Annotated in this window: 62 protein-coding genes and 3 tRNA genes (1 of these 65 running past the window's edge); 53 read left to right on the top strand and 12 right to left on the bottom strand. The window is 61.0% G+C overall.

The features are described 5' to 3' along the window. From K359_RS57560 to K359_RS53835, 51 genes are all read left to right on the top strand, one after another. Nucleotides 1-488, top strand: partial view of a hypothetical protein gene (locus K359_RS57560; protein WP_051346582.1) — the 3' portion only. 85 nt of this gene lie to the left of the window's left edge; only the last 488 of its 573 coding nucleotides appear in the window; its start codon lies off the left edge, out of view; it ends in the stop codon at nt 486-488. Between the two features lie 261 nt (nt 489-749). Continuing rightward, entirely contained in the window at nt 750-1,013 is a 264-nt protein-coding gene (locus tag K359_RS63535) for a hypothetical protein (protein WP_029083422.1), read from the top strand. A gap of 50 nt (nt 1,014-1,063) precedes the next feature. After that, a complete protein-coding gene (locus tag K359_RS57555) occupies nt 1,064-3,373 on the top strand; it encodes a BNR-4 repeat-containing protein (RefSeq protein WP_051346581.1) in 2,310 nt (769 codons plus the stop codon). A gap of 655 nt (nt 3,374-4,028) precedes the next feature. Then, nucleotides 4,029-4,098, top strand: a tRNA-OTHER gene (locus tag K359_RS61835). A gap of 13 nt (nt 4,099-4,111) precedes the next feature. After that, nucleotides 4,112-4,184, top strand: a tRNA-Trp gene (locus tag K359_RS0134785). Between the two features lie 15 nt (nt 4,185-4,199). After that, the gene (locus K359_RS58365) at nt 4,200-6,242 is read left to right on the top strand and encodes a collagen-like protein (protein ID WP_063618975.1); all 2,043 of its coding nucleotides are present in this window, start codon (nt 4,200-4,202) and stop codon (nt 6,240-6,242) included. Nucleotides 6,243-6,321: 79 nt separating this feature from the next. Next, nucleotides 6,322-6,615: a hypothetical protein gene (locus tag K359_RS61830; protein WP_156928811.1), complete on the top strand. Its 294-nt coding sequence runs from the start codon at nt 6,322-6,324 to the stop codon at nt 6,613-6,615. 64 nt (nt 6,616-6,679) lie between these two features. Next, a complete protein-coding gene (locus K359_RS0134770; protein ID WP_029083420.1) occupies nt 6,680-7,096 on the top strand; it encodes a hypothetical protein in 417 nt (138 codons plus the stop codon). After that, nucleotides 7,093-7,428 (top strand): co-chaperone YbbN, encoded by a 336-nt coding sequence (locus K359_RS53905; RefSeq protein WP_051346580.1) that lies wholly within the window; start codon nt 7,093-7,095, stop codon nt 7,426-7,428. The genes K359_RS0134770 and K359_RS53905 overlap by 4 nt, the downstream gene beginning before the upstream one ends. Then, nucleotides 7,418-7,645, top strand: coding sequence for a hypothetical protein (locus K359_RS0134760; protein ID WP_029083419.1), 228 nt, complete (start codon nt 7,418-7,420; stop codon nt 7,643-7,645). The genes K359_RS53905 and K359_RS0134760 overlap by 11 nt, the downstream gene beginning before the upstream one ends. Nucleotides 7,646-7,661: 16 nt before the next feature. Then, nucleotides 7,662-8,216 (top strand): hypothetical protein, encoded by a 555-nt coding sequence (locus K359_RS57550; protein ID WP_051346579.1) that lies wholly within the window; start codon nt 7,662-7,664, stop codon nt 8,214-8,216. 23 nt (nt 8,217-8,239) lie between these two features. Continuing rightward, nucleotides 8,240-9,127, top strand: a complete 888-nt coding sequence (locus K359_RS53895) for a hypothetical protein (protein WP_084518606.1) — start codon at nt 8,240-8,242, stop codon at nt 9,125-9,127. Next, entirely contained in the window at nt 9,127-9,654 is a 528-nt protein-coding gene (locus K359_RS53890) for an AAA family ATPase (protein ID WP_051346578.1), read from the top strand. Before K359_RS53895 ends, K359_RS53890 begins: the two co-directional genes overlap by 1 nt. A 24-nt stretch (nt 9,655-9,678) precedes the next feature. Continuing rightward, nucleotides 9,679-9,900: a hypothetical protein gene (locus K359_RS0134740; protein WP_029083418.1), complete on the top strand. Its 222-nt coding sequence runs from the start codon at nt 9,679-9,681 to the stop codon at nt 9,898-9,900. 189 nt (nt 9,901-10,089) lie between these two features. After that, nucleotides 10,090-11,553 (top strand): phage terminase large subunit, encoded by a 1,464-nt coding sequence (terL, locus tag K359_RS53885; protein WP_051346577.1) that lies wholly within the window; start codon nt 10,090-10,092, stop codon nt 11,551-11,553. A gap of 20 nt (nt 11,554-11,573) precedes the next feature. Next, nucleotides 11,574-13,187 carry a DUF4055 domain-containing protein gene (locus K359_RS0134730; protein ID WP_084518604.1) on the top strand — a complete coding sequence of 538 codons (1,614 nt, stop codon included), beginning with the start codon at nt 11,574-11,576 and terminating at the stop codon, nt 13,185-13,187. 54 nt (nt 13,188-13,241) lie between these two features. After that, on the top strand, nt 13,242-13,487 hold the full coding sequence (locus K359_RS53880) for a hypothetical protein (RefSeq protein ID WP_156928810.1): 246 nt from the start codon (nt 13,242-13,244) through the stop codon (nt 13,485-13,487). Nucleotides 13,488-13,705: 218 nt separating this feature from the next. Then, nucleotides 13,706-13,993 (top strand): hypothetical protein, encoded by a 288-nt coding sequence (locus K359_RS0134715; RefSeq protein WP_156928809.1) that lies wholly within the window; start codon nt 13,706-13,708, stop codon nt 13,991-13,993. A 272-nt stretch (nt 13,994-14,265) separates the two neighbouring features. Further along, nucleotides 14,266-14,342 (top strand) — tRNA-Asn (locus tag K359_RS0134710). A gap of 146 nt (nt 14,343-14,488) precedes the next feature. Further along, entirely contained in the window at nt 14,489-15,400 is a 912-nt protein-coding gene (locus K359_RS57545; protein WP_156928808.1) for a hypothetical protein, read from the top strand. A gap of 98 nt (nt 15,401-15,498) precedes the next feature. After that, on the top strand, nt 15,499-16,479 hold the full coding sequence (locus K359_RS0134700; protein WP_029083414.1) for a major capsid protein: 981 nt from the start codon (nt 15,499-15,501) through the stop codon (nt 16,477-16,479). A gap of 75 nt (nt 16,480-16,554) precedes the next feature. Beyond that, nucleotides 16,555-16,932: a hypothetical protein gene (locus tag K359_RS0134695; RefSeq protein WP_029083413.1), complete on the top strand. Its 378-nt coding sequence runs from the start codon at nt 16,555-16,557 to the stop codon at nt 16,930-16,932. Nucleotides 16,933-16,979: 47 nt separating this feature from the next. Further along, nucleotides 16,980-17,408 carry a gp436 family protein gene (locus K359_RS53870; protein ID WP_051346576.1) on the top strand — a complete coding sequence of 143 codons (429 nt, stop codon included), beginning with the start codon at nt 16,980-16,982 and terminating at the stop codon, nt 17,406-17,408. Continuing rightward, the gene (locus K359_RS0134685) at nt 17,408-17,896 is read left to right on the top strand and encodes a phage virion morphogenesis protein (protein ID WP_029083412.1); all 489 of its coding nucleotides are present in this window, start codon (nt 17,408-17,410) and stop codon (nt 17,894-17,896) included. Before K359_RS53870 ends, K359_RS0134685 begins: the two co-directional genes overlap by 1 nt. Next, complete coding sequence (locus tag K359_RS0134680; protein ID WP_029083411.1) at nt 17,896-18,480, top strand: hypothetical protein; 585 nt, start codon at nt 17,896-17,898, stop codon at nt 18,478-18,480. The genes K359_RS0134685 and K359_RS0134680 overlap by 1 nt, the downstream gene beginning before the upstream one ends. A gap of 109 nt (nt 18,481-18,589) precedes the next feature. Next, complete coding sequence (locus K359_RS0134670) at nt 18,590-19,963, top strand: hypothetical protein (protein WP_029083410.1); 1,374 nt, start codon at nt 18,590-18,592, stop codon at nt 19,961-19,963. 12 nt (nt 19,964-19,975) lie between these two features. Then, nucleotides 19,976-20,212, top strand: coding sequence for a hypothetical protein (locus tag K359_RS0134665; RefSeq protein WP_029083409.1), 237 nt, complete (start codon nt 19,976-19,978; stop codon nt 20,210-20,212). Beyond that, nucleotides 20,193-20,552, top strand: coding sequence for a GPW/gp25 family protein (locus tag K359_RS0134660; protein WP_029083408.1), 360 nt, complete (start codon nt 20,193-20,195; stop codon nt 20,550-20,552). Before K359_RS0134665 ends, K359_RS0134660 begins: the two co-directional genes overlap by 20 nt. A 9-nt stretch (nt 20,553-20,561) precedes the next feature. Then, entirely contained in the window at nt 20,562-21,440 is an 879-nt protein-coding gene (locus K359_RS0134655) for a baseplate J/gp47 family protein (RefSeq protein WP_029083407.1), read from the top strand. 3 nt (nt 21,441-21,443) lie between these two features. Then, nucleotides 21,444-22,652: a phage tail protein I gene (locus K359_RS57540; RefSeq protein ID WP_051346575.1), complete on the top strand. Its 1,209-nt coding sequence runs from the start codon at nt 21,444-21,446 to the stop codon at nt 22,650-22,652. A 74-nt stretch (nt 22,653-22,726) separates the two neighbouring features. After that, the gene (locus K359_RS0134645) at nt 22,727-24,997 is read left to right on the top strand and encodes a hypothetical protein (protein ID WP_029083406.1); all 2,271 of its coding nucleotides are present in this window, start codon (nt 22,727-22,729) and stop codon (nt 24,995-24,997) included. 9 nt (nt 24,998-25,006) lie between these two features. Then, the gene (locus K359_RS0134640; RefSeq protein ID WP_029083405.1) at nt 25,007-25,189 is read left to right on the top strand and encodes a hypothetical protein; all 183 of its coding nucleotides are present in this window, start codon (nt 25,007-25,009) and stop codon (nt 25,187-25,189) included. A gap of 3 nt (nt 25,190-25,192) precedes the next feature. Then, complete coding sequence (locus K359_RS0134635) at nt 25,193-26,659, top strand: pyocin knob domain-containing protein (RefSeq protein WP_029083404.1); 1,467 nt, start codon at nt 25,193-25,195, stop codon at nt 26,657-26,659. Between the two features lie 57 nt (nt 26,660-26,716). Continuing rightward, nucleotides 26,717-27,427, top strand: coding sequence for a hypothetical protein (locus tag K359_RS0134630; protein ID WP_029083403.1), 711 nt, complete (start codon nt 26,717-26,719; stop codon nt 27,425-27,427). Nucleotides 27,428-27,429: 2 nt separating this feature from the next. Next, nucleotides 27,430-28,032: a hypothetical protein gene (locus tag K359_RS57535; RefSeq protein ID WP_051346574.1), complete on the top strand. Its 603-nt coding sequence runs from the start codon at nt 27,430-27,432 to the stop codon at nt 28,030-28,032. A gap of 72 nt (nt 28,033-28,104) precedes the next feature. After that, nucleotides 28,105-29,544 (top strand): phage tail sheath subtilisin-like domain-containing protein, encoded by a 1,440-nt coding sequence (locus K359_RS0134620; RefSeq protein WP_029083402.1) that lies wholly within the window; start codon nt 28,105-28,107, stop codon nt 29,542-29,544. Nucleotides 29,545-29,640: 96 nt separating this feature from the next. Further along, on the top strand, nt 29,641-30,165 hold the full coding sequence (locus K359_RS0134615; protein WP_029083401.1) for a phage major tail tube protein: 525 nt from the start codon (nt 29,641-29,643) through the stop codon (nt 30,163-30,165). 89 nt (nt 30,166-30,254) lie between these two features. Continuing rightward, nucleotides 30,255-30,536, top strand: coding sequence for a phage tail assembly protein (locus tag K359_RS0134610; RefSeq protein WP_029083400.1), 282 nt, complete (start codon nt 30,255-30,257; stop codon nt 30,534-30,536). 202 nt (nt 30,537-30,738) lie between these two features. Continuing rightward, complete coding sequence (locus tag K359_RS57530; RefSeq protein ID WP_029083399.1) at nt 30,739-34,329, top strand: phage tail tape measure protein; 3,591 nt, start codon at nt 30,739-30,741, stop codon at nt 34,327-34,329. Nucleotides 34,330-34,387: 58 nt separating this feature from the next. After that, a complete protein-coding gene (locus K359_RS53850) occupies nt 34,388-34,894 on the top strand; it encodes a phage tail protein (RefSeq protein WP_035977644.1) in 507 nt (168 codons plus the stop codon). Then, the gene (locus K359_RS0134590) at nt 34,894-35,115 is read left to right on the top strand and encodes a tail protein X (RefSeq protein WP_029083398.1); all 222 of its coding nucleotides are present in this window, start codon (nt 34,894-34,896) and stop codon (nt 35,113-35,115) included. Before K359_RS53850 ends, K359_RS0134590 begins: the two co-directional genes overlap by 1 nt. An 89-nt stretch (nt 35,116-35,204) precedes the next feature. Next, complete coding sequence (locus K359_RS0134585; protein ID WP_029083397.1) at nt 35,205-36,386, top strand: phage late control D family protein; 1,182 nt, start codon at nt 35,205-35,207, stop codon at nt 36,384-36,386. Nucleotides 36,387-36,399: 13 nt separating this feature from the next. Beyond that, entirely contained in the window at nt 36,400-37,572 is a 1,173-nt protein-coding gene (locus K359_RS57525) for an N-acetylmuramidase domain-containing protein (RefSeq protein ID WP_051346573.1), read from the top strand. A gap of 4 nt (nt 37,573-37,576) precedes the next feature. Then, entirely contained in the window at nt 37,577-38,056 is a 480-nt protein-coding gene (locus tag K359_RS0134575) for a hypothetical protein (protein ID WP_029083396.1), read from the top strand. Nucleotides 38,057-38,096: 40 nt separating this feature from the next. Further along, the gene (locus K359_RS0134570) at nt 38,097-38,264 is read left to right on the top strand and encodes a hypothetical protein (protein WP_156928807.1); all 168 of its coding nucleotides are present in this window, start codon (nt 38,097-38,099) and stop codon (nt 38,262-38,264) included. Continuing rightward, nucleotides 38,264-38,605, top strand: a complete 342-nt coding sequence (locus tag K359_RS0134565) for a hypothetical protein (RefSeq protein WP_029083394.1) — start codon at nt 38,264-38,266, stop codon at nt 38,603-38,605. The genes K359_RS0134570 and K359_RS0134565 overlap by 1 nt, the downstream gene beginning before the upstream one ends. A gap of 126 nt (nt 38,606-38,731) precedes the next feature. Next, nucleotides 38,732-40,696 (top strand): hypothetical protein, encoded by a 1,965-nt coding sequence (locus K359_RS0134560; protein ID WP_029083393.1) that lies wholly within the window; start codon nt 38,732-38,734, stop codon nt 40,694-40,696. Between the two features lie 32 nt (nt 40,697-40,728). Then, nucleotides 40,729-41,688, top strand: a complete 960-nt coding sequence (locus K359_RS0134555; RefSeq protein ID WP_029083392.1) for a nucleoside 2-deoxyribosyltransferase — start codon at nt 40,729-40,731, stop codon at nt 41,686-41,688. 34 nt (nt 41,689-41,722) lie between these two features. Then, on the top strand, nt 41,723-42,697 hold the full coding sequence (locus K359_RS57520) for a hypothetical protein (protein ID WP_051346572.1): 975 nt from the start codon (nt 41,723-41,725) through the stop codon (nt 42,695-42,697). Between the two features lie 1,010 nt (nt 42,698-43,707). Further along, entirely contained in the window at nt 43,708-44,565 is an 858-nt protein-coding gene (locus tag K359_RS59320; protein WP_084518602.1) for a Dam family site-specific DNA-(adenine-N6)-methyltransferase, read from the top strand. Then, nucleotides 44,559-46,883 carry a DGQHR domain-containing protein gene (locus tag K359_RS53835; protein WP_051346571.1) on the top strand — a complete coding sequence of 775 codons (2,325 nt, stop codon included), beginning with the start codon at nt 44,559-44,561 and terminating at the stop codon, nt 46,881-46,883. Before K359_RS59320 ends, K359_RS53835 begins: the two co-directional genes overlap by 7 nt. 522 nt (nt 46,884-47,405) lie before the next feature. Here the strand turns inward: K359_RS53835 and K359_RS61825 are convergent. From K359_RS61825 to K359_RS53825, 11 genes are all read right to left on the bottom strand, one after another. After that, nucleotides 47,406-47,576, bottom strand: coding sequence for a hypothetical protein (locus K359_RS61825; protein ID WP_156928805.1), 171 nt, complete (start codon nt 47,574-47,576; stop codon nt 47,406-47,408). A gap of 181 nt (nt 47,577-47,757) precedes the next feature. Further along, on the bottom strand, nt 47,758-48,888 hold the full coding sequence (locus K359_RS0134515) for a DGQHR domain-containing protein (RefSeq protein WP_198031223.1): 1,131 nt from the start codon (nt 48,886-48,888) through the stop codon (nt 47,758-47,760). A gap of 295 nt (nt 48,889-49,183) precedes the next feature. After that, nucleotides 49,184-49,420, bottom strand: coding sequence for a CHAP domain-containing protein (locus tag K359_RS66320; protein ID WP_371261219.1), 237 nt, complete (start codon nt 49,418-49,420; stop codon nt 49,184-49,186). A 309-nt stretch (nt 49,421-49,729) separates the two neighbouring features. Then, the gene (locus K359_RS0134505) at nt 49,730-50,014 is read right to left on the bottom strand and encodes a hypothetical protein (RefSeq protein WP_029083386.1); all 285 of its coding nucleotides are present in this window, start codon (nt 50,012-50,014) and stop codon (nt 49,730-49,732) included. Continuing rightward, on the bottom strand, nt 50,011-50,640 hold the full coding sequence (locus tag K359_RS53830) for an MT-A70 family methyltransferase (protein WP_051346570.1): 630 nt from the start codon (nt 50,638-50,640) through the stop codon (nt 50,011-50,013). Before K359_RS53830 ends, K359_RS0134505 begins: the two co-directional genes overlap by 4 nt. Before the next feature lie 60 nt (nt 50,641-50,700). After that, on the bottom strand, nt 50,701-50,883 hold the full coding sequence (locus K359_RS0134495) for a hypothetical protein (RefSeq protein WP_029083385.1): 183 nt from the start codon (nt 50,881-50,883) through the stop codon (nt 50,701-50,703). Continuing rightward, nucleotides 50,883-51,077, bottom strand: coding sequence for a hypothetical protein (locus K359_RS0134490; protein ID WP_029083384.1), 195 nt, complete (start codon nt 51,075-51,077; stop codon nt 50,883-50,885). Before K359_RS0134490 ends, K359_RS0134495 begins: the two co-directional genes overlap by 1 nt. Before the next feature lie 7 nt (nt 51,078-51,084). After that, on the bottom strand, nt 51,085-51,279 hold the full coding sequence (locus K359_RS61815; protein WP_156928803.1) for a hypothetical protein: 195 nt from the start codon (nt 51,277-51,279) through the stop codon (nt 51,085-51,087). A gap of 14 nt (nt 51,280-51,293) precedes the next feature. Further along, nucleotides 51,294-51,572, bottom strand: coding sequence for a hypothetical protein (locus K359_RS0134480; protein ID WP_156928802.1), 279 nt, complete (start codon nt 51,570-51,572; stop codon nt 51,294-51,296). Then, nucleotides 51,562-51,963 carry an LAGLIDADG family homing endonuclease gene (locus K359_RS0134475; protein ID WP_029083382.1) on the bottom strand — a complete coding sequence of 134 codons (402 nt, stop codon included), beginning with the start codon at nt 51,961-51,963 and terminating at the stop codon, nt 51,562-51,564. The genes K359_RS0134480 and K359_RS0134475 overlap by 11 nt, the downstream gene beginning before the upstream one ends. Continuing rightward, nucleotides 51,960-52,520, bottom strand: coding sequence for a deaminase (locus K359_RS53825; protein ID WP_051346569.1), 561 nt, complete (start codon nt 52,518-52,520; stop codon nt 51,960-51,962). The genes K359_RS0134475 and K359_RS53825 overlap by 4 nt, the downstream gene beginning before the upstream one ends. Before the next feature lie 336 nt (nt 52,521-52,856). Between K359_RS53825 and K359_RS63530 the strand changes: the two genes are divergently transcribed. Together K359_RS63530 and K359_RS0134460 are read left to right on the top strand one after the other, a co-directional pair. Beyond that, entirely contained in the window at nt 52,857-53,168 is a 312-nt protein-coding gene (locus K359_RS63530) for a hypothetical protein (protein ID WP_029083381.1), read from the top strand. Nucleotides 53,169-53,176: 8 nt separating this feature from the next. Next, complete coding sequence (locus tag K359_RS0134460; protein ID WP_029083380.1) at nt 53,177-53,779, top strand: DUF4118 domain-containing protein; 603 nt, start codon at nt 53,177-53,179, stop codon at nt 53,777-53,779. Between the two features lie 620 nt (nt 53,780-54,399). On the opposite strand, the gene K359_RS0134450 is transcribed toward K359_RS0134460, so the two are convergent. Beyond that, nucleotides 54,400-54,819, bottom strand: a complete 420-nt coding sequence (locus K359_RS0134450; protein ID WP_029083378.1) for a hypothetical protein — start codon at nt 54,817-54,819, stop codon at nt 54,400-54,402. Nucleotides 54,820-54,992 lie beyond the last annotated feature (173 nt).

Here is a 54,992-nt window from a genome sequence, read left to right as displayed (position 1 = left end):
ACCCCGGCGGGATCATCGTAGACTTCATCAAGAAGTACTCCGACATCCGTGACAGCGGCGAGCGCATCGTTGTCGACGGGGAGTGTGTCTCCTCCTGCACGATCTTCCTCGGCCTCGTGCCGAAGCAGAACTACTGCATCACGCCGAATGCAAGTCTCGGCTTTCACACGGCATCCCTGCGCGAGACGGAGCCTGACGGCACCGTCAAGTACACCCACGCTGAAGAGTTCTCAGCGATGATGTGGAACCTCTACCCGGGGAAGGTTCGGTCGCTTCTGAAGCGCATCGGCTGGAACGGGGACAATGCCGAAATCGCTCATCCGCAGATCGTTTACTCGGGCCGCGCCAGCTGCACAAGCTGGGCATCCGATACTGCGGGCCGGGAGACCTTTCGTGACCCGAAGGAGACTCCCGGATCGGCGGCAACTTCCGGCGATCATCAAGGTCGGCATCTACGAATATCAGCTCGTCCACTGGGATCCAGCTGAGGCCGACGAAAAGGACTGCCTCGGTCTCTGCGACCGTTTCAACTTCATCATCTACGTGCGCAACGACCTGCCTGACAGCGGGTTCGCAGAGACTCTTGAGCACGAGATCAACCACGCCTGTTGGCACGCCGCTGCGCTCAAGTCACGAGCCGCTGAAGAGACGGTCGTGAACCGACTGACGCCCGTCATGATCATGGCTCGCCGGGACAACCCGGAGATCTACGCATGGATTGATCGGGCTATCGCGCAGAAAGCCTGACCATGCTGAACGCAATGGTAGCCGCCACCAAGCGGCAAGCCGAGGCGATGATCGCCTGGCTGAAACTGAACCCGCATGAATGGGAGCCCGTCATTTACGGGCAACCAATCAAGAAGCTCTTCGGACACGCCAAGCTCGTCCGCCCCAGCGAGGGCGTGGAGCGGTCGCACTGCGACTGGGTGCTGGAGACGCTTGTCCCCAACCTCTGCCTGACGGTGACGACCGTTCCAGCGAACTGGCGGCTCCCGCAAGAGCACGTCTCCTGACGCTCGTCTCTGATCGGCCCAGCAAGAACCAAAAAAAACAGATGGACCGAATGAGTAGAATCAAAATCGCGAAGTCGCCGCGCCGCCCTGGCGGGGGACGCTCGATCTCGCGCGCCACTCTGGCCGCAATTCGGCTGCACGAGCACAATCAAGAGCGACGTGCCGACCGCAACGCGATCGCCGCGCCGCCGCTCATGGCTCCGCTCTCGCTCTCAAAGCTGGCGGCGGGCGCCGCGGACGCCTGGTGCTGGTTTCACGAACCCCGCGCTCTGGCCGTTGGCGGCAAGACGTTCTTCGGAACGACCGGCTCGGACGGCAACTCCGTGAGCACCGGACGCACCACGCTGTACGAGATCGACGAAGCGACCGGCGTGATCACGAGCAAGGTCATGCAGTCCAGCACGATCGCTGCCTGGTGGGCCGACGACCATGACTATCCAACGATCGTGGTGCGTCCCGATGGACGACTGATCGCCTTCTACGCGCCGCATCGCGTTGCCGCTCCGATTTATTTCCGCATCTCGGTCGGCGTCGGCACGATGGCGCAGGGCTGGTCGCAGGAATACAACCTCGGCAACACCGCGGCCCAGCCGACGTATCCGTCGCCGGTCATCCTGTCCGGCGAAGGCAACAAGCTCTACCTGTTCTACCGCAATGGCACGAGTTCCGGTCCGTTGTCGTATGTGACCTCGGCCGATATCGCGACCGTGGCGCCGCCGACTGTGGATGGCGGGACGATCGGCGCAACGCCGACCTGGACCGCTGAGAAGCGCCTGGCACAGAGCACGGGCACGCAGGGCATCTACCACAAGGTCACCTCGAACAACGTCGACCGCATCGACATCCTCTGCACGGACGCAGTCGGCGCGCAGGCGGGGGCAAAGACCGACGTCCGCCACGTGTACTGGCAGAACGGCCAGTGGCGCGGATCGAACGGCACGGCGCTGGGTGACGGCTCGACCATGATCGGGTTCACCGGGTTCACGCCCGTGGCAACCAGCGGCGCTCCGGACAATCTCGGCGACATGTGGGTTTCTCACGTCCAGCGTCGAGCGTCAGGCGTGGTCGAGGGCGTGTTCTGGCGTTTTGTCAGCACCCAGGATCATCGCTGCTATTACGCACGTTGGGACGGCGTGAGCTGGACCAAGCGCGAGGTCGACGCCGGCTTCGGTATGGGGCTGCCCGACACTCGCTCGACGCAGATCACGGACGGGCAGGGCGCGGCCGAGGGCTACTACAGCCCCGGCGCTTTCTTCGATACGACCGAAGAGGGGGTCCTCTACATCTCGGTCGGCACCGCGAGCTATTCGCAGCTCTACCGCTACCAGACCAAGGACAAGGGTCTGAGCTGGACCCGGGCGCGTGTCAGCGACCTGGCCGGCGAGAACGTCCGACCGGTCGTTCCGGTCAACAGGTCGGCCAAGTATTCGGTCCTGTGGCTGAGCGGCGCCTACCACTATTACGACTTCAGCACGAACCCGGCCGCCTCAGACATCGGCTACACCACCAAGATCCAGGGCGCATCGCGATCCTATGTGGCGCCAGGCGCGCTGCCGACAGTCGTCTCGCAGCCTGTAATCGCCGGCTCCTCGGTTGCTGCAGGCAACGTCCTGACGGCGTCTGTTGGATCGTGGACTGGCGATACGCCGATGAAATTCGCCTATCAGTGGGCGAAGAACGGCGTGGATATCGCTGGGGCGACCTCGTCGACATATACCGTTTTGGCTGGTGACGTTGGCGCCGACATCACCGTCCGCGTCACGACGACCAACTATCTCGGACCGGTCTCCGCCATCTCGGCGGTAGCGGCAAAGGTTGCGACCAACCTCGTCACCAAGTCGAACTCGTTCGATCAGTGGGCGGGCGCCTCGGCAACCGTGAGCGCGAACGTCGCGGCCGAGCCTGCAACTGGCACAGTCACTGCGGATCGGATGTTGGAGCAGGCGCAGACTCTGGCGCACAGCCTGACGTCAGCGAACATCGCGTTCGTCGCCGGCACCGCCTATACGTTCGCCATCTCCGCCAGGTTCGAGAGCGCTCAGTTCATCCAGTTGCTGTTTGGCGGCGCCGCATTTGGCTCGTTGGCCTATGCGAACTTCGACATCCAGAACGGCGTCAAGGCGACGGTGGGCTCGGCTGCAACGGCGAATATCGTGTCTCTCGGCAACGGCTGGTACCGCATCAGCGTGACCGCAACCGCGACCGGATCGACGTCAACGCCTGTCGCGATCTTCGGCGCCAACTCTGGCACCATGACGCGGGCGGCAAGCTACGCCGGATTGGTATCGAACACGCGCCTCCTGGCGAATGCTCAGGTCGAAACCGGAACGGGCGCTAACCCCTACAACCCGAACCCGTAATCCCGGAGCGCAGAACAGGGAGCGGCGAGCAAATCGTCGACTGCTGCTAAGCCCCGGATGCCGGCGGAGAGTTTTCCTCCTTTCCTCTCCGCCGGCCCCTCCAACAGGAAATCCACAATGGACAAAGTCAAAGCTGTCTACGGCTATGCCGTCGACTGGGTCGCTGCCCATCCGGCCGCGACGGTGAACGCCATCCTCGCGGTGGTCGTTCTCAAGGCAGTGCTCTCGATCATTTGACCATGGGCCGCCGGGCGCGAGGGCGCTATCGGTGCAAGTGCAGCTACTGCCTTGGCATCGATCGCCAGAAGCTCATCAGGCGCTTCGAAGCCAAGATGGTCAGCGAGGCGCTCATCCCGGACGAGGATGTCATCTACGCAAACCCCGCGAGGGGAGGTGGCCCGAAGTGCGGGTCGAACAAAGCCAGAGCTATTCGTGCCCGTAATTCCGCAAAGCGGCCTCTGAGGAGGATCGACGGTTTCGTCGAAACGCGATGCGGTTGGTGCGCCTATCTCGGTCCAGCCGAACGTCACCTAATGACATAGGGGTGGCTGGTAATTGGAGCCATGCGTCCAGCCGAGCGCTCGCGTGAAGCGAGAGAGGCGCAGGAAATCTCCCGAGCGTTGGGCCTGCGCCCCGGTAACGCTCGGCCTAATTCGCTGCCATCGTTTAGAGGACAAGGACGGCGCCGCAAGGCGCAGGCGGGGGTTCGAAGCCTCCTGGCAGCCACCTCAATCATGCATCGGTGAGCCAGTGGTGGTGGCACGGTCTCCAAAACCGAAGTCCGCTGGTTCGACTCCAGCCACCGGTGCCAAACAAAAAGAAGAACATGAGCACGCAGCGATATCGGGTCATCGTCCCGAGTGGAATCCATATCGGGGAAGACTTCTACGCACTGAACACGATCCTGTCGCTCACGGACGTCGGTGCGAAGTACCTCTTGATGAGCAAGCAGATCGCACTGGCCTCGACGCAGGCGCCGGTCGGTGAAGATCCGGGTAGTCCCAATGAGGACGACGTCACGATCGACATCACGGTCGGCACGCGGACGATCCCTGTGTCTCTGACCAAGTTTCTGTCCCTGTTTCCGAGCATCAAGGGCGCCAAGGGTGATGCCGGCAGCCAGGGTGCCACCGGATCTTGCGGCCTGAAGGGTGACCAGGGTGACAAGGGCGACCAGGGGCGCGGTATCGCGCTGAACGGCGTGGTCGCGACGTTCGATGACCTTCCGCTGTCATCCGACGACGGAGACCTTTTCGTCACTCTGGACACTGGCCACGGCTGGGGGTTCATCGACGGTACTTGGCACGACCTGGGACAGTTCAAGGGCGACAAGGGCGATCAAGGCGTGCAGGGGCCTCAGGGCATCCGCGGCCAGGTCGGCGAGAAAGGCGACAAGGGCGACAAGGGAGACCAGGGCGACTCAGGGAGTCCGACCTATGCAGACCGCGCTGAGTTGGGCGCGACCAACGCCGCAGCGTCTGAGACCGCAGCCGCAGGATATGCGACCGACGCATCTGCGAGCGCATCTGACGCACGATCATATCGTGACAGCGCGCAGACCCACGAGTCCAACGCTGCGACCAGCGCGACAAGCGCTGCGGTGAGCGCTGGAGCTGCAGCAACGTCGTCAACAAATGCGGCAGCCTCCAAGACTGCGGCCGATACCTCGGCAGCGAATGCTCACACGAGCGAGGTCAATGCTGCTGCCAGCGCAACCAGCGCCAGCACCAGCTCGTCCGCTGCGTCGACTTCTGCAACCAACGCGGCCGGCAGCGCCTCCGCTGCGCTGACGTCCAAAAACAACGCAGCAACGAGCGAGACCAACGCGGCTGCCTCGGCCACAGCTGCGGCGACGTCCCGAACCAATGCCGGAACGAGCGAGACCAACGCAGCCACTTCGGCCACCAATGCGTCGAACAGTGCATCGGCTGCTGCGACAAGCGCAACGAACGCGCAAACTGCGTACAACAACCTGCGCGGCCTCTACTACGGTGGCCTGACGAGCGATCCGGCGTTGGATCCGACCGGCGCCGCCCCAACCGCTGGCGACTTCTACTTCAATACCGCCAGCAAGAAGACGCGAGTCTTCAACGGGGTCGGTTGGGCCGACATGGTGGTCGGAGGAGCTGCTGGTCAGTGCAAGCTGATCATGGTCGATGCGAATACGCTCAAGCTGATCCCGTTCAATGGCAACTTGATCAAAATTGCAGGACAGTATTACGAGATCCCGGCCGCTGGCGTCACGCTCAGCAGCTTTGGCTTCTCGTTCGGCACGAAATACTACATCTACGCGACCATCTCTGGCGGCAACCTCATCCTGGACAAGGCCGGGACCGGCCACGTCACGAGCACGACCGCCGGCAACGTGGGCGTGGAAGTGATGTCGGGAGCAGGTGACGCCTACTCCCTCGTCGGCATGGTGCAGACGGGTGGTGCCGCCTACTTCTGGGATCAGCCGGACACCCGCCAGGTCAGGTCGTGGTTCAACGACACTGGTGTCACTCTGTCCAAGTCTTCAAGTGCAACCGTCTCCACAACGTCAGGGACGATTGTCGAGATTGAGACCGCAATCCGTTGCTTTGCATTGCTCTGGGCGAACGAGACTTGGTATCACTCTGTCGCCAGCACCATCCAGAACAGTGCCGCCGCGTCTATCACCTACCTTATGGCCGGCACGACCGCGGCCAATTATGGCATCCAGGCGTACGGTCATTCTGACACCATAAACTACGCGAAGCCGGCAAGTACGGCCTGGACGAGCGCAACAGCGACTGACCAGCTGATCGCCTTCACGCTTTGGGGGCAGGTCTCGGGTGGCACCGGGACATATGCTTACAAGTCACAATCCATCATGTCGGTGCGTCGATGACCCCTCTCGCAGAAGTTCTGACTATCCTTCGTCCAGGAGCGCAATGGGTGCTTCGTGGCGAAACTCTTGAAGATCTCGAATGGATCGACACCGAGCAAATCGCGCCGACGCAGGCAGAGGTGGATGCGCAGATGGCGAAGCCGGTTGTTCCGCAATCGGTGACGCCTCGACAGTCAGGCTGGCGCTCTACCAGATTGAATTGCGCCAGCAGGTCGAGGATTACGTCAACAGCCAGGACATCACGGTCCAGGACAGCTGGAACTACACGACTGCGTTCGATCGAAATCATCCGTTGATCCTGGCCTGCAAGCAGGCACTCGGCAAAACGGACGCGGATCTCGATGCGCTGTTCGTTCTGGCGGCGACGTTCTGAGCCATACCGAAGTCACATCACAAGGCCGTCCTTCGGGGCGGCCTTTTTGCTTTTAAGGACCGCCATGCTGTTCTCAATTATCATGGGCCTTCTGCCCAAGTTTGGGACCTCGTTCCTGGACTGGCTGAACAAGAAGACCGACGCCGATCTCGAGAAATTCAAGACGGCGGTCGGCGGCGACATCCAGCTGAACGCGGCCGAGCTGCGCTACAAGGTCGAGGTCGCCCGCATGGCGGCCGACATGCGCAAGGACGACCGCGAGCACTGGTTCACCGCCTGGATGGTGCCGGTCGCGTTCGCGGTCCTGTTCTTCCACGTCGCGGCAGTCGTCTTCGACTCCATCCCGCTGTTCGGCCATGAGGTCGGCACCTGGAAGGTCGCCGCGCTTCCCGCGCCCTACGACACCATGCAGGTGCAGATCGTTCTGACCATCTGCGGGGTGGCTGGGCTCTCCTCACTCAAGAAAATCTTCTCCCGATGAAAGCCATCACCGACGCCACGTTGGTCGCCGAATTCTCGGCGGCCAAACTGCCCGTCATCATCAAGTTCGAAGCAAAGTGGTGCCAGCCATGCAAGGCGATGACCCCAACTCTGAACGCCATCGAGCAAGAATACGGCCAGCGCGTTCAATTCTTCACCGCCAACGTCGAGCACTGCGACCTGATGGCCCAGCGCTTCCAGGTCTCGCAAATCCCGGCGCTCGTGGCGATGGAAAACGGGGTGGTCCTGGCCAAGCGCGTCGGCTCCGGTTCCAAGCAGGAAATCGCCCAGTGGATGCGCCAGTCGATCCCGGGCGCAAGAGATGAGCGCTGACCGAGAGAGGTTTGTTGTCGACTTCCTGTCGATGTCGGTCGTCTACGAGGGCGGCTTCTCAGTCCCCATCGTTGGGATGATCGATCGGTTCGACGAAGAGACGGACGATCCGGACGAGGCTGAAGAGCTGCTCATCCTGATGCCGCCTGACGGTATCGTGGTCGTCATGGATATGGCTGACCTCGACCGCGCGATCGAGGCGACCGGCACCGCATAACACAAGAAGAAGAAAAATGACCGATTTACCGCCGCGTCGCCGGGGACGGCCGACGAAGGAGGCGGCTGCCGCCTACGCCGCTGCCGCCCAGGAAAAGCAGAAGAAGGACAACAAGGAGAACGAGTACCTCGATGAGGTTCTCGCTCAACCGATCAAGCGCCGCGCCGCCCAGGCGAAGCTCCAGCCGGACGAAGAGACGCTCCGGACGATCGGCGAGCTGGGCAAGCTGTTCTGTACCCAGGAGGAGGTGGCTGCCGTGCTCGGTGTGGCCCGCCAGACCTTCGTCAAGTTCCTGTCCGATTGCCCCGAGGCCCGCAACGTCTGGGACGACGGCCTGATGCACGCCAAGGTCTCGCTGCGCCGCAAGCAGCTGACGCTCGCCGACAAGAATGCGCCGGCCGCGATCTTCCTCGGCAAGAACTACCTCGGCCAGAAGGACGAGAGCACCACCAACGTCAATCACAGCACTCCTGTGGCTGAAATGACCGAGGCGCAGCTCATGGAGATTGCCATGCGCCGCACAGCTCCGCCGGCCGAGAAGCCGGAGGCAAAAAAGGACATCGTTCACTGACATCGTAATCGCGAGGGCGAGCAATGATCAAAGACCAGAAGCGAACCCGCGCGATCACCGAGGACATTCGTCAGCAGCGCCGCCAGGCCATCGAGCAGAGACTCTGGCAGTCCAAGAACTTCTCCGAAGTGAAGCGTGAGGCGCCGGCTGAGCCGGTCGCCTCGCGCGATCCGGAGCCTGCTCAACACCACCCCGACCGTGAGGTCGTTCTACCGAAAAGAGAGGAACTGATCATGGGGCTCCCCCATCTCGTAATCGTCGGCGCCGACAAGGGCGGCGTTGGCAAGACCGTCGTGGCGCGCACCGTGCTCGACTACTTCAAAAGCGTGGGCGTGGATGCCCGGGCGATCGACACCCAGATGCCGTCCGGCAACCTGATCCGATTCCACAAGGACGTCACCGAGGTGATCGACCTGTCCAGCTCGGACGGCCAGATCAAGGTGTTCGACTCCCTGCCGAAGCATGCGGTCACCGTGATCGACATCCAGGCGGGGCTGCTCTCGCCGACGCTGACCCTGCTCAGTGAGATCGGCCTGCTGTCCATGGTCCAGGACGGCAAGATGAACGTGACGACCATGCAGGTCATCGGCAGCACCGTACAGTCGCTCAGCGAGATCGAGGGCGCCGCCAAGATCCTGACCGGCTCGCGCCACTTCATCGTCAAGAACCACACGAACGATGCCGCGTTCTTCGCTGGCCTCAACGTGTCGACCGACGCCCTCAAGGCCGGTACCGCGCTTATCGACATCGCCAAGCTCGACGAGCGTGCCACCGAGTATGTCGAGGCCGCGGCCACCTCGTTCGCCGACTACGCAAAGAACGGCGACTCCTTCGTGATGAAGGGCAAGGTGGGCCATTGGCTCAAGGGCGTCTTCGCCCAGTACGACACGGCCAAGCTGCACATCGCCTAATGACGAAGGTCATCAACCTGATCGGCGGCCCGGGATGCGGGAAGTCGACCACGGCGGCCGGTTTGTTCTTCGCGATGAAGTGCGCCGGCCACCGATGCGAGCTTGTGACAGAGTTCGCCAAGGAGCTGACCTACGACAAGAACTGGATCGACCTGAAGCGTCAGCTCTACGTTCTGGCAGAGCAGGAGAGGCGGCAGCGCCGCCTGCTCGGCGAGGTCGACTTCATCATCACCGACTGCCCGTTGCTTCTGTCGATCGCCTACATCAGCGATCCGATGGACCACCGCGCTGTCGACGAGTCGGCCCGTAATCTCTGGGCCCATTACGACAACATCAACTTCGGCCTCATCAGGACGAAGCCGTACCGCAATTATGGCCGCAGCCAGTCAGAGTCAGAGGCGAGGGCTATCGATCACAAGCTGGTCGATGAGGTCTTCAAGGACGAGGTGATCGAGGCATTCGTGCCCGGCGATCACAGTGCTCCGAGGGAGATCTACGAGGTCCTGTGCTCGAACCATCTGGCCTGATCGTCATCGAAAGAAAACGCACACATGTCCACCATCTCCATCATCCACCAGAAGTTCCAGGTGGAAGATGCGCGCCTCATCACCGTGTCCGATCTCGTTCAGGACACGGACGGGAAGTGGCTCCGCATCGTCAAGTTCAATGGCGACCCCGTCGTGAACGGCGCGCCCACCGCATTCACTGAGATCGCGGTCCGATCCGGCACCAAGACCGATCTGGAAATCCAGGCGCCGGGCTTCAAGTTCTAAGCCACATCTGACTGCTCGCGCCGAAACTGGTCTCGGTCAGGGGTATCCGCCAACGAACCTTCCATGAGGGCGCGGACTAAGTCGCACGTAGCAGCCTGCGCGGGCAGTCTTCAATCACTCTGGTCGAGTTGCCGCTTCGGGGGCATCAGCGCACAGCGCCTCGACCGGAGTCTAAACTCCGGAAACATCGTGAACAACCTTATCGACGTCTCCCCCGAGGAGGCGGCGGCCGAAATCCTGCGCCGCAGGAGGGGCCGCGAGCGCCTGATCGGCTTCACCGAGTACACGCTCCCCAAATACAACGCTGACCCGTTCCATCATCTGGTCGCCGAGAAGCTGGAAGCGGTCGAGCGCGGCGAGATCAAGCGCCTGATGCTGTTCGCGCCCCCGCGGCACGGCAAGAGTGAGCTGTCGACGCGCCGGTTTCCCGCCTACTTCATGGCGCGAAATCCGGACAAGAACGTCATCTCGGCGTCCTACAACGCCGACTTCGCCACGTCCTTCGGGCGTAACGTCCGCGACATCATCAAGGGCAACGAGTTCAAGACTCTCTTCCCGAATGTCGGAATCCGTACCGACCAGCGCGCCGCTGACGACTGGCAGCTGGAGCAGGGCGGTCAGTATTACGCGGTCGGCGTGGGCTCCGGCACCACAGGTAAGGGCTCCCATCTCTTCCTGATCGACGACCCGATCAAAGACCGCAAGGAAGTCAGCTCCGCCAATTTCCGCGAAGACCAATGGAACTGGTATCGCGACGTCGTTTACACCCGTCTCGAAGAAGACGCGGCAATCGTGCTCACGCTGACGCGATGGCACTACGACGACATCGCAGGCCGCCTCATCGAGCTGATGAACGACGGCAAGGGTTTGCCCTGGGAGATCCTGTATCTGCCGGCGCTGCCCTACACCAAGTCGATCCAGCGCGAGGATGGCACCAAGGAGCTGATCCTCAATGATGACGGCACCGTGCCGGGCGACCCGCTCCGCCGCAAGCCCAACGAGCCGCTGGCTCCTCGGCGCTTCTCCTACGCCGCTCTCCAGGATCGTCAGGACGTTCTAGGCGAGCGCTCGTTTGCAGCGCTCTACCAGCAGCAGCCGATGGCTGACGATGGCGGCATGTTCAATGCCTCCTGGTTCGAGACAGCCACCGAGCTGCCGGCCAAGCGCGTCCGCGTGCGGGCCTGGGACTTGGCTGCGTCCAAAGACGGCGACTACACCGTCGGCGTTCTGATGTCCCGGGACGCCAACGGCATCTTCTACATCGAGAACGTGATCCGATTCCGCGACACGCCGCTCGTCGTCGAGAAGAAGATCTTCGAGACCGCCAGGAACGACGGCAAGTCCGTCCAGATCTTCCTCCCGCAGGATCCGGGCCAGGCAGGCAAGAGCCAGGCCCAAAACTTTATCCGCCGGCTCGCCGGCTACATCGTCAAGGCTGTTCGCCCAACAGGACCGAAAGAGACCCGCGCCGCAGCGTTCGCTGCGCAGTGCGAGGCGAAGAATGTGAAATTGGTGAAAGGACACTGGAATGATGTCTTCACCGACGAGTTGGAAATGTTCCCTCTTGGCGTCAACGACGACCAGGTGGACGCCGCTTCCGACGCTTTCAACGCGCTACTCGGTCCCCGCAAGGCCGCAGTCCTTGACTGGTAACGTCAGGACTTCCCCGCCAAATGGCTGATACCCAGATCAAGTACACGCCTTCCCCGAAGGAAGGTAACCCCGGCCAATTGTCTTCGGCTGCCACCACGATGCAGCAGCGCACGTCGATGCTGCGCGCTGTCTACGGCGGCACCGAGACGATGCGCGCCAAGGATCAAACCTTCCTTCCGCAATACGAGAAGGAGTCGGATACCCGCTACCAATCGCGTCTGCAGTCCACCTTCGCGCTCAACAAGTTGCGTGAGGCTGTCGATGCTGCGTCGGCGAAGCCGTTCCGCACGCTGCTGAAGCTCGTCAACAACAAGGACCAGAACCTCGACGCTTGGGTCCAGGACGTCGATCTGCAGGGCAATCACCTGCACGTCTTCGCCCACCAATTCTTCAACAACGCGCTGCTCGACGGCATGTGCCACATCCTGGTGGACCATCCCGACACCTACAACATGAAGAGCCTTGCCGCTCAGAAGGCGTCCGGCGCCCGGCCGTTCATGAAGATGTTCAAGGTCGACGATGTTGCCGCGGCCTACGACATGTACGTCGGCGGTGACACCAAGACCGTCCACGTCCGCATCCGCAGCCAGCGCGCTGACCGCGACGGCTTCAAGGAGGTCCTCTTCAACCAGATCCGCGTCATCGAAATCGACCCCACCAAGACGTCTGGCATCGTCCAGCTCTGGGAGCAGGCGGCGACATCGGGCGGCTCGAACTGGACGTTCGTCGAAGAGACCCCGCTGAAGAACATGCCGGAGGTCCCGTTCGTCACCATGTATGCCGGCGAAAAGGAAGCCGACTACCAGGTGCGGCCGGTCTTCATCGATCTGGCCTACAAGCAGATCGAGCACTGGATCTCCAGCTCGGATCAGCGCTCGATCCTGTCGGCGGCACGCTTCCCGATGCTGGCGTGCTCTGGCGTCCAGATCGACCCGGAGGACGAGGCCCAGTTCGCCATCGGTCCCTACAAGGTGCTCTATTCGCCGGACGCCAATGGCCGTTGGTACTTCGTGGAGCCCAAGGGCACCGCGATCGAGTCCGGCATGAAGGACATTGAGAAGCTCGAAATGCAGATGGACATGATGGCGCTCAACCCGGTCACGGGCACGCACCGTCAGTACGTTCCGCAGAACGAGCGTGACATCCAGGAGACCCGGGTCCACTCGGTCGTCCACGACTTGGCGATCGGCTGCCAGGACTCGCTGGAGAAGGCCATCCTGTTCATGGGGCAGTGGACCGGCGCCGACTACAGCCAAGTCAAGGCCATCCTCAACACCGAGTTCTCGAATACGAAGGACCGCCTGCTTGAGGTCGCCCAGCTCGTGAAGATGTGGGAAGAGCGCGGCCTGTCGCGCCAGACCCTGTTGACCGAGGTACGCAACCGCAACCTGCTTGGTGACGACTTCAATCTGGATGACGAGCTGGCCTTCTGGGCTCAGGTCGACCAGATCAACATGCAGGCCGCCGATGGCATGCTGCCGGGCCGCTGGACGCAAGCCGATCCCGCCAAGGACCCGGCCGGCGGCGGCGCTGGATCTGCGAACCCCGATCCGAACGCGGCTCCCGGAACTGCAAAGCCTGCAAAGACGTTTGATTTTCCGAACGGTCAGACCCGCCCCACAAAGCAAATCTGATTGACTCGGTGCAAACGAAAATGCTATCGACGCCGCCCCATGACTGACTTGACCATGAAGTTCGAAGCAACCGAATACCGGTGCGAGCCCTGCACATTGCGGCAGGGCACGCCGGTACGGGAACTCGTTCGGATGATCCCCAAGTCGGTCGTGGTGTTCGGCAAGCTGGTGGGTAACGAGTATTTCTGCTGCCCGATTTGCTTCGAGCCGAAGTTCGATGCAAAGACCAGGAAGCCTGTAAAACATGCCCAGCCAGCAGCAGCCGAGCCGAAGCAGCGTCTCGCCGTCGTCAAATCCTAAGCACGATCCGCTCCAGCAGCAGATGGCCGACGACCTCCGGGAGATCCGGCGCAAGCAGTCGCTCGACGTCTACGCTCCCGGTATCGGAGTATTGATTTTGATCGGTTTGGCCTGGTGGTTCCTCCACCAGTAGGGCATTTGCATTCTCATGGGGCGAGGGGTTGACAGAACCCCGGACCCCGTGCTAGAAGATTTGCTTGAATGCAAATGGAGTGACCGTGAAGCTTTTCACCCGCCGATCTCTCGCCGAAGCGTTCCATTTGCCGCTTTGGGGGCAGGTCGCAACCGAGCTGCCGCCTCACTGGCTGGTCTCGCGGTTGCAAACGGGCGAGCTGGAGATCAATCGGCTCGGTGGCCTCACGATGCAAACGCCCTTCGGCGTGATGCAGTGCGCCGCGGGCGACATCGTCCTCCTGTTCGCCGACAATTCGATCGGGTTCGAGAAGCCCGACACATTCGAGAAGAACTTCGAACCCGTCACGCCCGAGCTGCTTCGCGCCGCGTGACCATCAAACTGCGCGTCTTGCCCCGCATATGTCTGCCTGCACGGCGGGCCGGTTAGGTAAGGCGCGCAACACCCTTCAGAGCCCGCTCAGGACCGTCCTGGGCGGGTTTTTCTTTGGGCCTGCGCCTTTGTGGCTGCGGCCGAGAACCCTTCCAGATCGCGCTCCCCTTCGGGTTGAGCGCGGTTTCAGCGGTCTCAGTTCGCATCCCGCACAAGACGAGCAGAGATACCGAAGAGCGCGCCGCACGCCCGCGCCGCCGCTGAACAGTTTCTTGGCAAGTAGCTCAGATCGGTAGAGCGCCTCGCTGTTAACGAGGATGTCGCAGGTTCGAGTCCTGCCCTGCCAGCCACCACCAATTCGCCAGCAATGACCAATCGAGCGCCGGGACGGCCTCGGAACGATCGCTGCTGGCTCCTCTGATTCCCCGACTCCTCGGGGATATCACCGGCCCTTCGAGCGGGACGCTTGACTGGGCCTTTTATCACGAGGGGCGGGATGCCCCGCATTTCCGGGATGGATATGCTCAAAGCAGTCGTTAAAGATCTCAATGAACTCGATGAGGGCCTCCGAGGCTACTACGTCGCGAAGGACGGGAAGTTCTTCCTGAACGTGACCGCCAGCGAAGGCTTCGAACTCGACAACGTCCAGGGCCTGAAGACGGCGCTCGGCGCGGAACGCAACAACGTTTTCGTTCTGAAGGCGCAGTTGCAGCCCTACGAAGGCCTCGATGTGGCCGCGGCTAAGACCGCGATCGAACGCATCACCGCCTTCGGAGACATCACGCCGGAAGCCGCCAAGACGGCGGTCGAAACGACGGCTCGACTGACTGCACTCGATCCCGAGAAGCAGGCCGAGCAGATCGCGAACACCAAGCTCGACACCATCAGGGGCCAACTCTCCGCTCAGTACGGACTGAAGGAGACCGAGTGGACCACCAAGGTCAAGGGTCTGGAGGACGCCAATGCCAGCTTGGTGGGGCAGCTGAAGACGATCATGGGCGAGAGCCAGATCAAGTCTGAAGTCGCCAAAGCCAACCCCCTGGACGACGCGCGGGATGCCGTCGAACTCCTGGTGGGCAAGTTCGTCCGCACGTCCATGAAGGACGGCAAGGTCGTCACGGAAGTGATCGACACGAACGGCAACCCCCGCATCAAGGACGTGAACGGCACCGCGTTCACGGTCGAAGATCTCGTTGCAGAGATCCGAGAGAAGTCCGCGTCGCTCTTCAAGCCTGACGAGAAGCGCGGTCTCGGGACCAACCCCGGAAGCAACAGCGCTACGCCGGCCGGAGGGGTCGTGAACCCCTGGGCCACCGAAACGCGCAACGTCACCCAGCAAATGCTGCTGGAAAACACCAAACCCGAATTGGCCAAGCAGCTGAAAGCAGCGGCCGGCGTGAAGGACTAAGTCCTCCCGCCTTCCAACATGCAGGCGCCCGGATTTTGTCCGGGCGTTTGCTTGAATGCAAACCAGCGGCGGCCAGTCACCAACCTCAAGAGTGAGAAATGACTGAGACTCGTCTCGCGGACATGATCGTCCCGACCAAGTTCAACAAGTACGTCCAGGTGCTCTCGACCCAGAAGTCGGAGCTGTTCCAGTCGGGCATCATCACCGACCTGACCAGCGTCATCAACGCCGAGATCGAAGGCAAGACGGTCAACATGCCGTACTTCAACGATCTCGACGCCTCGGACGCCGAGCAGATCCTCGACGACACGACCGACCTGACCGTCAGCAAGATGACGACCGGCCAGGACGTGGCCGTGAAGCTTCTGCGCGGCAAGGCGTTCGGCTCGACCGACCTCGCGGCCGACCTGTCCGGCACGGACCCGATCGACGCGATCGCGAACCGTTTCGCCGACTGGTGGAACAAGCGCATGCAGACCGCGCTGCTCGCGACCCTGGCCGGCGCCATGGGCTCGACCGACATGGCGGCCAACGTCAGCGACATCTCCGCCCTGACCGGCGGCGCTGAGAACTTCGACGCCGACTCGTTCATCGACGCGGCCTTCTTGCTCGGCGACGAGCAGGGCGGTCTGTCGGCGGTCGCCGTCCACTCGCTGACCCTGAAGGCGATGGTCAAAGCCGACCTGATCGACTTCGTCCCGGACAGCCAGGGCAAGCTGACCATCCCGACCTATCTCGGCAAGACCGTGCTCGTCGACGACAGCATGCCGGTGACCGGCGCGGGCGCGAACCGCGTGTTCACCACCTACATCTTCGGCCCCGGCGCGATCGGTTTCGGCGAGAAGTCGCCGAAGGTGCCGGTGGAAGTCGAGCGCCAGGCTCTGAAGGGCATGGGCCAGGAGTACATCGTGAACCGCCGCCAGTGGGTCATGCATCCCCGCGGCATCAAGTGGCTCGGCGGCACCCAGGCCGGCGTCACGCCGTCCAACACCGAGCTGGCCAACACCAGCAACTGGCAGCGCGTGTACGATGCGAAGATCGTCCGCCTGGTGGCCTTCAAGCACAAGTTGGCCGCCTAATCGTCGCTGACGGTACCGAAACACAAGACCCTCCCCCTAATCCGGGGAGGGTTCTTTGTGACTCTGGAGACATTCATGTTTGGAGCAAAAGGCTTCCGAGCCCGCGAAGCGACCGCGAACTACAAGCGCCGCACTCGTCGCCTCGTGACGGACGAAGTCCGGGCAATTCGTTTCGCCAACCTGCACGGAAATGCGGAGCCGAAAGCTCCCGCCGCGCCGGTCGTCGAGCCGGTTGAGCCCACCGCACCGGCCGCGGAAGTGACCGACGAGACCAACGTCGAGCAGGTCGCTGAAGACGCGGAGACGTCAACTGCCGAAACCGCTGCCGATCAGTCCGATCAGGACCAGACCGAAGGCGACGAAGCAGATGGTACCGGCGACGAGACCGCGCCGAAGGAAGGCGAGGCCAAGACGGCCAGCGCCAAGCCGAAGGGCCCCAAGAAGAAGAAATAATTCAGGCTCAAAGTGCCGCGGTTTCCGCGACCTAACGAGGAAATGTAATGGGCTACGCGACCAAAGAGGACATCGACGAGCTTTACGGCACCGACCTCCTGGTTCGCGTGGCCGATTACGACAGAGACGGCCAGCCGGACCCCGACGTTGTCGCGAAGGGGCTCCAGTCTGCCGACGAGATCTGCGACGCCTATCTGTCGGCTCAGTATACGATCCCGGTGACCCCCACGCCCGGCGTGGTGAGGAACTGCGCGATCGACATCGCCGTCTACAAGATAGCGCTGGGCCGCACCGGCCGCACCGACGAAATGCGGGTGCGCTATGAGGATGCCCTGGCGCTCCTCGAGAAAATTTCCACCGGCAAGGTTGGCCTAGGCCTTCCGCCGGAGACCACCGACAACGGTGACGGCACGTCCACGACGACCAACCCGAACGTTAAGCGCTCAGGAGGCTCGTTCGACTGCGGGAGGGCCTGATGGCCGACCTTCAAGTCAGAGTCGATGCCAGCGACCTGCGCAAGCTGAACAAGCGCATCAGTGAGCTGCTGCACGACACACTCAATCTTCAACCGGTCTACGCAAGCGCCGCCGAGTACATGAAGAACTCGACGGTCAACCGCGTCCTGCGGAGCAAGACCGGTCCGGACGGCGAGCGCTGGGCGGCGCTGCGTGAGGTGACGGTCAAGCTCAAAGGTGGCAACGACAGCATCCTGTTTGACAGCGGTGAGCTGGCCAAGTGGATCCAGGTCGAGGACGTCACTCATGACGGCTTCGTCCTCAGTTCGACCGCACTCAACCACGAGGGCGAGCCGTACTCGTCCTATGTGCAGGACGGCGTGAAGCGAACCAAGGGCATGATCAGGCGCAAGAAGATCCCGCCGCGTCCGTTCATGGGCTTCTCAGACGAAAACAAGCGACGGATCTCCAAGATGATCCGTGATTATCTGGCGCATGGAGGCGACTGATGAGCAAGATCGTCGACTTCCGGCAGAGGATCGTCGACACCATCAAGGTCATGTACCCCAACATGGATGTCGACTGGTACGACGGGCTCTTCGACGAGCAGGACATCGCGGACTGGACGGTAAAGACGCCGTCCGCCCGCGTGGCCGTCATGAGCACCAACGGTGACCACGAAGTGACCGGCGAGCTGAACGCGCGCCTCCGATGTGTGGTCGTCGTCATCGACGAGAACCGGTTCGTCGCCCTCGACGGCGACGCTCGTGCCTGGGACTACGTCGAGAGCATCGCCCTCAAGGCGAACCTTTACAATTTCGGCGACCCAAATGCGGCGCCGGCAACCATGGTCAAGTTCCGCAGGATCAGCCAGCCAGTGCTTCGGCGCGAGGGTGTGTCGATCGGCGTCGTGGAATGGGAGAGCGACCTCACGATCGGTACCAACCGGGTCCGTGAGCGCGAGTTCTTCTATCGCCCGGACGGCTCGATGATCACTCAGGTCCCATCCAGCACCCACACCCGGGGCCATGTCCACACCGCCGCCGGCCTGCAGCGAGACGAGCAGACCGACTTTGACGCCTCCGAGGACTGAGCCGTGGCGAAGAAAAAGAAGAAGCTCTCGAAGCAGACCCTTATGACCGAGCTGCGGTTGGAGCGAAAGCGCCGCCGCAAACGCAAGGGCGGATAATCCGGAGTTACCGATGAGAGCCCTTCTGTCGATCGAGCGCCGCATGCAGGATCTCGAACGCAAGTTCGAGAACAAGGAGCGCCTCGGCAAGGTCGTTGCGATCAAGTACGAGAAGGATCGCTGGTACGTCAAAATGAATGACGGCCAGGACCAGACGCCGAGCGGATCGCAGTCAAATGCCGATCCGATGAACGGCGAAGGCACGGTCAAGAGCGACTGGCAGCCGTGGCAGAGCTTCTCCCACGGCACCATGAAGTTTTCAGTTCCGCCCAAGGTCGGTCAGGAAGTCCTGATGCGAGCGGTCGGCGGAATGCCTGAGCTGTCCACCGTCGAGCCATTCCACTATGGCCCGAAGACGCCGTCCCCGCACGGCAAGCAGGATGAGAGCGTCCGGCTGATCCACGAGAAAGAGGATCAGCAGCACTGGCAGCATCAGACCAAGGACACCAATCACCTCATCATCAAGACCAAGCAGAACAAGGGCGCCCCGGGCGGCCTTGGCGACATCGGCGGTCTTGGTGATCTAGCCAACATCGGCCAGATGGCTGGCTTCAGCGGCGCCGACTTCTCCGGCATGCTGGGAAGCCTCGGCAATCTCGGCAACCTCGGCAATCTCGCCGGCCTCGACATCTCGAACATCGCCAACCTGGCCGGCATCTCTGGCCTCGGCGACATCTCCAAGCTCGCCGACTTCGGCAGCATGGCCAAGATGTTCGGAATGCCCGACTTCGCGCAGCTCGGCAACGTCGCCGGGATCGCACAGCAGGTCACGGGCGCCGGCCTCACCAGCCAGGCCGGTCAGATGATCGGCGGCGGGGCAGGCGGCGGCGCTGGTATCCCGGCATCGCTCGGCGGCCAGCAGAAACAGGACGCGCCCAAGCTTCCGGACGTCCCGGAGGAGGGTGACGACGGCGTCACCCAGGTCAAGTCGACCAAGGAGTTCATCCTCAAGACGGTCGGCAAGAGCAAGTCGTACTACCGGCAGGACGGCGACAAGGTTCACCTCCGCTTCGGCGAGGACGGCGCCAAGGCCGACGTCCTAATGGACGAGAACCAGGTCAAGATCCAGTTCAAGGACAAGAAGGCCGTCGTCAAATGGACCGACAGCGACCTGAATGTCACCTTCGGTGAGGATAAAGCGAACATCAAGCTCGATGACTCCGCGATCGTTCTCACCCAGGGAAAGGACAAAGCCAAGGTCACGATCCAGGAAGACTACGTCGAAGTGAAGGGCGCCTCCGAGTGCTCCTGCGGCGTGGATGGTCGATGGGTCTACATCAACAATGGCCGAGTCAATCTCGGCGTATCCGGGCCAAAAGAAGCTGCCAGCGTCAGGGTGATGACCGAGTCCGGTCCATCCCAGGTCGTGTGGGCCAAGCTCGCCTGACGAAAGAGACCAATGCAAAAAAAGAAAAAGTACGTCGTCGGCGCCTCCTTCTGGAAAGACGGCGTTCAGCTCCCCGTGGGCAAGGAAATCTGGCTGTTTCCCTCCGAGGCCAAGTATCGCGGCAACGCGCTGGTCGACCCGGACCAGGTGATCGCCGTTCCGGCCGCTCCCGCCGCTGAGCCCGCCGCTCCCGTCGAGGCGCCTGCCGCCGACACTGAGAGCGAGCACGATGGCGACGCAGAGCACTGAGCACCTCGTCGACATCGATCGCTTCACTGGTGCGCTGATCCAAGGCTGGGAGCGCATCAAGCAGAGCATCTACGTCATCCTCACCACCAGGCTGCGCACTCGATTGATGCGCCTGTGGTGGGGGTCGAAGTTCATCGACATGCAGGACAAGCCTGGCAACCAGGAAGTCCTCATGGCCGGCATGATGGCGGCGATCGCCGCGATCAACACCTATGAGCCAGAGTTCAAGGTGACGCGCGTGTCGATCGACTCGTTCGATGCATCAGGGGAGATCACCATCACGATCGAGGGCATCGACCTCGTGGACGCTGCGCTGCGGCGAACCCAAGTAACAATCTAGCGAGGTCAGATGCCCAACTATACGTCGCCCGCGCTGTACATCGACTTCGCGAGGCTGCCGCCGCCCGACGTCATCGAGACGATCAGCTACGAGAACCTGCTCCAGGTCTACAAGGACCAGGTCGTCTCCAAGAACAGCAAGCTTCAGGCAGCCGTCAACCTGGAGCAGTCGCCCACCAACGTCATCCTTGAGGCTGAGGCCTACGGGGAGATGCTGGTGCGAGCCCGCGTCAATGCGGCGGCCCGCGCCGTCATGCTGGCCTTCTCCAAGGGGGCCGATCTCGACAATCTCGCCGCCTTCTTCGGCGTCGAGCGCGCTGCCGGCGAGACCGATGATAGCCTGCGCCGCCGAGCCCAGCTCGCGCCAGAGGCTTTTTCGACTGCCGGCTCCGAAGGGGCCTACATCTTTCAGGCCCTGACCGCCGACCCGATCAAGATCCGGGACGCCACTGCGGTCAAGGTCGACGATCGTGGCAGGGTGAGGATCTGCGTCATGGCCGCCGGGGCTGACCCGGTGCCGACCAACGACACCATCCTGAAGGTCCGCGACCGTCTCAATTCGAAGGGCATCAGGCCGCTCACCGACGTGATCAGCGTCGTTCCGGTCAAGGTGCTCCGACAGCAGATCGTCGCCAACGTGTCGCTTTATCCCGGCCCGGACGCCGCGCTGATCATGGCCGACATCGGCGCCGCCCTGAACAAGGTGCGGGCCAACGTTTCGCTGATCGGTCGAGACCTGACCCGGTCCGCCATCATTTCGGCCCTCAATCAGGAGGGCGTCCAGTCCGTCGATCTGATCTCGCCGGCAGAGAACGTCGTGGTCGACACTGACCAGTGCGCGCTTATCGAAAGCGCCGCGATCACGCCGCTCCAGCTGAGGGTGGAGTAAGACATGGCGACGTTTCCGACGCGCCGGATGGATCACATCCTGGCGCCGAACGCGACCGAATACGAGCGAACGCTGGCTTCCCAGGTCGATCGTCTCCTTGATCTGAACATCCCGATCCGGCTGCTCTGGAACCCGTGGGAATGCCCTGAGAACCTGCTGCCTTACTTGGCATGGGCTCTCTCGGTCGACCTTTGGGACTCGAGCTGGCCGGTCACCAAGCGGCGTAGCGTCATCGCCAACGCCATCAAGCATCACCGCCAGAAAGGCACGCTGCAGGGCATCGAGACCTATCTCGATCTCGTGGGCAGCAAGATCCTGAAGGCCGATCTGCCGCCGAGCACGGTTTTCTCCGGCCCCTCGTTGACGAGGGATGAGCGCGAGGCATGGCTGCAGAAGCTGCCGCAGATCCGGGTATGGCGTCAGTACGAGACGTCGATCAAGGGCAGGCGCATCTTCTCCGGGGGCAGCCGCTACCAGAGCTTCCTCACCGGGCATTTCCCTGGCCCGAACGACGCCATCACGCGCATGGCGCGGCGGGCGCGCTGGGTCGTCAAGGGCGTCGAAACGGACGCCAAGGTCGAGAACTTCGATGGCTTCTTCCGGGTCCATATCCCGGGACATCTGGAGCACTCGATCTTCTGCAACACGCCCTTCAACAAGAAGGGCAAGTTCCCGGTACCGTCCACGGCATACCAGCGGATCGTCTCGATCGAGCCGACCGTGTTGACGCCCTGGCGCAACTCGATCACGCCTTCTCTCCAAGCGGTCACCTCGGAGCCCGAGCTGGTCGCCGTCGCGGGCAAGGAAGGTCACGCCGTCTACAGCAACCGCATCAATTACAATCGGTTCTACATTCCGTCGATGTCAGGCTATCGTCTCTTCGAGCGATATGCGGTCAACGATGGAACGGCAATCCAGAAGCGACCGTCGATCCAGTTCATGGGCGTCGGCCGGTACGGCATCAAGCCGAAGACCGCCGAGCTTAAGGTGGAGATGAAGACGAAATGGCCGGCTTGGAAGGCGCGCCTCAACGAGGCGAGCTATCCGAAGTCACGCTTCTTCACGCCGCATGATGGAACGCTGATGGCGAAGAACAGGCAGGCGGTCATTGCCGCCAAGCGCCTGTCAGACCAGATCCTGCTCGACACCAATACAAAGCCTGGGTTCGTCGCTGGCCTGCCGCGATGGGCCGGCGACCCCATCGTCATCTGATCATTCAACCGATGCACATGAGCCCATCGTCCGCGGGGACGGTGGGCTTTTTCGTGCGCAACGAGAGGCCCTAAATGGACCGCCAAGTAATCTTCCGCGACTATCAGGAACAGGTCGCTTCCGATCACAACAATCTGCAGGACTACGTGCAGGCGGCGATGGACAACATCGTCGCGGACGGCATCGCCGCCACCCGCAAGTATTCCGGCATGATCATCACCAAGACCGGCCAGGTCGAAGTCACCGTTGGTGCGGGCCGCGTCTACGACGGCGGTCAGGTGTTCGGTCGTCGGACGGTCCTGACGCAGTCGCTCGCCACCTATGTGGCCGCTGCCGCGAAGCGCATCGTCACCATCTCGGCCTACGGCCAGGAAGTGGATACCGATGTCGAGACCCGCGACTACCTGACGGACGTCGACACCGGCACCGTCGAGCCGCGCGCCGTCTCGATGACCCGTTCCCGCGACGCCCAGATCGTCTTCACGGCCGGCGCCGAAGCGGCTGACCCGGTGCCCCCGGCGGTTCCCGCCACGCACGTCGTGGTCGCCAACGTTCTGCTCGACACCACGCAGATCGTCTCGATCGACATGCTGGACCAGAACGCGGTCGTGTCCACGGACGCACTGGACATCCGCACCGACCTGCTTGAGGCGTTCCGCGCCATCATCGAGCCGCGCGTGACCTCGCTTGCCTCGGACCTGGCGGAACTCGCCAACCGCATCAACTCGCTGGGCGACAGCTCCGAGATTTACCGCATCGAGGAAGACCTCGCGCGAGTAAAGCAGAGCCTGCGCTATCCGGCCGACGCTTCAGGCTTCGACGCCGACTTCTACCTCGACCAGAACAAGTCGGACACCACCAACACCCAGCTCCTCGGCTACGACTGTAAGATCGAGGAAGGCATCCGCTTCTCGGATGCGAACTCCAACCAGTTCGAGATCACGCTGTTCTCGGCGAACGACCCGAACGCCAGGAACATCGGCGGCTACCTGATCCCGGCGTACTACGATCAGGTGAAGATCCAGACCGGCGCCTACGTCAATTCGCTGGGCATGGCCCAGTACGGCTATCAGGTCAACAACATGCAGGTGGGATACATGTCCCGCACGCGCCTGCGCTACGGTGGTGGCCTGTCGGTCTGCACGAACGGCAACGAGTACAACTACCCGGGTGAGGCCCCGTCGAGCACGAATCTGTACGACTACGGCACCGTGGGTTTCACCACGTCGTATGTCGATGGCCGTGACCCGTACAACTACTTCCACTACAATGAGCGCACCGACACCTGGTGGCTCGATACGTGGCAAGAGCCGTACATGTACACGGTCACCACGGATCTCGCGATCACCGGCGCCCAGGTCGCTCAGACCTTCCTGGTCTCGAACGACATGATCTGCACCCGGCTCGGGTTCTACGTCGCGGCGAAGGCTGCGAACGAAGACATCCACGTCACGCTGTGCGAAGTCACGAACGGCATGCCGGACCTGACCAAGGTCATCCTCAAGACGGTTCAGCCGCAGGCCAGCATCGGCTTGCAGTGGAACACGGTCGCAGTCCAGCCGACCTTCCTCGCGAAGGGCAAGCGCTACGCGGTCGTTCTCATCTCGAACGCGAACCACCAGATCGGCATGACGTCCGGTCAGTCCTACCTGGACGGCACGTTCTTCTATTCGACGGACGGCATCTACTACCAGGGCGACCTGACCAAGGACATGATGCTGCTCGTTTACGGTGCGGCGTTCCCCTCGGCACAGGTCGCGATCGAGTTCGCTCCGATCACGCTCGATGGCGGCTTCCGCACCATCGACATCCTGGCCGAACAGTGGGTGCCCGCGTCGTGCCAGCTGGTCTTCGAGATGCGGCCGAACGGAACCGGTCAATGGCTCCCGTTGTCGAAGGACAATGCGGACATCCTGGCTCAGGCTCCGCCGCTGGCTCAGTTCCGCGCTCGCTTCGTCGGCACGCAGGACATGCAGCCGATCCTGCATCTCAGCGGATCGCGCGTGAAGGTGTATCGGCCGAAGACGTCGCTCAAGCACGTCTCGATCAAGCACACCGTACCGCCGCTCTCGAACGTCGCCAACAACCTGACGGTCAAGATCCGGCTCGAAGCCTTCGACGCCACGCCGCACACGCACGCAGCGACGGTTCGCGTTGGTTCGACGGACTACAATCCGGCCAGCAGCGTGGTGACGCTCGAAGATGCGACGTCCAACCGGTACATGAAGACGATGACGTTCAGTCTGCCCGCGGGCACGACCCAGTTCACCATCAGTCAGACCGGCACCACCAACTCTCCGCAGGTGACGTATCACGTCGCCGAGCGGACCTACTACACGAAGTAAGAGGTCAACATGGCAGACGAAACCCCCGCGGGACCGCAGCCCGATCCGGCGAAGCGCTACCGCGTCAAGCTGGCTCGCGCCATCGAAGTGGCTCCGGGCATCTACGGTCGTCCCTTCGATCACGAGGTGATCATCGAGGGAAGCGCCATCGCCGGTTTCGGCGACGCGATCATCGGCTTCGAAGAGGTCTAAGCAATGCCGCGTCGGTTCGACCAGTTCTACAGGGTGAAGGCGAGGGATAACCTCGGCGACCCCGACTATTGGAACCGGCGCTTCGAGGACATCGATCGCCGAGTTTCCTCCAACGAGGACGGACTCGACGCAATCGGCGGTCTGACGGCTTACGTTGAGGGCCTCGCCCTCAACCGCCTCGACCTCGTCCTGGCGCCAGCCCTGGACAAGATCGCACTGGTGAGCGAGCAGGGGTTCTTGCTCGCTCACTCCTTCTCAACCGTCACTCTCGACACCAACACCACGCAGGTGTTCTCGATCCCGGACCAGGCGGAGCGCGAGCTGTTCGCGCCTTCGCCGTTCGTGACCATTGTGCGGGAGGCGAACCAGACGGACTACGCTTTCGCCAGGACCGTCGATTTCGACCATGTGTCTGGCCAGCTCACCGTGCAGCCGGTTCAGATCTTCGGCAATCCCGGCCCTCACAGCGACTGGATCATCTACGTCGGCTCGGCCGTCTCAAAGGCTGTTGAGCAGATGCTCAACGATACCAAGGCTGCCCGCGACACCGCCCTGCAGTACAAGGGCGACGCAGCGACCAGCGCGGCTCAGGCCGCTGCTGACCGGGCATCGATCGCCCAGGCGAAGACGGACACTCTGGCGGCTCGCGACGCGGCTGCTCAATCGGCCCTGAATGCGCAGACGTGGGATCCGACGAACTACGCCACGAAGGCTGTGAACAACGCGACCTTCGTTTCGTACCTCATCGCGCAGAACCTCGGCGTAGCGCCGCGAGATCTGGCGCGGAAGAACCTCGGGATCTTCTGGCAGCAGGCCGTTCCAGCCGCCACGGACTGGAACACTCTTACGGACGAGGGGACCTACTACTCCTCGCAGCCGACCATTGCCGGCAAGAATGCGCCGGGCACCGTTGGAACATTCTGGTATCTGCAAGTCCAGGCTTACGGGCAGGATCTTGAGAACTACGTGATGCAGCGGGCCGTTCAGCTCGACACCAACTCGACCGTCAATGCGTACTGCCGCGTTCTCGCGGCCGGAACGTGGGGTGCATGGAAGCCAGTGCTGACGGGCGACAGCATCGCCACAGTTGCCAACATGAAGAGTGGCACAGGCTCCGGAGTCATCAACGTCGCCAACGCCTATTCGGCGGCGGCATTCTATCCCGTTGGATCTGTCGGGGCGGGAACGCTCACCATCGACATGAACAATGGGAGCCGTCAGTTTATCACGCTGGCCGGCAACATCACCGTCGCGGCGCCTTTGAACCCAAAGGATGGCCAGGTGTTGGAACTGCTCTTCGCTCAGGACGCCACCGGCAATCGCACGGTGTCGTGGGCTGCGTTGTGGCGATTCCCTGATGGTGTTGCTCCTGCGGTCTACGCTGGCGCAAACAATGCCTCTCTGATCGTCAGTGCGACTTACAGCATCGCCGCCGGCCAGTGGATGGCTGCGGCCTGGAAGCCGTACTAACACCTTCGCCCGGCTGGTCTTCGTGATCGGCCGGGCTTCTCTTTCAGGAGTTTTCGGATGCCTTTGATCCTTCCGAACCGAAGGGTTCTGGGCGTGCCGCCGCGCGTCATCACGGGCGGCATCATCTACAACACGCCCGGGACCTACAATCTCGTCATCCCCCGGTTCAACATGCTCATTGTTGACGTGAAGGGGGCGGCTGGTGGCGGCAGTGGAGCTTGCCACTACTACGACCAGGACAACGTGGCGGGAGGCGGCGTCGGGCCTGGTGTCGGCGTGGGCGGGTCGAGCGGGACGACGCCCAACTACACGTACCTTCTCGGAGGCAACTCGAACCCTGGCGGCTTCTCGCAGTTCAGGGATGCGATCTCTGGCCTCACGTTGAATGCTGGCGGAGGCGCCGGCAACACCGGAGGTGACTGGTTTCACACCACATACCAGGGCGGTCAGGTGCCGCAATCTTCGGCCGGCACAGGCACTGGCGGAAACTGGACCAACAATACCGGCGGCGGCGCAGCTGCCGGAACGTACGGATTCAACCCGAACTGCTACAGCCCGGCAGTCGGCGGCTTTGTCACCTCGTACGGCGGTTGGGGCGGCAACGGAGGCCAGGCGGTCTCGCACCTTGACTGGACGAACTTCGCCTATCTCTTCGGCCGCACTGTGACAATCGTCGTCGGACAGGGTGGCGCGGCTGGCGCAACGCCCGGAGGCGGCACAAACGGCATCGGCGGCGGCAATGGATCCGTCTCTGTCAATTGGAGTTGACCTTGCTCTATGTAAAAGACAACGGTCAGGACGGTTTTCTTGAGATCCCTTACGGAGCCTCGTTCACCGGATCTGACGAAGCAATTCATCCATACCAATGCATCGAGCTTTGGGATGAAACGGACCTGAACGCCATCGGCGTTTTCAGGGTGGAGCCTGCGGCTCTGCCCACCGACCCGGAGGTCTCGATCTCCGGATATCACTTCGAGAAGGGGTCGGACGGAGTGATCAAGCAGGTGCTGGACTTGATCCAGCCTCCGCCTCCGACCAAAGACGATCTGAAGGCCTATGCGGCTTCGAAGCGGTACGCCAAGGAAGTCGGCGGGACGGTCTCACCGACCTACGGCTTCCTCTACACGGATCGCGACACGCGGGCACTCATCGCCCAGAGCATCCAGTCGATCGACCTGCAGATCGTGACTGAGCCGATCAACTGGAAATCTCCGGCCGGCTTCGTCTCCCTCGATCGCGCAGCACTCGTTGCAATCTCTCGGGAGATGGCGACGTTCGTGCAGACGACCTTCGACAAGGAGGCCGAGATCGACAGCAAGATCGCTGACGGAACGATCGCCGCGAAAGCGGAAATCGACGCCGCCTTCGCCTAACCCCGCAACAACCAAATCCAACCCTCCAAGCCGCTCCATCCGGGGCGGCTTTTTTGTTTGGGAGAACCATACGTGACTGTTCAATACCTCCACGGCATCGAGACGATCGAACTCGATAGCCCCTCCGGACCGGTCGAGACCGTCAAGTCGAACGTGATCGGCTTGGTCGGCACGGCGCCGGACGCTGACCCGGATCTCTTCCCGCTCAACACTCCGGTGCCGGTGTTTGCCGACGCACTGAAGGCGGGTCAGCTGAAATCCACGGGCACGCTGCTCGACGGCATCGACGCGATCTACAGCCAGAAGTCGGCTGTCGTGGTTGTGGTCCGTGTCTCCGAAGGCCAGAGCCAGGAAGAGACCTGGTCGAACGCTGTTGGCTCGCCCAGCGGCAAGACCGGCGTCTGGTCGCTGCTCAAGGCGCGTCCGATGCTCGGCCTCATCCCGAAGCTGCTGGTCGCCCCGGGCCACACGTCTGGCCGCCCGACCAACGGTGTCGCCAACCTGGTGATCGGCGACGAAGGCGACGGCTACGTTCTCGCCACCACGTCCATCAGCATCGCCGCGCCTCCGGCCGGTGGTCGCACGGCCAAGGCGGTACCGCAGGTGGTCGGCGGCAAGCTGACTGGCGTAGTCATCACCGACCCGGGCTACGGCTACACGGGCGCTGCTCCGGCCGTGACCGTCACGGGCGCCGGCACGGGCGCCGCGGTCACCGCAACCCTCGGCCACGTCGCCAACCCGGTTGGTGTTGCACTGGCCTCCATCGTCGACCGCCTGCGTGCGGTGGCCTTCCTCGACGGTCCCGGCACCTCGTACGAGGACGCCGTCCAGTACCGTCAGGACTACGGCAGCCAGCGCATCTCGTTCGTCGACCCCGGCGTTCTGAGCTGGGACACCGAGAACTCCATCTACGTGACGAAGCCCGCCTCCGCCTACGCGGCCGGCATCCAGGCTCGTATCGATGAGGAGAAGGGCTTCTGGTACTCGTTCTCGAACGAGCTGATCCAGAACATCGGCGGCCCCGCCCGTCCGGTGGACTTCATGGTCAACGACCGCGACTGCGAAGCCAACCAGCTGAACAGCCAGCAGGTCACGACCATCATCCACGATGACGGTTTCCGGTTCTGGGGCCTCCGCGGCACCGGCACCGACCCGCTGTGGGCTCAGCTGTCCGTGCGCCGCACGGCCGACATGGTCTACGAGAGCCTGGAGCGCGCTGAGCGCTCGCGCCTCGACAAGCCGTTCAGCCTCCAGCTGCTCGCCGGCATCCAGGGCGACGTCAACAAGTACCTCCGTCTGCTCCGCTCCCGCGGCGCGCTGATCGGAGGCAAGTGCTGGATCGACCCGACCGTCAACACCGCCGCGACCTTCTCGGCCGGTGAGCTGACGGTGGACTTCGATCTCGAGCCCCCGGCCTGCTTGGAGCATCTGCAGTTCCGCGCTTCGCGAAATCCGAACTACTACACGGACTTCATCGAAGAGTTCAACCGCACGATCGCCAACAACGGCTAACGCGCGGCTCTCCGCAGCAATCACCCACAACACAGCTAGTCACGAGCCGCTCGGTCCTTCGGGATCGGGCGCGCTCTGGCATGGCCGGAGACATCAATGGCAAATCTTCGCGACTCCAACATTTTCCAGGACTTCACGGTCTGGATCGACGACATCGGCAAGATCGGCGAAGCGCCGAACTTCCAGCCGCCCGAGATCAACATCCAGACGGAAGAGTTCCGTGGTGGTGGTATGGACGGCACCATCGAAATCCCGATGGGCATCGAAAAGATCGAGTTCGACATCGATCTGCACGTCTGGGACGAGCAGATCTGGCAGAACCTCGGCTACGGCCCGGGCTCGCTCGACGTTCCCGTCACCTTCCGCGGCTACCTGCTGTCGGCAAGCGGCGCCGAGAAGGGCGTCATCATCGAAACCCACTCGCTGATCAAGGCGATCAAGACGAGCAAAGTCGAGGCCGGCAAGAAGGCTGAGATGACCGTCAACCTCTGTGCCAACTACTACCGGCACGAGATCAACGGCGTCACCGTCACCGAAATCGACGTGTTCAACAAGATCACGAACATCGGCGGCACCGACCAGAGCGCAAACGCTCGACGGATCCTCGGCTTCACCTACTAAGGTGACGTCAGAGAGATCACCCCAACTGGCCTCGCCCTAACCGGCGGGGCCTTTTTTCTTTCTGTGCAAGACAAGGCGTGCAAACCACTATGGCTATCGAGAAGAAGAATTTCCCGCTCAAGTTTCCGTTCGAGTTCCGCGGCGCGAACTACACCGAGTTCAATGCTCGTCGCCCGAAGGTTCGTGACATCCGCAACTTCATCAAGGGTGTCGAGAAGGACGGCATGAGCGCGATGGAGAAGGTGCTGGCAGACCTGTTTGAGGTCGACAACACCATCATCGCCGAGATCGACTCCGAAGACTTCGCTCCCATGAAGGCATGGTTCGAGCATTTTTTGGAACTCATGTCGGGCGAATCCAGCGAATCCTAATCGACAGCTTCCCGATCTTCGAGCGCTTCCACTGGACGCTCGGAGACGTGGAGGCGTTGGAATGGGATGACTTCTGCGTCATATCTGACGGCGTCAAGGCGCTAAACGAGCGAGACGCCGAGGAGATAGCAAGACTACGTGCGCAGGCTCAGGGCAACAAATAGCCCTGGGCCCCATTTTTTTTGACTCTCGGGGAGCGGCAATGTCCGACAACAATCTCGACATCAGGGCACGCCTTACGGGCGAGGATAAGCTGTCCCCGACCGTCGTGAAGCTCTTGGCCAAGATCAAGAGTCTCGAAGAGCAGATGAAGAAGCTCGGCAAGGCCGGCTCCAGCATCGAATCCATCCCGATGGAGAACTACGTCAAGGCCGCCAACAAGATGGGGCGCTCGCTCAATGGCCTGACGAAGAAGCACTACGATTGGGCGAAGGCAAACGGCGTCCATACGGAACGTGCGCAGCTGTCCTGGGGCAAGCTCACCAATCGGATCAGGGATCTGAAGGACCAGCACGAGCAACTCGTGAACTCGCACAAGCGAGGGTCGAAGACGATGGCTGCAAACATCGAGAAGCAGCTGCGAAACGAATACAAGAACGCGGTCGCCTTCAAATATCTCTACAACAAGACCAACGATGACCGCCTAGCGATGCATCGGCGCGTCACCGAGCAGCTCTCCAACCTGGAGGCTGCCCACCTCAGGAATGAGGAGCGCCGTCAGCGCACCCATGTAAGCAACCTCAGCCGCATGCGACGTGACGCGATGCGCAGCATGGGAATGGCGGCCAACTTCGGCAGTAGCGCAGCACCCTATGCTGCTGCCGCTGCTGCAGCAACCGGTTACGCAGGCGTCAGCGCGTTCCGCACGCGCATGAAGATCGATACGGCCGAGACGAACATGAGAATGTTCGCCGAAATGAGCCAGGAGCAGGTCAAGGAATTTCGTCGGTCCTACGGTAATCGTGCCGCGATCAGGTATGGCATGGCGCCCGACCAGATGCTCGACTCATTCACCGAAGTTCGCAAGGCGGGCATTCCGCAGGACAAGGCGCAGGCCGTCACAGACACGATCCTCAAGGCCGGAGCAGGCCTCGACCTCGATCTGAAGGAGACTACCAGGTTCGCAACTCGATTGGCGACCCTCACTCAGGATATGAGCAACCTCAATCCTGAGAAACTGAAGAAGATGCTCAACTCGGTGGCCGTTGCCGGTATTGCGACCGCGGCGGACCCGAATGAAATTATCGCGGCCAACCGGCGGGCATCCGGTGCGTTTGCATCTTCGAAGCTGGATCCAAATGAGCTGCCCGCGTTTACAGGTCCCGGCATTTCGGCTGGCCTGCCTTCGAGCAAGACGGGTACCTTCATCGGCTTTATCGTCAACGAACTCGTTGGCGGAAAGTATGCCAGGGGTCAGCGAGCAAAGGACCTCGGCAAGGCTGCGAATATGCTCGGCCTTGGTGGTCGGCAAGCGATGTCGGCCAAGATGGCGGCGAATCCGACCGAAACGCTGCTCCAGATCTTCGACAAGATGGGCACGATGTCGGAGGAGAAGCAGTCGCAGATTGCAACGCTGCTCGGCATGCGCGAATGGCGAGACGAGCTGCAAACCTTCGTTCAGGTTCGCGACGACATTCGACGCACTCTCAAGGAAATCCGCGATCCCAAGAATGCAGACACGCTCGACAAGATCAGCGATGAAAAGCTGAAATCGCTCGCCGGGCGATGGAAGTCCTTCGTTTCTGCCATGACTCTCGTGTGGGAGTCGGTAGGCGCGGGGTTTGAGAAGGCATTCACCCAGATCTCTGCGTTCTTCACAGATTATCTGGGCCGGATCGACACGTCGAAGATCACCAATACCGTCGAGGCGTTTACGGACGGACTGGTCGCCGGCATGGGCTTCAACAGCTGGTCCGATATGCTCAAGGCGGCCTTCGGCGATCCCACGACTGCAAAGGGCTACGCGAAGGAAGTCTTCGGCTTTGTGAAGGGGTTTGTCGGCGAGATTAGCCGTGCGGCCAAGATGATCGGCGGCATGATGACCGCGGTTTTCAAGGCATTCGGAGGCAAGGAGGGCGACCCCGAGTCTTGGGGCAAGTTCACCGCTCAGCTCATTGAGTTGGTAGCAGCCCTGAAGGCAATCGGGACTGTGGCCGGTTATCTCGAAGGCATCGTCACGTTCGTGAAGGGAATTGGTGGCCTTCTCCTGAAGATCACGGGTATCCCGGGCATCCTGGCGCTCCTCGGCGTTGGTGCAGCTGCGGCCTCTGATGCAGCGGTCAGCGACTCTCACATTCGCCGACCGGGCGAGTCCGTTAAGGACTTCCGGGCGCGCGAGTCCAAGTTGAAGGAGCTGCGCAATTACAAGCCGAGCGGAGATCCCCTGTTCCAGCCGACGAGCTTCGGCGGAGCGACTGACTTCTCCGGACGCCGACGCGGCACGATCGACGACCTGTCCGAGAACCTCAACAAGTTCACGGGCAAGGTCGAGCGCGCGGCGTTCATCAGCAACGGACCCGGCGGCCTGCAATACGCAGCTCTGGGCGGCGGCTCCGGCCGCGGTCTGGTCGGGTCTGGCGGCGGCGGCCTCGTCGGAGGCGTTCCCAGCCTGCTCAAGAGCACCCCGGGCGCGGCTCTCCCTGACTTCGGGGTAGGGCGCGCCGGCAGCATCATCGGTCGCGACAAGATCCCGTCGATCGGCGGTTCGTCTGGCGGCGGCCTGAGCCGGTCTGGCTTTGACAGGGTGTTCGCAGGAACGCCTCTGGCTGGAAAGTATGACCAGATCGTCGACGCAGCGAAGGCTAATGGCATCAGCCCGTCACTTCTCGCGGGCGTCATGGCCCAGGAGTCGGGCAAGGGCAAGTTCCTGTCAGGCAACAACCCTGGCGGCATCATGGATCCAGCCACCGGCTGGAAAACCAAGATGCAGTTCAACTCGCTCGATGCCGGCATCGACCAGACGGCGAAGAGCGTCGCGAAGAACTGGAACGCGGCTGGTGGCGACCTCGGAAAGATGGGGAGCAAATACGCTCCGATCGGGGCGGCCAACGACCCGCGTGGACTGAACAGGCATTGGGTGCCCGGCGTTCAGAGCTTCATGAACCAGATGGGCGACGGCTCGGGTGCGGCTGCGGCTGCGGCCGGTGTGACGCCAGGTCTGGCTGACAAGCTCGGCCTCCGCGGCAAGGCCAACTTCATGAAGGGGCAGTATGGCGGCGTTGGTCAAAACCAACAGACCATCATGACGGCCTCCGGCAAGAAGTTCACGGTCAATGCGGCGGCGGCAGAGTCCTTCAAGGGCTTTGTCGACGAGCTGGAAGCGTCTGGCTACAAGGTGAACTCGCTCGGCGGGTTCAACATGCGCCAGAAGCGCGGCAGCTCCGGCTGGTCGCAGCACGCCTACGGCAACGCGATCGACATCAACCCCGGCACCAACCCGCAGTATGGCGGGACGGACATGCCCGACAATGTTCGGGACATGGCGGCCAAATACGGCCTGTCATGGGGTGGAGACTGGTCGAAGCGGTTCCGCGACCCGATGCACTTCGAGTGGAACGGAACGCAGCCGTGGAAGGACGTCCCGTCCGCGAGCGACGCCATCAAGAATGTGCCTCCGGTCCAGTCTCCGGCCTCGCTCGGCGCAGGCCAGATGCGGGGCGGAACGGGCGGTCCCGTGCAGATCCACATCAACGGCAGCAGTCACGACCCGGAAGCGCTGGCGACGCTGGTGCAGCGCCGGATCGACGAGTCGATGAACTGGCGGACCCACGATACCGCGTCCGAATACACCTAACGCAATTGACCCTGGCCCTACGGGGCCGGGGTCCTTTCTCCAACCTCAGAGGAAATAGATGGCTGACGTTCTTCTTGGTCTCGGCTCGCAGGATCCCAATGCGAACGACGCGACCGGTCTGATCCTCTTCTACGTGCCGTCGAAGGGCATCGACACCCCAAACTTCGAGACAATTCAGCGCGACGCGCAATACACCTGGACGTCGGCCGATCGCCTCTCGCGCGATCCTGCGATGCAGTTCACTGGTCCAGGTGAGGACAATGTGGTCATCGAGGGCCGCATGTACCCCTATCACTTCGGTGGCATTTCCACACTTGAACGCATGCGTTTAGCCGGCCGCGCCGGCAAGCCGATGCTGCTCGTGAGGTTCTATCCGCTCACCAATCCGGACGGCTATGGCTCGGAGGTGATTGGAAACTACGCCATCAGGCGAGTGCGAACCGCGGAGTCGAAGATTGGCGCCATCGGCATCGCTCACAAGATCGATTTCACTCTGGAGCTGACTCGCTACGGGGACGATCTGACCTCGACGTCCACGATCGTCAATAACTTCGAGGCGACCTAATGTCGACGTACATCACCAAGCTTTACGATCGCCTCGACCGCATCTGCTTTGACCGCTATGGCTCGACCGACAATCAGATTGTCGAGTGGGTCATCGAGCAGAACGACGGTGTCGAGCTGCGCGGGATCGTCCTCCCGATGGGCATCACGATCAACCTTCCGGAGGCGCCGCGCAAACTGACGCAGCCCCCGGTCATCCCGCAGGTCTTCCTCTGGAAGTGATTTAGACGCGATCGCGTATATCCAGCGAATATACGCACTCGCGTATCTGGCCGCCCTCCGGGGCGGCTTTTTGCGTTTTAGGAGGCATCGTGACCACTGGCTACACCCCGATCTACCGGGTCTTCAAAGGTGGCGAGGACATCACTGGCCGGCTCAACGACCGGACGCTTCAGATCAGGGTCGATCTTCAGTCCGGCAACGGCAACGACGATCAATGCACCATCCTCATCGACGACCGCGACTGGCGTGTCGCTCGGCCGCTGACTGGTGAGACTCTTCAGATCTGGCTCGGCTACCAGGAAGTAGGCCTTGCCTACATGGGCTCATTCGAGATCGACGACGTAACGTTCCTCGGTCCGCCCCGAAATATCAAGCTGGTCGGCAAATCGACCGGCGCGACCGACATCCAAAAAGCTCCCACCATAAGGGAGTTCGATAACAAATCAGTCTCCGACATCCTCGGTCAAATGGCCCAGCAAACTGGCCTCGGTCTGTCCATCTCGGGCGACCTCGGAGCGCTCAAAATCCCCTTCAAGAACCAGGTCGTCAGCAACCTGCACATGATCCACGAGCTGGAGCGCATGACAGGAGCTGTGGCCAAGGTCGTGGACGGCAAGCTGATGTTTGCCAAGCGCGACGGAGGCGAGACCACGAGTGGAGTCGCACTGCCGACGCTTGTGCTTCAGCCGGAGCACTTCGGTACCTGGCAGGTTCGCTACACCAGCAAGCCTGGCTACGGAGAGGTCAAGGCCTCGTGGTTCGACAAGGACGAGATGGTCCGCAAATGGGTCGGCTCACCGGTCACGAGCGGAGACGGAGGAGTTGGACTCGCCAAGAAGTTCGGCGGCGCTTTCAACATCGGCCAACTCTTCAACTCTGAAGCGGAAGCCAAGGCGGCAGCAGGCTCTCAGGCCGAGAACCTCAAGCGCGCAGAAGTGCAGGCGGTGTTCGATCTCGCCAAGGGCGACCCTTGGATCCGTGATCAGCAGACGCTGATCGTGACCGGCATGCGAGACGGCATCAACGGCTCGTACGTCATCGACAAGGTGACCCACACGTACATCAAGAGCACCGGCATCAAGTCGCAGATGGAGTGCAAGCTCCCGGGCGACGGCGCCGACTACGCGGAAGCGTCCAAGGAGTTCATGCGGCCAGGACCGGGTGAGACGCTCGGCGAATACCTCCGCACCCACCCCAATGTGAAGCGCGACGACCTCACCCAGCGGGACATCGACGCAATCGCCGAGGGCGGTTTCACCACCAATCCGTAACAACGAGTATCACATGTTCAGTCAAGAGATCATCGACGCCATCGTGCAGGCGGCGAAGGCCGAAGGTTGGCCCGCGTCGGCGCTGCTCGCCGTCGTGGAATGCGAAACCTCGGGCAAGCCGTTCGAGCAGGACGGCCACACGCCCTCGCTGCTCTTCGAGCGGCACAAGTTCTATTCCGAGCTGCAGAAGCACCAGCCGAGCAAGCTCAAGTCCGCCATCATGGCTGGACTCGCGATCCCGAAGTGGAGCCGCAACACCCAGTACAAGGACCAGGGCACCTCTGCCGGCCGGCTGAACGTCATCGCGAAGGCGCGCAAGATCGACGAGGAGGTCGCCAACCGTGCGGCTTCCTGGGGTCTCGGGCAGACCATGGGCTTCAATGCCGAGCGCCTGAAGTATCCGAACGCGACCGAGATGGTCGACGAGCTGTCGAAGGGCATCGCAGAGCAGATTGATGCGCTGGTCCGCGAGATCAAGACCAGCCACCTGGACAAGTTCCTCATCGCGAAGAACTTTGCCTCGTTCGCCCGCGGCTACAACGGCGCCGGCTACAAGCAGAACAACTACGACACCCGCATGAAGACGGCGGATGAGCGCTGGGAACGGCGCCTCGGCCAGATCTCGCAGGGCGAGTTCTATCCCAAGCCGGGCAAGACCGTCACGCTGGTCTACCAGACCAAGCTGAAGGAGCTGGGTTTCAACGTCGGCAAGCTCGATGGCGACTGGGGCGATCTGACCACGGGCGCTTGCTCCGCGTTCCAGCGGCGCGAAGGCCTGAAGGTCACCGGCCATCCGAACGATGAGACCACGGCGCTCCTCTACAAGACCGAGGAGAAGCGTGAGATCGCCCCGGAGCGCGCCTCGGCGACCGTCGACGATCTGCGCTCTGCCGGCTCCCAGACGATCCAGGCGGCCGACAAGGGCTCCCTGATGTCGAAGATCCTGGTTGGCGCTGGTGCCCTCGGCGGCGCCTCGCAGACCGGCGCTCTCGATCAGATCCAGGGCATGGTCGACAAGGTCAATCAGCTCAAGGGTGTCATGGACTCGATCCATGACACGGCGCACGCGCTCGCACCGTACTGGTGGGTCGGCGTGATCGTCGTCGGCTTCGTCACCTGGAAGCTCTACGGCGACGTCATCAAGCGGCGTCTGCACGATCACCAAACCGGAGTTCACCTTGGATAAAGTCATGGCAAGGGCCGCCGCCTTCAGGGAGGCGGTCACGTTCTATTGGGCGAAAGCCCAGGGAATGCTCACCAACTGGAAGGTCAAGGTCATCGCGGCCTTGATCATCCTCGTCGTCACCGCCGGATATGCCTATCACCTGGGCGAGGCCGGCAAGTCGGATCTGCAGGCGCAAGTCAGGCAGCTCAAGGAAGACCTGGCGCAGGCCGACGAGAGGTCGGTGCCGCAGCCTGAAATCCCGTACTGGCAGTGCAACGGGCCGAAAGAGACCCGTCATCCGCAGTGCCCGGACGATAGCGCGGCCGATGAGGCCAACCAGCGCGAGGACGAGCTGAAGAAACAGCTCTCCGAGTCCGAAGCGGCGAAAGCCAATCTCCAAAAGAAGGTCAAGGACTATGAAACGCAGCTGGCTCGCCGGCATGCGAAGGGCCGGGGGCTTGTTCTGTCTCCCGCTGATGCTCGCAGCCTGTCAAACATCCGGTAGCAACGCTCCCGTGGAGCAGCGGCCGAACATCGAGGCCTGCATGAGGGTCGCGCAGAGGGTTGATCTGCCGCCCATCAAGGCCGGCATGGACACCCGTACCGTGATCGCCCGCTACCGGGCCGCGCTGATCGGCGCAAACACCAACATCGAAGACACCAAGGCCTGCATGGCCCTGCTCGATCGAGCAGAGAAGGAAGGCTACCTTTAATGGCCATGGATTTTTCAGAGGCTCTGCAGCTCGTGGGGCCGTTCCTCGCCATTGCCGGATTCGTGTCCGGCATCTGGTGGAAGGTCGAAGGCAAGATCGATAAGGTCCGCTCCGACGCCGATGCTGCTGTCGCCAAGGCACAGGTCAAGGCCGAGGACGCGATGAAGGAGGTGACCGCGTTCAAGCTCAAGGTGGTCGAGGAGTACGCCTCCTGGGATACCGTTAGGGCGATCGAGACTCGGCTCACCGAACGCATGGACAGCTTGTCGGACGCGGTCATGAAGATGCCCGATGCGATCGTCGATCGCATGGTCAACATGATCAAGCTGACATCCAAATAACGCTTGACTGCTCCGTTTGCATTCTGATATTTGCACGAAGGCAAATGATGTGCTACCTCCGAGGCCGAAATCTCGGGGGTAGGCACACCCTCGTGGTTTCGGGTTCCCAACCAACCACAGGGTAAAATGACGCTCCTCACCACCGAAGAACGCGCTCGCAGAAAGCAGGTCATCGAAGATCTGCTCAAGCTGGGTTACCACCCGCAGGGGCAGCGTGGGGGCCTCGCCTCCGCCACCAAGACTGCGGAGCGCCGCGACGGCATCAACTATCCGAACTGGGTCCGCGCCGAAGAGGCGCTGAAGCGCAAGCGCCGCGAGAACTTCGCGGTCGACTGGTCGCTCTACATCCCGCCTGTAAAGACCGCCACCGTGACCCGCGGTGCCGAAGAAGCAGGCGAAGAACTGTCCGCCGAAGACCACGCCCACAAGCGTGCGGAATCCCTCTCCGCGGAAGTTACCTCCCTCATCACCGCATCGAACTATCCGGTCATCAACCCGGATGCCATCATCATCGACTCCTACCTGGTGCGTCGTTACGACCGCCAGCTGGGCGCCTACGTCATCAAGGAGGGCACGCCCCGCACCTGGATGAGCGACACCCTGCGCGTCGAGCCCGTCGAGGACTCGCGTGGCCGCAGCTTCATCTTCACCGGAGCGCAGAACGACGCTCCGCTCCACGAGGAGTTCTGGGCCAACCTCCAGGCCTACGCGGCCTACATCGACGCCGAGATCGTCGTCGGTCCCTGGACCTACGAGACCCAGTGGTGGGCCGAGAACAACCCAACCGCGCGTGCCTACGCCACCGAGCTGTCGCCGTATCTGTGCTTCGGCCAGATGAAGGTCGGCGACAACTTCATGTTCTGCGGCGAGATGAACACGCTGCCGACCGCATCCGCGCCGATCTCCGATCTGGTGACGTACAGCCGGGGCCGCTGGGCCGTGTTCCCGCACGCCAAGCGGCAGCTCAAGAGCGTGCCCTCGACCGATCCGACGATCCAGGCCCACCAGGTCATGACGTCGGGCGCCGTGACGCGCCCCAAGGTCATCCCGCGCAAGGCCGGCGTGAAGTCTCTGTTCCATCAGGTGATCGGCGCCACCGTGGTCCAGTTCGACGAGGACGGGGACATCTTCTGCCGCCAGATCACGGCCAACGATGATGACGGCTCGTTCTATGACCTCGACGCCTATGTGGCGAACGCCGAGGTCACGACCGGGCACCGCGTCAAGGCGATCACCATGCCGGACATCCACGTCCGCAAGATCGACCAGACCAACTGCATGGCCATCTTCGGATGGGATATGCGGGGCGGCCGAGCGCAGTTCCGCAACAGCATGGTCGACGTCCTCAACCCCGAGAACGTCATCCTGCACGACATCTTCGACAACGAGGCTCGAAACCACCACCACGTCCACGACAACGCCCACAGCTACGAGATGGCGATCCGTCGCCGCGACAGCGTGGAGAACGAGGTCGATGGAGTCGGCGATTTCCTGGCGCTGCTGGCGCGCGAGGACCGCAAGGCCATCATCGCCGAAGGTAACCACGACCTGGCGCTGGAGAAGTACGTCCGTGAGGGCCGGTACCGCAACGACGGCACCAACATCCGTTACGGCCTCCAGCTGGAGGATGCCTACCTCGGGTATGTCGAGGAGCGCTCCTACGCGCTGGACAATGACCTGCCGTTGCCGCGCTTCTCGCTGCTGGAGCACGCAGTCCGGATCAAGCGCCCAGAGCTGGGCGAGCTGGTCCAGTGGTGCGTCGACGGCTACAGCTTCCTGATCGACGGCATCGAGGTCGGCAACCACGGCTTCCGCGGAGCGAACGGCGCCAAGGGCACCGTGGCCGGCTTTGCGCGGGCAGGGCGCAAGATGTCGATCGGCGACAAGCACAGCCCCGAGATCAACGAGGGCGTGTACGTCTCCGGCGTCATGAACCTGCGTCACGGCTACAACAAGGGCCTGTCGGGCTGGGCGGTCACCGTGACCATTCAGTATCCGGATGGGAAGCGTTCACTGGCCACGCTCCAAAAGGGCAAGTGGCGTCCGGGACGGCGGGTCATCCGCATGCCCGCTGCGTCTTTCGTTGTCTAATCGCTTGCATGAATGCAAATAAGGGGGCTTGCATGCTGGTTTATCTGGCCGGACCCATCTCCGGTCTCAACTTCGAGGGCGCCACGGACTGGCGCGAGTACGCGAAAGGCGAACTCGCCCAGTTCGGGATCAAGGCGCTCTCGCCGCTCCGCTTCCAGGAGCACATGAAGGCGATCGGTATCTTCACCGATGCAGCCAAGGAGACCGAGCGACTGAAGTCGCCGATGTCCACCCCGAAGGGGCTGACCATCCGTGATCGCTGGGACGCGATGCGCTGCGACGTGTTGCTGGTGAATCTGCTGGCAGCGCCGAAGGTCTCGATCGGGACCATGCTTGAGATCGCGTGGGCAAACTCGAAGGACATCCCGATCGTTTGCGCTATGGAAGATGCTCCGGCGCACACCATTGACCACAACCATCTCGGTTGGCTTGCCGCTCTCATCGACGGAGAGGGGTGCGTCTACGTCGTGCGTCGCGTCCGGGATTCCGGCAGCCCGTGCTTCGAGTTCCGGATCCAGGTCACCATGACCGACAAGGAGATGATCGACGCCGCGTATCAGCGGAGCAACGGACTCGGCGTGATCACAGGCCCGTACAAGCGTAGCAACAATCCCCAATGGCGCGAGGCGTGGCGCTGGACCGTGAACAACAAGGATGCAGCGATACTCGCTCAGGCGATCTATCCCCATCTCGTCATCAAGCGCGCTCAGGCGGCGCTCGGTTTCGAGATCGAAAAGATCAACGCAGGATTTCGTCCGGAAGGTCACAAAGGCCACAAGGGATTCCAGCGTCGTCCGCCGGAGATCGTCCAAGAACAGGAAGACCTCTATGCGAGTTGGAAGGCCGCTCAGGCTCGTGAGCCCGTGAAGTTCACGCCGCCGGCGGCCTACGGCAACCCCCACGAACACGCCATGGTCAACCAGCTCGTCGGTTTCAGAGTCCCGACGCTGTGGGACGCCGTGGACGTGACGCGGCAGCTGCTTGCTGCCTGAACGCTTGTTTGAATGCAAAGGAAAGGGACTGCAAATGACGGTTATCGGCCTATCGGGCTTCGCACAGTCGGGAAAGACCACGGCGGCGCTGTACCTGGAGAAGAAGTACGGCGTGCGCCGCAAGCACATCGCTGAGCCGCTGCGGGCCATGCTCGCGGTGCTGCTCCAGGCGAACGGCATGTCGTCCGAGGAGATCACACGCTACCTGGAGGGCGATCTGAAGGAGCAGGTGATCCCGTGCCTGGGCGTCACCTCGCGCTATGCGCAGATCACGATCGGCACCGAGTGGGGCCGCAACCTGATCAGCGAGGATCTGTGGGCCAACACCTGGGCTCGCGGCATCGCCGATGGCGAGTCCGTCATGAACGACTCCGTGCGCTTCCCGAACGAGGCGAAGGCGATCCGTGGCCTCGGCGGCTTCGTGATCATGATCAAGCGCCCGGGCACGCGGCCGGCGAAGTTCAAGCACAAGCTGGGCGAGTTCCTGTTCGACAAGTTCGGCATCATGTGGGGCGTTCACCCGAGCGAGCGCATCGACCTGATCCAGCCGGACTACATCATCCACAACGACTCCGACGTGGAAACGCTCTACGCCGACCTGGACAAGGCGATGGCGCAGCACTTCAGCCGGGTGCAGCAGACCACGCCAACTCGAAGAAGGCGATCGCGGCTGCCGCCGGGCTCGCGCTGGCAACCGGGCTCGGTCGCTGATGTTGCGCTGGAAAGAGGACTCGAGGCCCCAGCGATATGGCTGGGCGCCCGGGTCATACCTGAACCATTGCCATGGAGCAGGGTGCAGGGATCAAGAGGACAAGACATTCATCGGGGACAAGAGAGCTGTCATCTGCGCCGACTGTGCGTACGCGCTGCCGGACCCGGAGCCGAAGGCGTCGATGACGGAGGCAGAACTCAAGGCGAGGATCACGGAGCTGTGGCGCCAGATCCATGTCCTGGACCAGGAGTTGAAAGCGAAATGCGGCTCATCAACATGAAGCTGACCCGGGGGTGACGCTGAGCCCGAACCTGCCGCGGCGGAGGCGACTAGCGCCTCTTCGCGATCACGAGGGAAAGAAACGCGACGAACGCGAATATGGGCACTTCAGGTCCGTAGATGTCCCCCGTGAGGAGCAGCAACCCGAGAGCTAAGATGCATAGGGCCGCTACGCAGAGCCAAATCGGATCATCAGATTGCCGTACCGGAGCTTGCCGATAAACGATTTCGGGTTCGTACGGTTCATATGGACGACGTGGTTGATGTGCATTTGCCTTTATCACGGCTGCAATTATTACGGCGGCTGCTGAAATCAGAGCTACAACAACGGCTGTCGGGTCCATGGCGTCCTCTCTCCAGACACGACTATAGCAGAGTTCAAGGCCCTTCCGATGGAACCCGCGACCGGCATTTTCGGTATTTAACTTTGAGTTCCCCCTTGGCAGAAGTCTAGGGCACGACTAACGCGCGCGCGTAGCGAAGGGCCGATCGCAGCTTGGGTCCAGCCGTTCATGACACATCCAAGGGTTTGAACTTGGTACGGGAGACCTGCCAGTGATCCAGCTCACTGCAGCGGCAGCAGGCATTTGGCCGCAGCCAGTGGCGCTGACCCCGCCTCCACGGCTCGTAGACACTCCAGTGCCCGATGATCCAGCAGAGCCACTCGATACGGCGCTGGTTCAGCACTACGAGGCCGGATCGAAACGTCTTCCAGGCGCTCGGCGCGCCCGGCCGCTGAGATGGTGGGCAGCGTCGATCAACTTGGTGAGGACCTGGAAGATTCCAGCGTAACCGGCGCCAAGCGGGCAATCATTTTTGCCGATTGCGCCTACATGAGGCCTACCTAATCCGCAGGCGACGGCCGCGTGGCAGCTGCGCAATTTTGGCCGGAATAGGCCAGAGTTGCACATGAGAGCCTATTGCCCGTCTGGGGCGAGTCTACGATAAAGGAGGTGCATTGAGTCGGCCAACCCATAGAGAATCTTCCGAAAGCTGGGTTGTGCGCGCTCGGAGATCTCGAGAAGAAAATGGATGCAACGGTCGGCTCAACTCATGACGTTCACGCGCAGTTTGATCCCTTCCTAAAGTGGGCTGGTGGGAAGCGATGGCTCATACAGAGATTTCCAGATCTTATTCCCTCAGGCGTTCGAAACTATTTCGAGCCGTTCCTCGGGAGCGGGGCAGTCTATTTTCACGTTAGGCCGTCCGGTGGGATCATTTCAGATCTGAATGAAGAATTGGTAGCTACTTACCTAGCGCTGCGTGATGATCCGAAAGGGGTACAATCAGCCCTCGAAAAGCACAGCAAGCAGCATTCGGACGATTACTACTACGAAGTAAGAGCAAGCAAGCCCGCAAAGCCATCAAGCAGGGCTGCGCGGCTAATTTACCTAAATCGCACATGTTGGAACGGTCTCTATCGCGTCAACAAGAAGGGCCTGTTCAATGTGCCGCGAGGTACAAAAAATAGCGTCCTATTGCCATCCGATGATTTCAAAGGGGTTTCCGCACAACTCAAATCCATCAATATCGATTGCTGCGACTTCGAAACTACGATCGAACGCGCCGATGAGGGAGACTTCGCATTCATCGACCCTCCCTACACGGTGAAACATAACATGAATGGTTTTCTCAAATACAATCAGGCGATCTTTAGTTGGGATGATCAAGTCCGACTATCGAAAGCAATCATTCGGGCGCGAGAAAGAGGCGTTCGACTGCTTGTACTGAATGCCAACCACAGATCAATCAGGGACCTCTATCGCAACGTAGGCGAATTTGTTCGGCTGCCGCGACATTCGGTCCTCGCTGCGAGTTCAGACTTTCGAACGGAAACCTCTGAGCTTGCCATAACTGTGAATTACCAAAGGCCTGAGGCATGCTGAGCAACATTTTCCACCGAGATGAACTCCGCGGGCTCGCTAACAGAAGGGCGAAGGCTGACGATTTCAAGACTGTCCGCGAACCTCTTGTAGCAGAGGAATTGGCAAAAGGCTGGACTGTAGCGCAAGTGAATGCTTCCACTTCCCGCCTAAGCAAGCCTAAAAGTCATGACAAGCTGCTCGAAGACCGCGTCTGGATATTGATGTATCGAATGGGCTTCAATGATCTTTCGGGGGTTGGAGGTGCGTTTCAGCTGCTGAACGCAAATGATCCAAAGGGCCCAGACAACCAAATTGATGTGGTGGCTATCGATGGTGAAGTCGCGTTTGCCGTTGAATGTAAGTCGAGCGAAACTCCTAAGAAGTTTGCGGACTTCTCAACCGTTCTCGCGAAACATGCTGCATTGAAGGAGAAATTTACCCGAGCAGTTGCCGCGCAGATACCCGCTAGCCATAAGCGTGTAACTCGCTTTGCAATATGGTCATCCAGGATAATCATATCGGACAACGATAGGATTCGAGCTAACACGGCCGGCGTGACGCTTCTGGACGAAAGAGATCTGGAATACTATGAGTTGCTCATTCTTCAGGTTGGGACCGCGGCTAGATATCAATTTCTTGCTGATGTTTTGCAGGGGCGCGGCATTCCCGGCCTCGAAATCAAGATACCGGCGATCCGCGCAAAGATTGGCGGTTCTACGAGCTATTCCTTTAGCATTTCTCCCGAGTACCTCCTGAAGATTGCGTTCGTTTCACACAGAGCGAGAGGGAAAGCATCGGATATAGACGCCTATCAGCGCTTGTTGAAGAAATCTCGACTTCGATCGATCCGGCAGTACATCAGCGAGGGAGGCATTTTCCCAACAAATATCGTTGTAAATATTGCAGAGAGCCGCTGGCTGTCTTTCGACCGCGGCAAGCAGCAAGGCGACGACAAGAATGCTACGTTCGGTTGGCTCACGATCCGCCCAGCCTACCGCGTCGCGTGGATCATTGATGGTCAGCACCGACTGTTTTCCTATGCCGATCATCAATATGCAAAGAAGAGCCTTATTTCGGTCATTGCTTTTGTTGGGCTTGAACCGAGTGAGCAGGCGCGGCTTTTCGTTGACATCAACGCCGAACAGCGAAAGGTCAAGCAAGGCCTTCTCCAAGAGCTTTATGCGGAGCTGCATTGGGATGCCGATGATCCCGAAATTCGAGTGCAGGCGATCTTATCGAAAGTTGTTCAGGCCCTCGATTCGGAATTAAAGTCTCCGCTCCTGGGCCGTGTTCTCAAAGCTGATGATCCGCGATCTGAGACGAGATGTATATCTTTGACTAGTATTTTTCACGCTCTCGAAAAGACAGGACTGTTCATCGCGCGAACGAGGAAGGGCGAAGTCCTGGAGTACGGCCCATTGTGGGACGGTGAGAATCAGGCAACTTTGAAGCGTACAGTCACTGTTTTGATCGGCTTTCTTGACTCGGTAAAGTCGGCAGCTTCCGAATTGTGGGAGAAAGGATCTGGAGAAGGCGGCGGCTTAACGATGAACGACGGGATTACGGTCTGCTTGAACGTTCTTCGGAGCGCTTTTCACCATTTGCAGACTGTTAAGCGTCTTTCTTTGTCCGAGCTTGATGCGCAAGAGCTAGTTGAAGCTCTAGAGCCCTTCGGCCGTGCTGTTGGTCAATTTTTCGCTACGCGCACTCCTGAACAGATGACCCAGTTCCGATCGCTTAGAGGGATACAAGGGCAGACAACCGGCACGAGGCGCGTTGAAGAGTTTGTCCAAAACTTAGACGCAACGTTCAATCCGCCTGGGCTCAAGGAATTTTTATCTCGAGAGAAAGCTCAAACAACAACTCAAGCCTTCGAACTGCTCCAAGGGATTGAGCGGGTGCTACAATCAACAATCCTTTCAGAATTGAAGAATGAATTTGGAGATGAGGAAACAGATTGGTGGTTTGCTGGTGTGCCGAAAAGCGTCCGCAAGAAAGTAGATGACCGGATAAACGAGGAGGGAGGAAAAAAGGGAGGGAGAGCGGAGAATTTTGATTTATTAGATTACAGGGATATTGCTGAGGCGAACTGGCAACTTTTTGAAGCTCCGCTTGCTCGCGGAAAAGGAAACAAGCAGGCCCGTACTAAGTGGCTTGTTGAAGTAAACGATCTGAGGAAGCCAGTGATGCATGCCTCAAAAGGTCAGAGCCTTCCTATCACGGAAGAACAAGTCGCGTTTTTAGACGAGATCCATCGGTGGCTGCAAACGCAATTGCATGAGGAATTCGCTGACACAATTCTTCAAGGTCATGAAGATTTGCGAGAAGTCCGCGGTTGACGCAATGAGCGTATCAACTCATGATATCCTCGTCCAACAAGGCGACAGGTTAATCGAGGACGAGTGGGAAAAAGAAGGGCGTCGCACATACCTGAATGATGAAAACGCCGATCGCGCCTTCCTAACAGCCTTGGAAAGAAGTCTTCGAGCCTCTGGATGGAGGCTTGACCGAGCCAAGTTACGGTCATTCCTTCGCCCCGAGGGCGGTGAAGTGGTCGAGATTGAACCTGGGGGCGCAGAAACGTCCGGTCATTTTCTGCACCACATGAAGGAGTTAGGGTAGGGCGCTACTCATCTATCGACATCCGTCAGATGCAAGCGCCGGTCTTTGTCGGCGCGCTGTAGCCCCTCCGACTTGTGATGAAGGCAAAAGAACTGCGGGCCCTGTATGGGAGTTCGCGGGCGCAAATTGGTGCCTCCACCACGATAGGGCCCCCTCTCGCAGGCTATTTTGCCATACCCTTCTTCGACCGACTGACGCGCCGCATGGTGCAGGTACAAGCTGCATTGCGGATGATGAAATTAGATTGGGCTATACACCTTATTTAAGGCCGGCATCTCGCCGTCTGCAAGTATGGACTGATTCATCCAACCGCGCTCTATCGCGGCAACTTTTGCACCGTCCTCGACAAGGTAGTCAAACCAGAACGGCACACCGAGATCGGTTCCCTTCCGCTTCGCTTCTGTATCCAAGTGCGATCCCATGCGGCTCCGTATGCTGCCTGTAGCCAAGCCGACGTATATGACGTCTCCTCCAAAAGTGACTAGAGCGTAACAGCCTGGCTTGTCGGGCACAGTTACGTGGTGCGACCAAGCGAAGCGCGTCCTTTGGTCCGGTTTTGGGAATAACTGTTCTGCCCGCATGGTGCCTATCTCACAATTGGACGCCGCTTGCGTTCTCCTGAACGTTCATTGCCAAGCTGAGAGCATTCGCAAGCTTGCCGATCGCGCCTCGATTGAGCCCGGATGCGGCGCCGCCGCGATGCCACCATTCTGAATGCGACATACCGATGTGTTCCGGCGGAAGATTACCAAAGCCCCGCTTCAAGAGTGCTTTGATTGTGTCCTTTTTGAAGTCCGATTTCGCTGCAAGATGCGTAAAGACGGTCGGAGAGACAGTGTGGAATAACTCCACGCCGTTCGTCTTGAAGATCACCGTCTGCGTCTCTGAGCCATCTACCAAAAGCTCGATTATCGCTTTCCAATAATTCAAAAGGATCAGCGGCCGATTTCCATCCCAGACTGGATTTGAAAGTGGGTTATTAGCGGAGAAGATGTGACGCCTTAGAGAGGTTATGAAGCTCTTCTGGTTAATGGTGCCGCCATCACCTTCATCGTTGGCCATGCGAATTTTGCCGTACCAAGGCGAACTTGGCTCGTCGTTCAAATGATTTGCCACGGCCAAAGCTCGCGCATCTTCTCCTTTCTCCACCTGACGACGTATCCAACGCGGCATCGTCGGTGTTTTCTCTAATCCGATCATCTTGGTTAAACGCGCGACAATCTGTTGTTCGATGGCCCTATCGACTGACCGCTGCGTCGTGTTGACGATGAGAAAATGGCACATCTGGCTGATCTCATCGAGGTTGACAGCTATGTTCACAGGAATCTCGAACTCCAGCATGTCGGCGTTCTTCTCAGCCGCCAATACGAGTCCAGCAATTCGGTGCTGACCATCAACAACGTTGAACGGCCCAATCTGGCTCACGTCGAAGGTGATTGTGTTGGTTGCTGGGTCGAACGAAATGTCCTTGTTTGTTGCCAAAAAGATCGACGTCGGCAGAAACGCATCGTGCTCAGTCTGTCCGTCGATAAGATAGTCCGCGAGCCTCTTAGCCCGTCCGTCGTTCAGTAGACGCTGGTAGCCTGGACCGGCATCAGCGGGGTCAAGCTTGCTAATGGTGTAGAAGTTTGGCCGCTTTAGATCGCTGACCTTGAGCGAGGTGGAGTATAGTTTGAGCGAACCTTGTCGAACCAATGCTGCCGGACGGCTTATCGTTTCCACCGCAATCCCCATTTCGTGCAATTATACAACTTGCGCGTAGCAAATATGTGAGTCGCAATCAATCCGGAAAATCGGAGACTCCCGATCCGCAGGCCGTGGCGGCATGCTGCCGCCAAGCCGTTGGCGCGGATAGCCCTTAAGGCTGCAGCCTCGATGACCAAGAGGTCGATTGATCTGCGCCACCCGCGTCACCGCGTCCGATCCGCAGGCCCTGACGCGCGACGGGCCAGGCTTTTTGTCGGCGGATCATCCCATCCCGAAGCATCTCGGTTGCGAACTTCAGCATCATCAGCTCTCAGGTCGGGGAAACCCAGGCGCGGATGCGGCTGCGCTTGTAAACGCTCTCCGCAACGCGGCCGCCGTGATTGCCGCTGATGACGATCGGATCACCATTCTTAGTGAAGCCCGAAACGATACCGACGTGTCCGCCACCGCGGCGGCCCATGGTCACGACGGCTCCGACCTGCGGGGTGATCTGGCGGTGTCGCTCCCAGGATCTGGCGCGGTCGTCGACATCCTGAGCCTCGGTCACCTTCCGGAGGAACGCGGAGCACCACAACGTCGAACGCACGCCGACCTCGTGAGCGGTGTCGCCAATGAACTGGCGAGCGCGCTGCACGAAGCCGCTGCTGTCCGAGAAGCCGTCCTGAGAGCCGGTCTGGAATCCGCGGAAGAAGCCACGCTCCTCTTGCGGTTCAACCTGGACGACGCGCTCTACCCGATGATGATGCGCGTGATGGCGATGGTGGTGCCTTGGGCGGGCCTCAGCGGCCGAAAAAGACACAGCGAGGATCGCGGCGCCGACGAGCGCCGTGGTCAGTTTTCTCAAGGTTGACTCCTGTTAGTTGGAGGTCGCGTTGCGTGCTGCGACCTTTTGGCGGTCGGCTTCGACCGCGGCGTAGGTGGGGAGGCGGGTCCATTCGTCGCCACGCTCGATGGCGAATGCCTCCTGCACCCGGGAGATGAAGAAACGCGCGGCTTCCTCACCCATGTCTGCGAGGACGGTGTCCCCGAAGACCATTTTGAATTTGATGTTGGACCGCGCGCCCTCGCTCTCGCTCTTCACGGCGGTGAAGGCGATGGGGCCCGCGCGGACGATGCTGATGTTCGTGATCTTCTGGGTCATGCTGCAATCTCCGCGGCTGGTTGGTTGTCGTTGGCGAACTTGTTGATCTCGTTGCCCCAGGCGTCCCATCCGGGCCGCTGCACGCGGGCGAAGATGTCGGCCTTCGGATAAGGCCCAGCCATCTTCGCGGCCTCGACGTAGCCTTGCTCAGGCTTGCGTGAGTGCTCGCGGCGGGGTTCGAGGATTGCAGAGCGGATGTCGCGTGCGTGGATCTTAGGCTTGCCGATCTTCCCGATCAGGAAGGGCTCATGGCAGTTGCGCAGCGCGTAGCCCGTGCCGAAGGTCGGCTTGCTGCCGTCCTTGACCATCTTCACCCAGACGCCCTGGGTGACGTAGGTGACGCTCCACCTGTCGAAGCAGGCACGAGCTTGGTCGTACATCGGCGCGGTGGCGTAGAGCCAAACCCACATGCCGTCGCGATGAGCGAGGCGATCGATGTCCAGCTCGAAGATGTCTTCGAGTGTCATCGTGTCGTAGTGCTGCTCGGCCGACTTGCCTTTGCCCTTGGACGAGTAGGTCTTGAACGCCCACGGTGGGTCGCTCTTTGCGAGCCCGTAGTGATGCTCCTTCAGCGGTGCGAGGTTGAACGTCGGCGCCGGCAAAATGGGGAAGGGTCTGATCTGCATTGTTTCTTTTGCACTCATGCAAACGTCCGGGCACGCGTATCCCGTCGATGCTGGTGGCGATTACTTCATCAGGTCGGCGAAGGTCTTGTTGATCCGCTCGATGCGCTCGACGTTGCAGCCGTAGCACCAAGGTCCCCAGTGGGTTTTGCGGCACGACTTGCCGCAGCCGGCGCAGCTCGTCAGCTTGCCCGCCTTGTAGCGCTCAGAGTCGTGCCAGGGCTCATTGTCCGGGACCGCCACCATCACTTCGCCTCCGCGGCTGCGAGCGCGGCGCGGCCGGCATCAGTGATGCGGAATTGGTTGCCGTACGACGGGTGCTTCTCCTTCACGAAGTAGCCCAGCTCGGCCAGCTTCGTGGTGGACTTCTGCTTGAACAGGCCCCAGCCACCCGGACGGGTTGCTGCATCCTGCAGGGCTTCGATCTCGCGCTTGTTCATGGTGTCCTCAGCGGGGTTTGACGGTGATTTCGATCTCGCGGCCTACGTAGAAGGCTCGCTTGTTCCGGTCAGTCATCGGAACGTTGACGGCGATCGACATCCACGGCTGCCATTCGGCCGCGCCCACTGCGCGCCCCTGCGCCTGGACCAGCAACTTGTCGCCCTTGTCGCTCGCTTCCAATACGTGTGCCTCGATCTTCACTTCTTCTCCTCTCGTCACTTCTTCGCTTCAGCGGTCAGCCGCTTGTCGATGATCTCGTCGTCATTCTTCGCAATGATCGCCTGAACCAGCAGGCCATCTGGCAGCACCGATTGGCAGGGCTGCTTCTTGTCAGGACGCTTGCAGGATGGTTCCGTCAGCTTCTCGCGGACCACAAACATCTCGCGATCTGGTCCGAAGCGCTCGATCAGGCCTGCCTTGCTGAGGCGGCCTTCGCGGTCACACTTCGAACATTTCACCCGGACATAGGGCAGCGGCCATTCATTAATTCGCACGCTTCAGCTCCTTGACCTTCTCCTTGAGGGCTTGGCGCTGGGCCAAGACTTCCGGAGGCACGCGGCCACCGCTGCCCATCGTCGCCTGGAGCTGCAGGAGCAACTCGGCTTGAGGCTTCTTCTCCCTGAGGTAAGGAAGGAGGGCTTCGATGAACGTCGCAGCTTGCCGCGCCGTGATTTTCCACTGGAACGTCGGTCGCCAGTTCGCCTTGCTGACCTTGCTTGGTCCGCTAACGGTGCCACCGAAGACATCGCGCAGCCACTCGATCGCCTCACGACAGGTATTCGTGCAGGTCACGAAGATCCGCCAGTTATCGCCGACCGTGAAACACCCTTCACCGTCGAGGTAGCCGGCAGCGTAAGCCAGATCGGGTTCGCGCCAGGAGGTCACGCCGCCTCCGTCGTATCGATCAACGCCCAGGACACGCCGGCCTCGTCATAGAGTTTTCCGGCGTCGCGCACGGAAGCGGCCCAACGCTCCTTCAGGTGATCGGGCAGCTCGGGGGCGACCACGCGCTTGATGCCCGCCTGGATGACGTGGAGGGAGCAGCGTTTGCAGGTGATGAAGGGCCAGGTGTAGAGGGTGTAGCCGTGCAGCGGCTCACGGGCCGTGTGGATCGCGTTGATCTCGCCATGGACAACGAGGTCGTACTTTACCTCTCGGTTGTTCAAGCGCTCGTCGGTATCGGCGATCCCACGGGGGAAGCCGTTGTAGCCGAAAGAGGCCATCGTCTTGTCGGGACGAACGATGACAGCCCCTACTTTAGTGCTGGGGTCTTTTGACGCGGTGGATACCGCTTGAGCGACGGTGAGGAAGTAGCGATCCCAGCGCGCCTGCTTGACTCGCGCGAGGTCCAGTTCAGGATCGTTTCCGAGGAAGCCTTTCAACCATCCGGCGAAACCGGAGTTCGCAACTCGGGTTGCCAGTGAGTCGGCAGCGCTGTCCAATCCGCTCGCGCGCAGAAACGCGGAAACGTGCGGAAATGCAGGGCTAACGGGCGATCTGGAACCCGGGAACAATCGACTCTCCATTTGCTTTATGGCATTTGCATTAACGCAAACGGCGGGCCGTGACAAGAGGGGCTATCCATTTTCTTCCAGGCCACTCGGGGCGAGGAATGTGTGGTAAATCCGCGCCAACACGGGGGTTTGTGACGGGGGTGGGGTTAAGGTTACCGTAGTATAACGGGCCCGCCGTACCCTTGCGTCGGGATGCAAATGCTAATAGCAGTCCCGCACAAGCCGACCCGCCGTGGGTTCGGGAACGAGAAGCATTAAGAAAAGATGAGAACGTCGTTTGAATACCGCTCATACGTCGTCAGCTTCGACGGGGCGGCCTACCGAGCCGACTCCTCTGACGGGGAACCCTTCACAATCAGATCCAGGAACGTGCTGCGCGTCACTCGCGCGATCGACACGCTGTGGAATGCGCTTGAGGGGAAGATCCCCGCGCCAGCATGGCTGCACAGTCCGTCCGATCTCATCGACGTGGACGCTGCTTCGGAAGCAATGGTCGTGGTCGACCGTCCAGCGATATCCGTCGTTCCTTCGTTCCCGATCGCGCCCGTTGCTGCGGCGTTGCAAGCCGTCGCCTGAGGTTCTCGATGACCACCGTTTACCGAAACTACGACGTCTCCAAGCTCGGAGACACCTTTGTCGGCCAGTCTCAAGACGACGACGGCCTGATGATCTCCCGCAGCCGGTCGCGCCTGATGAGCGCTATCGACCAGATGTGGGACGGCCTCGATCGCGGCTCCGCTCCCTCATGGTTCTCCGGCAGCAGTGCGATCGACCTCGATGCTGTCGACATCGTCGATGAGAAAGACGCTCCCGAGGCCGTTCCATCGGAGACAGATCCACCGCCTGCGGGGGAGTGGCGGGTGCCGTACTGGATGTTCGGGCTCGCTGCGCTTGGCGTATCAGCGCCAGTGGCCTATGCCATGGATTTCCTTCAGATCGCCGCTCGCATCGACGTGATGCTCACCCTGGCGGTGTGCGCCATCACGATCGCCTTCGGTCGTGGCTACGCTCTGATCGCTGCCGGCATCTCCGGCTTCATCGTCAATTTCTTCGCCTCGGACCCGCTGTTCACCGTGACATTGCCGACCGTCAGCGAGATCCTCAACCTGCTGATGAACTTCGCCGCCGTCTGGGTGATCTCGGCGATCACCAAGGCTGGAGGGCGGCGTCAACGCTCAGCGGCGTGATCCCGTAGGCCAGGCGCCGCTTCGTCATGTCAGCAGTTCCAGTACCGCCCGGAAAACCAACGGCGCAATTCGGGCGCCCTTCACGCAGCATCCGTTCATTGCGGAACGGCCCCCGCCGCCGCGTCATACAGCTTCCTACGTTTGTTTCTTCTCACCACAGCTCCCGGACGATCGACGTTGTCCCAATCGGCCGGGTAGGGGGCGACCGCAATGTGCGGTCCTCAGCCCACTGGCGAGCCAGCAGATCAGCTCCCGACATCTCCCCCTCAAATGATGAGGGCAGGTGATCTTCCTGCGCGCATGGACGGCGTCGAGAACGCGATACAGCGTGCGTTTATCGTCATAGTTCCGACCGCCAAAGACTACTACGCGATGGTTCGCCTTCAGCAGGATCGAGTCCCCGCGATCGCGATGCGGCGCGCAGAAGCAGACAAGGTCGCAGCCGGCGAGGGACGACACATCAGCTCGGGCAGCTGCTCGCACTCGAACTTGTTGCAGACCTGGTCACGGTCGCCGTCCTTGCCGATGACGAAGCGATGGCCAGAGCCGCGGCCGACGTCGATCGCACCAGGGGAGCGTCCCCATGGTGCTTGTTGTAGACTCGAGGTGACGGCATAATCCTACTTCTGCTTGATATAAATGTTGTCCTTGTAGCGGCGGAACTCGAACGTTGTAAGCTTCCCGGGCTGGGATTCCGGAACGCCGTTATTCAAGGTCATGCAACGAGCATCGATGGTAGCTAGATAGGCCGTTCCGGAAGGGGTGGTATCCGACTTCATGCGAATCGCGTCGGGCGAACAGGTGAGCGACTTCTTGTTGATCACCATCCTAAACTCGTATTTGTCGACGCTCAGGATGTTGGTGCATTTTTCGCCGTCCTCTTCGATCCAGCTCGGCAGCTTCCAGTTGGTCTCGCCTTCGAATGTCTCGCCATTGCACCACTCGCCGACGAAATCGATCGGCATCTGCTGGAGAGGAGGTGCGGCGTGGGCGACGCCGACAGTCAGCAGCGCCGCGGTGATAATCAAAACCTTCTTCATCTTCAGTTCCTCAGTTCATTCCGGAGGGGCCGAGTCCGATCGCGCTCAGCCTCGCTTTTGAGCTGTTCCTCGTTCCCGCCGTCCTCGCGCTTGCTCTGATAGCTGGCGGCGTAGTCTAGCTGCTCACCCTCCAGGGGCTGAAGCTGTGCTTCGATGGTCTACCGCTGTGGCCC

Origin of the sequence: Bradyrhizobium sp. th-b2, assembly GCF_000426785.1 — a bacterium.
In the GTDB taxonomy this organism is placed as follows: domain Bacteria; phylum Pseudomonadota; class Alphaproteobacteria; order Rhizobiales; family Xanthobacteraceae; genus Bradyrhizobium; species Bradyrhizobium septentrionale.
Note: the sequence above shows the minus strand (reverse complement) of the source record. Positions and strands in the feature narration are given on the sequence as shown.

Bases quoted from the DNA above. Each gene is read 5' to 3' on its own strand.
- K359_RS61830 (WP_156928811.1), top strand. From the start codon at position 6,322: ATGGATCGACACCGAGCAAATCGCGCCGACGCAGGCAGAGGTGGATGC.
- K359_RS0134660 (WP_029083408.1), top strand. From the start codon at position 20,193: ATGGCGACGCAGAGCACTGAGCACCTCGTCGACATCGATCGCTTCACT.
- K359_RS0134460 (WP_029083380.1), top strand. From the start codon at position 53,177: ATGACCACCGTTTACCGAAACTACGACGTCTCCAAGCTCGGAGACACC.
- K359_RS0134685 (WP_029083412.1), top strand. From the start codon at position 17,408: ATGGCCGACCTTCAAGTCAGAGTCGATGCCAGCGACCTGCGCAAGCTG.
- K359_RS0134610 (WP_029083400.1), top strand. From the start codon at position 30,255: ATGGCTATCGAGAAGAAGAATTTCCCGCTCAAGTTTCCGTTCGAGTTC.
- K359_RS0134570 (WP_156928807.1), top strand. From the start codon at position 38,097: ATGAGGGTCGCGCAGAGGGTTGATCTGCCGCCCATCAAGGCCGGCATG.
- K359_RS0134565 (WP_029083394.1), top strand. From the start codon at position 38,264: ATGGCCATGGATTTTTCAGAGGCTCTGCAGCTCGTGGGGCCGTTCCTC.
- K359_RS0134730 (WP_084518604.1), top strand. From the start codon at position 11,574: ATGGCTGATACCCAGATCAAGTACACGCCTTCCCCGAAGGAAGGTAAC.
- K359_RS0134665 (WP_029083409.1), top strand. From the start codon at position 19,976: ATGCAAAAAAAGAAAAAGTACGTCGTCGGCGCCTCCTTCTGGAAAGAC.
- K359_RS0134450 (WP_029083378.1), bottom strand. From the start codon at position 54,819: ATGAAGAAGGTTTTGATTATCACCGCGGCGCTGCTGACTGTCGGCGTC.
- K359_RS57525 (WP_051346573.1), top strand. From the start codon at position 36,400: ATGTTCAGTCAAGAGATCATCGACGCCATCGTGCAGGCGGCGAAGGCC.
- K359_RS0134615 (WP_029083401.1), top strand. From the start codon at position 29,641: ATGGCAAATCTTCGCGACTCCAACATTTTCCAGGACTTCACGGTCTGG.
- K359_RS53835 (WP_051346571.1), top strand. From the start codon at position 44,559: ATGCTGAGCAACATTTTCCACCGAGATGAACTCCGCGGGCTCGCTAAC.
- K359_RS57530 (WP_029083399.1), top strand. From the start codon at position 30,739: ATGTCCGACAACAATCTCGACATCAGGGCACGCCTTACGGGCGAGGAT.
- K359_RS53830 (WP_051346570.1), bottom strand. From the start codon at position 50,640: ATGCAGATCAGACCCTTCCCCATTTTGCCGGCGCCGACGTTCAACCTC.
- K359_RS0134740 (WP_029083418.1), top strand. From the start codon at position 9,679: ATGTCCACCATCTCCATCATCCACCAGAAGTTCCAGGTGGAAGATGCG.
- K359_RS0134490 (WP_029083384.1), bottom strand. From the start codon at position 51,077: ATGAACAAGCGCGAGATCGAAGCCCTGCAGGATGCAGCAACCCGTCCG.
- K359_RS0134670 (WP_029083410.1), top strand. From the start codon at position 18,590: ATGAGAGCCCTTCTGTCGATCGAGCGCCGCATGCAGGATCTCGAACGC.
- K359_RS0134560 (WP_029083393.1), top strand. From the start codon at position 38,732: ATGACGCTCCTCACCACCGAAGAACGCGCTCGCAGAAAGCAGGTCATC.
- K359_RS0134630 (WP_029083403.1), top strand. From the start codon at position 26,717: ATGCCTTTGATCCTTCCGAACCGAAGGGTTCTGGGCGTGCCGCCGCGC.
- K359_RS0134495 (WP_029083385.1), bottom strand. From the start codon at position 50,883: ATGGTGGCGGTCCCGGACAATGAGCCCTGGCACGACTCTGAGCGCTAC.
- K359_RS0134770 (WP_029083420.1), top strand. From the start codon at position 6,680: ATGCTGTTCTCAATTATCATGGGCCTTCTGCCCAAGTTTGGGACCTCG.
- K359_RS0134635 (WP_029083404.1), top strand. From the start codon at position 25,193: ATGCCGCGTCGGTTCGACCAGTTCTACAGGGTGAAGGCGAGGGATAAC.
- K359_RS0134680 (WP_029083411.1), top strand. From the start codon at position 17,896: ATGAGCAAGATCGTCGACTTCCGGCAGAGGATCGTCGACACCATCAAG.
- K359_RS0134590 (WP_029083398.1), top strand. From the start codon at position 34,894: ATGTCGACGTACATCACCAAGCTTTACGATCGCCTCGACCGCATCTGC.
- K359_RS53850 (WP_035977644.1), top strand. From the start codon at position 34,388: ATGGCTGACGTTCTTCTTGGTCTCGGCTCGCAGGATCCCAATGCGAAC.
- K359_RS0134555 (WP_029083392.1), top strand. From the start codon at position 40,729: ATGCTGGTTTATCTGGCCGGACCCATCTCCGGTCTCAACTTCGAGGGC.
- K359_RS53870 (WP_051346576.1), top strand. From the start codon at position 16,980: ATGGGCTACGCGACCAAAGAGGACATCGACGAGCTTTACGGCACCGAC.
- K359_RS57545 (WP_156928808.1), top strand. From the start codon at position 14,489: ATGCCCCGCATTTCCGGGATGGATATGCTCAAAGCAGTCGTTAAAGAT.
- K359_RS0134655 (WP_029083407.1), top strand. From the start codon at position 20,562: ATGCCCAACTATACGTCGCCCGCGCTGTACATCGACTTCGCGAGGCTG.
- K359_RS0134645 (WP_029083406.1), top strand. From the start codon at position 22,727: ATGGACCGCCAAGTAATCTTCCGCGACTATCAGGAACAGGTCGCTTCC.
- K359_RS57540 (WP_051346575.1), top strand. From the start codon at position 21,444: ATGGCGACGTTTCCGACGCGCCGGATGGATCACATCCTGGCGCCGAAC.
- K359_RS0134695 (WP_029083413.1), top strand. From the start codon at position 16,555: ATGTTTGGAGCAAAAGGCTTCCGAGCCCGCGAAGCGACCGCGAACTAC.
- K359_RS53905 (WP_051346580.1), top strand. From the start codon at position 7,093: ATGAAAGCCATCACCGACGCCACGTTGGTCGCCGAATTCTCGGCGGCC.
- K359_RS57555 (WP_051346581.1), top strand. From the start codon at position 1,064: ATGAGTAGAATCAAAATCGCGAAGTCGCCGCGCCGCCCTGGCGGGGGA.
- K359_RS0134760 (WP_029083419.1), top strand. From the start codon at position 7,418: ATGAGCGCTGACCGAGAGAGGTTTGTTGTCGACTTCCTGTCGATGTCG.
- K359_RS57550 (WP_051346579.1), top strand. From the start codon at position 7,662: ATGACCGATTTACCGCCGCGTCGCCGGGGACGGCCGACGAAGGAGGCG.
- K359_RS53890 (WP_051346578.1), top strand. From the start codon at position 9,127: ATGACGAAGGTCATCAACCTGATCGGCGGCCCGGGATGCGGGAAGTCG.
- K359_RS53880 (WP_156928810.1), top strand. From the start codon at position 13,242: ATGAAGTTCGAAGCAACCGAATACCGGTGCGAGCCCTGCACATTGCGG.
- K359_RS0134640 (WP_029083405.1), top strand. From the start codon at position 25,007: ATGGCAGACGAAACCCCCGCGGGACCGCAGCCCGATCCGGCGAAGCGC.
- K359_RS0134505 (WP_029083386.1), bottom strand. From the start codon at position 50,014: ATGACCCAGAAGATCACGAACATCAGCATCGTCCGCGCGGGCCCCATC.
- K359_RS57520 (WP_051346572.1), top strand. From the start codon at position 41,723: ATGACGGTTATCGGCCTATCGGGCTTCGCACAGTCGGGAAAGACCACG.
- K359_RS58365 (WP_063618975.1), top strand. From the start codon at position 4,200: ATGAGCACGCAGCGATATCGGGTCATCGTCCCGAGTGGAATCCATATC.
- K359_RS63530 (WP_029083381.1), top strand. From the start codon at position 52,857: ATGAGAACGTCGTTTGAATACCGCTCATACGTCGTCAGCTTCGACGGG.
- K359_RS53895 (WP_084518606.1), top strand. From the start codon at position 8,240: ATGATCAAAGACCAGAAGCGAACCCGCGCGATCACCGAGGACATTCGT.
- K359_RS0134575 (WP_029083396.1), top strand. From the start codon at position 37,577: ATGGCAAGGGCCGCCGCCTTCAGGGAGGCGGTCACGTTCTATTGGGCG.
- K359_RS63535 (WP_029083422.1), top strand. From the start codon at position 750: ATGCTGAACGCAATGGTAGCCGCCACCAAGCGGCAAGCCGAGGCGATG.
- K359_RS59320 (WP_084518602.1), top strand. From the start codon at position 43,708: ATGGATGCAACGGTCGGCTCAACTCATGACGTTCACGCGCAGTTTGAT.
- K359_RS0134700 (WP_029083414.1), top strand. From the start codon at position 15,499: ATGACTGAGACTCGTCTCGCGGACATGATCGTCCCGACCAAGTTCAAC.